This window comes from Skermanella stibiiresistens SB22, assembly GCF_000576635.1.
GTDB classification, from domain to species: domain Bacteria; phylum Pseudomonadota; class Alphaproteobacteria; order Azospirillales; family Azospirillaceae; genus Skermanella; species Skermanella stibiiresistens.
This window is the reverse complement of the sequence record NZ_AVFL01000041.1, coordinates 1-46,925: the sequence shown is the minus strand read 5'-3', so window position 1 is coordinate 46,925 and position 46,925 is coordinate 1. Positions and strand designations below refer to the sequence as shown.

Genomic DNA, 46,925 nt, shown 5'->3' with positions numbered 1-46,925 from the left:
CGCCGCGTCCAGCCGGAGCAGACGGGCCGCCGCGGCGGCGGCGCCGATCGGACCCAAGACGCCTGTGGTCCACCAGCCGCGGTCATAGAGCGACAGGGTGGCGGCGGCGCCAACGGCGTATTCCGCCTCCGACCCCGCGATGAAGGCCGTGAGCAGGTCGGCGCCCGAGGCGTCGACCGCCTCCGCGACCGCCAGGGCCGCCGGCAGCACCACGGCGGAGCCATGGACCACACCGGCGTAGCAGTTGTCGTCGAAGTCCAGCGCGTGTGCCGCGGCCCCATTGGCGAAGGCGGCGGCGGGAGCGGCCAATTGGGACGCCGTGCCCAGCACGGTGGAGTTTCCCGAGGCTCCACAGGCGAACGCCACCGCCTGGGCCGTGCCGGCGACAGCCGTGGCCGACCCGGCCAGCGCCACGCCGAGGGTGTCGACCAGGCAGCAGCGGGCGACGGCGGCGACCGCGTCGGGAACGGCGTCCAGCGTCAGCGCCGAGGTCCACGCCGCGATGCGCGGGATCATGGCGCCTCCAGCTTCGGCGGCATCATCAGACCCTCGCGCTCGACCGTCGCCAGCGCCTCGTCATAGCCGGCGTCGGCGTGGCGGAAGACGGCGACGGCGCTGTCGTTGGCGAGCACCCGGCCGATCCTGCGGGCGGAGTCCGGCGTGCCGTCGCAGACCAGAGCCAGACCGGCGTGCTGGGAATAGCCGATGCCCGTGCCGCCGCCATGGTGGATCGACACCCAGGTGGCGCCGCTGGCGCAGCTGACCAGGGCGTTGAGCAGCGGCCAGTCCGACACCGCGTCGGAGCCGTCGAGCATGCCCTCGCTCTCGCGGTTGGGGCTGGCGACCGAGCCCGAGCTGATGTGGTCGCGGCCGACCACGATCGGGGCCGCGACCTCGCCGTTGGCGACCATCTCGTTCAGCGCTTGCCCCGCTGCGACGCGGTCCTGGAGCCCCATCCAGTAGCTGCGGGACGGCAGGCCCTGGAAGCGGATGCGGTCCTCCGCCATGTCGATCCAGCGCCCGAAACTCGGGTCCTTGACGACCTCGCGCAGGCGCCGGCTGCTGCGGACGATGTCCTCCGGATCGCCGGACAGCGCGACCCAGCGGAACTGCGTGCGGCCCCGGCAGAACTGCGGCCGAATATAGGCGGCGATGAAGCCGGGGAAGTCGAACGCCTCCTCCACGCCTACGTCGCGCGCCATCTGGCGGATGTTGTTGCCATAGTCGAACACGGCGACGCCGCGCCGCTTGAAGGCCAGCATGGCGCGGACCTGCCGGGCCATGGTCTCCTTGGCGGCCCGCGTGATCATCTCCGGGTTGGTCTCGCGCAGGCGTTCCCATTCCGGGATGGTGTAGCCGGCGGGCAGGTAGCCGTGCAGGGGATCGTGGGCGGCGGTCTGGTCGGTCACCAGGTCGGGCAGGTCGCCCGTCTCGAGGATCGCCTCGTAGACCTCGGCGGCGTTGCCGATCAGCCCGATGGAAACCGGCGCGCCATCGCGCCGGGCGTCGCGGATCAGGGCCATCGCCTCGTCCAGCGTCCCGGCGCGGCGGTCGAGATAGCCGCTCTCGATCCGGCGCTCGATCCGCTCGGCGCGGGCCTCGACCGCCAGCACGGAACAGCCGGCCATGACACCCGCCAGCGGCTGCGCCCCGCCCATGCCGCCCAGCCCGGCGGTGAGCAGCCAGCGGCCCTTCAGCTCACCCCCGAAATGCTGGCGCCCGGCCTCCACGAAGGTCTCGAAGGTGCCGCCGATGATGCCTTGGCTGCCGATATAGCTCCACGAGCCGGCCGTCATCTGGCCGTACATCATCAGGCCCTTGCGCTCCAGCTCGTCGAAGACCTCGGCGGTCGCCCACTTGCCGACCAGATTGGAGTTGGCGATCAGGACGCGCGGGGCGTCGGCGTGGGTCCGGATGATGCCGACCGGTTTGCCGGACTGCACCAGCAGCGTCTCGTCGAGTTCCAGCGATTTGAGCGAGGCCACGATGCGGTCGTAGCTTTCCCAATTGCGCGCCGCCCGGCCGCGGCCACCATAGACGACCAGATCCTCCGGCCGTTCGGCGACCTCGGAATCCAGGTTGTTCATCAGCATGCGGAGCGGCCCCTCGGTCTGCCAACTCTTGGCGTTGAGGGTCGCACCGCGCGGTGCCCGGATGATCCGACGATTGGGAATGGCGTTCAATGAGATATCCCTCGTGTCCCTCGAATGAGCCCGCGTCCGGCCCGCGACCGGGTTTGTCAACGATACGGGGAGCGGAGGATAAATAAACTAATCATTCCTCATGGCTTGAATTGGCTTTTCTAATCCAAGGGGGTGGGTCTGATCGAGGGAGTGGGCTCGCGTCAGCGAGTTCCACCAGCCTTCGAACACCACTGGAGGAAGCTGCGCAATTCGCTGGTGCGCTTCGTCGCGTCGGTGATCTCGTCGTCGATGCCGATCCTCCAGGCGATGTCGCCGCGGCTGGCGTCCTTGTCCAATTCGTCCAGCAAGGCCGCGTAATCCTCGATGGTCCTGCCATCCTTCGCCAAGTCCTGCGCGATGAGGTCGTCAGCCTGCCGGCGGAGGGATGCCGCGATCTCGGCGATGGTCAGCTCGGGATGATATTGGACGCCCCAGAACACGCCATTCCCCGACCGGATCTCCGCAGCCTCGACCGGTGTGCTCTTCGTTCTCGCCAGGACGACACCACCGGCCGGCATGGTATCGATGACGCTGAAATGCATGGCCGGAGCGTCCCAGACGATCGGCCGGCCCCGGAGGAGGGGATGATCGCGACCGGCTTGGGTCGCTGTGATGCCGCGCGCGAAACCGGCTTCCATCGCCTTCTCCCGCGGCTTGCACGTCCCTCCCGCCGCGACGACCGCGATCTGGAGACCCGCGCAGGATCCGAACGCGGGCGTTCCTGACTCGAACACGTCGGTAGCGAAACGGGCGGCGGAACGGCTCTCTTCGCCATCCTCGTGCATCTGGATCGGTGAGCCGGCGTAGACGACGCCGTCGTACCGGCGAAGCTCCTGATGTGACGGCGTCTTCGATCCATCGACACAGGAGACGAAGTCGATCGAAGCGTCCTCGGCGAGCGAGCGCAGGGTCGACGCGTAGGTCTCGTGCGACGCGGCCCCGACGGACTGGCGGCGCGCCTCGGCTTGATCGGGGGTTTCGCTGGCGACTATGAGAAGCTTGAGGGACACGGGTATCCAATCTCTGACGGTCGGGAAATCTGAATGGCGTGGTTTGTGTGGCCTGAGGCGGGGCCGGGATCGGCGCGGGTTGAGGATCCGCTTCGGGGGCCATGTCGGGTGTTGGTTTCGCAGCCCCCCTCAGGGAAATGGCATGCGTTTCGTCATGATCAATGTTCGGGATTGACAGCGAGTGTCGCGCCACCTGTAATTTATTCTGAGCTTGTAGTTGATCGGTAATCCTCGTGCCAATTACGTCATGATCGGTCTTGATCCCATGGGCGCCGACTCAAGAGTCCCCACTCACTTTTCCCTTTCCATCATACCCGAACTTGATCGCATAAGCGTTGATTGAAGGTCTCCCACTTCCATTTACGTCATACACGGACTTGATCCGGGTATCCGTCGGCTGAAACCGCCATGGTGATTTCAACCCAAAGCCGATATTCCACCGCACCGTCAAGTTGGCGGTGGGCTGGGTTGCCTGAGCGGTGTGAGCCGGCTATCGCTTTCCTCCCGAGCTGATCAGCCACACGGTCTGGCTGTACTTTCGCTTCCCGTTGAGCCTTCGGATGGTCGAGGAGATGCTCGCATCCCGGTGCATTGAAGTCAGCCACGAGACGATCCGCCAATGGGCGCTGAAGTTCGGCGAGGAGTTTGCCAACATCATCCGCCGGCGCCTACCCCAGCCCGGCGACAAGTGGCACATGGATGAGGTCATCCTCAAGATCGCCGGCAAGACGAATTATCTTCGGCGCGCCGTCGACCAAAAGGGCATCGTGCTGGACGTCTTGGTCCAGAGCCGGCGCGACAAAAAGGCGGCCAAACGCCTGCCGCGCAAGCTGCTGAAGCGCCAGTGCCGAGCGCCTCGAGTTATGATCACCGATAGGTTGGGCTCTTACGGCGCGGCGAAGAAGGAGATCATGCCGGGTGTCGAGCACCGCCAGCACAAAGGGATCAACAACCGGGCGGAGAACTCGCACCAGCCGACCTGACGGCGGGAACGGCAGATGAAGCGGTTCAAGTCGGCCAAGCAGGCTCAGCGCTTTTTGTCCGCCAACGATCAGATCGACAACCTTTTCCTCCTGCCCCGCCACCGCATGACCGCAACCGACTACCGCATTGAGCGGACCAGCGCCTTCCGGGCGTGGCACGACGTCTGCGGCATCGAGCAAGCCGCATAACCCGCAGCACCCTTGATTGCCGTCAAATTCGCCCAATTATCGGCTTCGCCCAACAAGTTGACGATGCACTCCCCATTCAAGATTCGGGAGCCGGGTTACGACTGAAACCAGGGATCCTCGCCGCGAAATACCGATGTAGTCCAGCCACGCGATCCTCGGCGCCATCCAACAAGCACGAGGAGCCGGATAGATGTTCAGTTCAGTATCGCGTCGTGTTTTGAGCGCTGGCGCGGCCTGCGTTCTCGGGGTTTCCGCCGTCCTGGCGCTCCAGGCCGCCACGGCGGCGCCGGCCCGGAAACCGACGCTCGCCGAGGAGAAGCCCACCGGACAAGAGGCGATCGAGCGGGGTGGGTATCTCGTCCGCCTGGGAGGCTGCAACGACTGCCACACTCCGGGTTATTTCTTGGGCAAGCCGGATCATTCCCGTTACCTGGGCGGGTCCGACGTGGGTTTCGAAGTTCCCGGACTGGGCACCTTCGTCGGGCCGAACCTCACCCCCGACCGGGAAACGGGGCTGGGCGACTGGACGCGGGCGGAAATCGTCGCCGCGATCCAGACTGGCGTCCGGCCCGACGGACGCGTTCTGGCGCCCGTCATGCCGTGGCACGCCTTCGCCGAACTGACGAAGTCCGATATGGGCGCGGTCGTCGATTTCCTGGCAAGTCTGACCCCCGTCACGCGCAAGGTATCCGGCCCGTTTGGACCGGAAGAGAAGGCCGATGTCTTCGTGATGAGGATAGTTCCCCCGGATGCGGGCGAAACTCCCGCCGAAGGGCGCGCCGAGGTCGAGTGAAGCCACGCCGCCGTTGTTTCCCGAGTGCCGCCGGCCGCGCCCGGCGGCATGGGCTGGGTGCGGCGTCGTTTGCGGGATCGTGCCGCCCACCGTTCCTGCTGAGGGGCCGACTACCAGCTCGCTGGCAGTGTCCTCAGCCCGCGGATCGCGAAGTTGGGCTGCCACGATGGATGGTCCGCGTCGCGCAGGCGCATCCCCGGCAGCCGGCCGAGGATGCCGGCGAGCGCTTCCTGGCCCTCGATCTGGGTGAGCTGGGCGCCAAGGCAGTGGTGGATACCGCCGCCGAATGACAAGGGCTTGTTGTCCAACCGATCGAGACGGATTTGATCGGGATCGGGAAACACTGCGGGATCACGGTTGCCGGCACCCACCAGGCACAGGACAATCTGGTTCTTTCGAATCGTCGCCTCGCCGATCTGGACATCCTCGAACGCGAGGCGCCCGACATACTGTACCGGCGAGTCATAACGCAGCAATTCGATGACGGCCGCTGGGATCAGGGTCGGATCGGCTTGGAGGCGACGGAGCGCGTTCCGCTGGGCGTGCAGCGCCAGCAACCCGTTGCCGATCAGGTTGCGGGTCGTCTCATGACCGGCGGCGAAGAGCAGCCAGACATTCGCCAGCAACTCGTCGGTCGTCAGCCCACCCTCGTCGCCGACCTTGATCAGCGCGGAGATCAGGTCGTCTCCGGGGTCTCGGCGGCGGCGTTCGAACAGATCGGTGAAATAGGCGCCTTGCTCCTCGAACATGGCATTGGCTTCGTGGAGTTCCAGGGCGTTCATCGGAACCGGATCGAGCATCCGGGTGCTGATGGTGGCGGAGTCGGCGAAAAGCCAGCGATCCTCCTCCGGAACTCCCAGCATGTCGCAGATTACGGTCACCGGCAGGATGTGCGCGAAGTCGCGGATCACGTCCATGGTGCCGCGCGGCTCCAGCCCGTCGAGCAATTCGGACACCAGCGCGCGGACCCTAGGTCTCAGAAGCCCGACGCGCCGCGCCGAGAACACCTGGGAGACCAGTCCGCGCTGGCGCGTGTGAGCCGGGGGTTCCTGCATCAGCATCGTCATGCCCAGCAGGCGGAAGCAGGTCTCGCCCATCATGCCGCGGCCGTAGATGTTCTCGACCATGGCCTCATAGCGCCGGCCGAACCGACGGTCTTTCAGGATCGACGCGCAGACGGCGTGGCTGGTCGCGATCCAATGGTTTCCAGCGGCGTTCCACTGGAGCGAACCCTGACGGCGCAGCCGGTGATAGGTCGGATAGGGGTTCCGGATGAACTCCGGGTCACGGGGATTGAACAAGGGGGACGCGGTTTTGACGACGTCGTCCCGGACTGTGGCACTCATCGCTGAAAAAGCTCCTTGATGGCGATCCTTGGACGATCCGCGTCGCGACGCTGGATCGTCGATCGGCCCAGATGACCAGTCCGGCGTTTCACCCTGATGTCCGATCCCGCGAGAAGTATTACGGATGAAACGCCAGGCGTCGCGGGATCGCGGAGTTTCAACGGTAACGCAACCGTCGGAAATCGAAGCCGTACGGAAACATGGGGGTGCTTTTCTGATCGGCGGAGGAACGGCGCCCGGCATTCCCGTCCGCTGGAACCGCCGGAGGGCCGTCATCTCCCCGCCTCGAGCGGACTTCGCACGACACGACCCAAGCATCATCTGGAGCGAACAATGACTGACATTCTTGGCACGGACGCGGACGATTTCCTGATCGGCACTCCCGAAGCCGACATGATCCAAGGTCTCGCCGGTTCCGACCTCATCATCGGTCTCGAGGGTGACGACACCCTCGACGGCGGCGACGGCAACGACACCATCGATGGCAGCATCGGGAACGACACGATCACCACCGGTCTCGGCGACGACGTCATCTACGGCGGCGAAGGCGATGACAATGTCGGCGGGATGGCCGGGGCCGACGTGGTCTACGGCGGCGAAGGCGCCGATGTGGTCGTCTGGAACGACCCGACCGGCGACCGCGTCTTCGGCGAGGGCGGCAACGATGATCTGCGTGGCGGCGATGTCGCCGCCGACACGATCTTCGGTGGCGCCGGCGACGACCTGATCAGGGGGGTCGCCGACCTGGGGCTCGGGGACCACGCGCCGGACATCCTGGTCGGCGATGCCGGAAACGACGTGATCATCGGCGGCAATGGCGCCGACACGATCGAGGGCGGCGCCGACACCGACCTGCTGATTGGTTTCGGCGGAGCAGACAGGTTCGTCTTCCGGCCCGATGCCGCGGGCGCCGACGTGATCCTGGATTTCGACGGGACCCAGGATATCGTCGATCTCGGCGGCTTCGGGCCTGAGTTCAACCCGCTGGCCAATCTAAGCCAGGAGGTGTTCGGGACCGTGCTCCATCTGGGGGAAAATGTCGGCGAAATCATGTTCGTCGGTCTCCAGGCGACTGAGTTCACCGAAGCCAACTTCCTGATCGCCTGACCCCCGGAACGCCAAGTGTCGGCGTTGCTTCCTCGAACGCGACGCCGGGCTTGATGCTTTCGGCGAATCTCCTCCTCGAAATGCCCGCGCCCACACGCCCGCAATCCCAATGATGGCGACCGTTAAAAAAGGAAAATTGGAATGCCACCCTCCACCACATTCAAGAATAAAGATGCCGAGCGGATACTCGACAAGTCGGAAGGCGCTCTATCGCAACGTGGGGTGCCGATGCATTCGCGCGAACGGCACGCCGACAAGAGCGATGCCGAACTGATCGCCCGCTTCAGGGGTGATATCCGGGTTGGAGCGAGGTTTTCGTCTTTCAAATCCCCCAGCGATCAGAACGCGGCACTCTCCGCTTATTTCAAGACGTCGAATGGCAAGCGCGATCTCGAGCGGATCAAGTCCTCGAAGAAGAAGGAACGGATCAGTCTGGCGAACGTATCCGTCGGGTCGTCATCCATTACCGTCCGGATCGCGGAAGGGACCATGGGTGTTCAAGGCGCCTACGCGGAATGCCGGAACGGCAAACTCCGGTCTCTGACCGCGGTTGTCGATACGGACGGCAAGGGTGGGTACAAGATCGTGACCTGTTACCCGGCCGACGCATATTAGCCGGCGGTGGAAGGCGGCATGGGTTCCCATGCCGCCTTCACAACCTATGCCGTCGCTTGAAGCTCGTGGCCGAAACTGGCGCCGGTGTCGTTTTCAGGTCCGGTCGCGCTCGGCCTCGGCGGCATCCAACTGGGCTTCCGTGCGGGCCTTCGCGACCAGAGGGATTTGGGTTGCTTCGAACGCCGCCGCGATCGGCGGGGGCAGGGGCAGCGGCACGGGTTTCGTGAGGATCATTCCCTTGGAAATCAGCTTGATCGTCAGACCTTCCAGTGTGATCCCGTCCGGTCCCAGCACGAGGCTTTGAACGCCCGTCGGGCCGGTCACGCGCAATGCTATTCCCTGGGGCGTCACTTCGATCCTGCTGCCCATGGCGCCGCCCGGCACCATGGCCCCTTCCAGAACGGTGCGGGTCTTCGACGTGATCGTAGCGCTTCCGCCGGCATCCACCGCGTACAGGTTCGTCACATCGACCACATGGTTGCGTTGCGCCTTGAGATAGACGTGCTCCGCTCCACGACGGTCCTCGAACCTCAGTTCGTTGCCGGCACCGAGCCCGTCGGGTGACGTCCGGGTCTTGAAGGTGGAGCGCGTCGCATCGCGCGGCAGGTTGGCGGCCGGCATGTTTGTCTGGTTATGGACCGCGCCGATCACCAGCGGACGGTCCGGGCAGCCGCCTTCGAAGGCGACGACGACTTCCTGCCCGACGCGCGGCGTCACCAGTCCGCCCCATCCTTGTCCCGCAAGGCTTTGGGCGACACGGACCCAGCAGGAGCTGTTGGCGTCCTTCTTGCCATAGCGGTCCCAGTGGAACCGCACCTTGATGCGGCCGAAGCGGTCGGTCGTGATCTCCTCGCCGGGATGGCCGACGACGAGTGCCGTCTGCGGTCCGGCGATCACCGGTGCGGGGGTCCGCGGGGGAGGCCGATAGGGAGTGGTTGCCGTCAGGGCCTCGACCCGGCTCCGGTACAGGAACCAGCGATCGTGGTCGCCGTCCTCGCGGGTGCCGCCCTCTCCCTGGATTTCGAAGGTCACGCCGACCACCAGATAGCGTTTCCTGGCCTGCCGGGTGCCGGCGCCTTCGGTCACGTCGAAGGGGTTGGCCGCCTTGAAGACATAGCCGGGCTTGAGCGGCCGAAGATTCCCCGAAACCGTGACGCGGGATTCCCGGCAGGCGATTTCCTCGGCGCGAAGCCGTGCCAGCACCTGTCCCTCGGACAGCGACCGGTAGGTGCCTGGATAATGGTAGGTCTCGCGTTTGCCGGGTGCCGCCCCGGCGACCGGGCAGATCCGCTTGAGATCGGCATTCGGCTTCTCGAAGTCGTAGTCGTTCAGCATCACCTGGGTCGGGATAAGGGCCGCTTCCTCCTGCCATTCCCAGATGATGTCGTCGCGGATGCCCGGGTTCTTCAGGTTCAGGTGGGTGTCGATCTCTTCCGGATCGCAGGGCTTGTGGGTCGACGTGTCGTTGACCAGGACGAGTTCGTGGCGGTCCGCGGAATGATCGAAGTGGTAATAGATGCCTTCCCGCTCCAGCAGCCGGCTGACGAAGGCAAGGTCCGACTCTTCATGCTGCACGCAATATTCCAGCGGCGGCAGGCCGCTTGGCTTCGTCCGGTCGATGAAGGCCGCTTGCGGATGATCGGCGAAGATGGTCCTGACGATTTCCAGCGTCGGCTTGTTCTGGAATATCCGCGAGTTTCGCCGCTGGTCGAGCAGCCACAGCCAGGGCCGGATTTCCAGCAGGTAGTTCGTCCGCTGGGTATCGTCGATGCCGACGTAGCGGCATCGCGTGATGAGGCCGTTGAAGTAGCGTGTATTCCCTCCTGCCAGCTTCAGGGCCGTCGTGGCGGGCTGTCCGATCAGGGGGGACAACTCCCTGATCGGGTCGCTGCTGATGATCTTGGCTTCGAACAGGAACGGTTCGCCGATCCGTTCCTCACCCTTCATCCACCTGAGCTTGATTTTCCGTGCGTCGAGTGCCGGCGAGGTCAACTCCGCATAGCGGTTGTCGGCCAGAAGGTTGCCTGATGTGGCCGGGTAGGGCATGGCGTTATGCTCCCGTTTCGGATTGAGGATCGATTTGGTCCGAGGCCGCCGGGCGGCGGCTTCACGCGGCTCCGGCGAGGGGACGGGCGTCGGTATTCCCCGTCGCTGGGGTCAGGCAGGCCGCCAGCTCGCCGCGCAGCCACGCATAGTGGGGATCGCGGTGAAGACGCTCGTGCCACACCAGCGACAGCTCGTAGGCGGGCAGGGGCGCCGGGGGTGCCGTGACGGCCAGCGGCAGCATCCGCGCGATGCGGGTCGCGGTCCGGCGCGGGATAGTCAGGACCATGTCGGCTTCGGCTACCAGCATCGCCGCCGCCATCGTATTCTGGACCGCGACCGGGCTGGGGTCGGGTACTTCCAACATAGCGACGCTATCGTAGACGAGGCCAGGCTCTTCAAGGGCCGGAGGTGCTATCACGACATGGCGGAGGCCGGCCAAGCGTTCCGCCTCCGGCGTCCCGCCTTGGAGTGCCGGGTGATCCGCGCGCAGCAGGCAGACGAATTGATCGGTCAGGATGGTGCGGCGGTAGAAGCCGAAGGGAGTGGTCGTGAGCTGACCGACAGCGAGATCGACGGACCCGCTTTCAAGGCCCCGCAGCGTCCGGGTGCCGAGAGGGGCGGTGACGACGGTGACGTCCGGCGCCGCTTCCCGCAACCGGGGGAGCAGCCGTGGCAACAGATCCAGCGCTTGATGATCGGGCAGGTCGATGTTGACCGTGGCTTCCCACGATCCCGGCGCCGTTTCCCGCGATGCCAGCAGACTGCGCAGCATATTCAAGGCATCGGGCAGTTCGGCCGCCAGTTGTTCGGAGCGCGCGGTCGGGACAAGGCCGGAGGACGATCGCACCAGCAACTCGTCATCGAACAAGCCTCGCAGCCGGCCCAATGCGCGGCTCATCGCCGGCTGGCTCAGACCGACCCGGTCGGCCGCGTGCGTTACGTTGCGCTCCGCCAGCAGCGCCTCGAGCGCCACCAGCAGATTGAGATCGACACCCGCGAGATTGACCCGCCTGTGTGGTGATGGGGGCGGTGATGGATGCCGTCCGCCATCCTGCCGGGGAGGGGCGCCGACCGACCGCAGACGGGGACGTTCGACGCTCGTTCCGAAACCGGTTCGCATGATCTTGTGTCACCTTGCATCTTTCGCGGCGGCCCAGCCTTGGGGCCATCCGCTTGCCTCGTGTGACTTCGGATCATCGTCGTTTCAAGCTACCGTCGCATGTCAGCATGGCGAAAGACGGTTACGCCGGTAACATAGCCAATCCCCGTCCTGCCGCGCATAAGCCCTAACTGAACTCGTAGCGCAGTTCCCCCCGTTCCACGCCGACATGGATGCCGGTCAGCGGCTGCCGGTCGCGCAGTCGTCTCAGGATCTCCCGGCTGATGTCCGGCAGAAGCGTTCCGGTCAGGATGGCGTCGATCATCCTTCCTCCGCTTTCAACCTCGTCGCAGCGGGCGCGGATATGGCCGACCAGCGTCTCGGCATAGGTGAACGGCGCATTCCGGCTCGCTTCGATGCGGTTTCGGATGGCATCCAAACGCAGGCCGATGATGCGATCGAGCATCGCGTCCGTCAGCGGATAATACGGGACGACCGAGAGGCGGCCGAGCAGTGCCGCCGGGAATACCTCCAGCAGGGGATCGCGCAGGGCGCGGGAAAGGTCCTCGGGCGCCGGCAGCCGCATGGCATCCTCGCACAGCCGCAGCATGAGGTCGGACCCGACATTCGACGTCAGCAGGATGATCGTATTGCGGAAGTCGATCCGCCGGCCTTCGCCGTCTTCCATCCAGCCCTTGTCGAAGACCTGGAAGAAAACCTCGTGGACATCGGGATGCGCCTTTTCGATCTCGTCGAGCAGGACGACGCTGTAGGGCTTGCGGCGCACCGCTTCGGTCAGGCGCCCGCCTTCGCCATATCCGACATAGCCCGGCGGCGAGCCTTTCAATGTCGAAACCGTGTGCGCCTCCTGGAACTCCGACATGTTGATCGTGACGACGTTGTCGTCGCTGCCGAACAGGCTCTCCGCCAGCGCCAGGGCGGTTTCCGTCTTGCCGACGCCGGATGGACCGACCAGCAGGAACACGCCCTTGGGCTTGGACGGGTCGCCCAGGCCGGCGCGCGCGGTCTCCAACCGTCTCGCGATGGCGTCGAGCGCGTGGTCCTGGCCGACCACGCGGCGCTTCAGCGTATCGGCCAAAGTCAGGACCGCGTCGATCTCGTCGGACAGCATCCGGCCGACGGGGATACCGGTCCAGCTTTCGATTATGGTTGCCACGGCCTGTTCATCGACCGCGGGCAGCACCAGGGGACGACCACCCTGAAGTGCCGCGAGGTCGACGCGCAGTCCCCGGAGATGGTCGAGTTCTTCCAGCGATTCCCGGTCGCGCAGACGGGCTTCCAGCCCGACGATCCGCGAGACCAGGGCGGACTCCTCGGCATGGCGGGCCTGGAGCCCCGCGAGTGCCGACCGTTCCGCCACCAGTTGGGCGGACAGCAGGTCCTCCCGCGCTTCGTCCAGACGGCCGACCCGCCGCTCCGCCGCCAGGGCCGTCAGTTCGGTGTCGAGAACGTCGATCCTCCGCATCGACTCTTCGATCGCCGCCGGCACCGCATTCTGGCTCAGCGCCACCCTCGCGCAGGCCGTGTCCAGCACTGAAACGGCTTTGTCCGGCAGTTGGCGACCCTGGATATAGCGATGTGAAAAGCGGACCGCCGCCACGACCGCCTCGTCCAGCACGGCGATCCCGTGGTGTTCCGCAAAGACCGGGACCATCCCGCGCAGCATGGCGACGGCGCGCTCCTCGTCCGGCTCGTCGATCTGGACGACCTGGAACCGTCGGGTCAGCGCTGGGTCCTTTTCGATATGCTTCTTGTATTCCGCCCAGGTCGTGGCGGCGATTGTGCGCAGGGTCCCGCGCGCCAAGGCAGGCTTCAGCAGGTTGGCGGCGTCGCCCGTTCCGGCGGTCCCACCCGCGCCGATCAGGGAATGCGCCTCGTCGATGAACAGGACGATCGGCTTCGCCGATCTGCCGATCTCGGCGATCACCTGTTTCAGACGGTTCTCGAACTCGCCCTTCGCCGAGGCTCCGGCCTGGAGGGCGGCGAGATCGAGCGACAGCAGCCTTACATCGCGCAGTGCTGGTGGTACGTCGCCTTTGGCGATCCGTGCGGCCAAGGCTTCCACGACGGCGGTCTTGCCGACACCGGCTTCGCCGACGACCATTGGGTTGTTCTGCCGACGCCGCATCAGGATATCGACGATCTGCCGTATCTCGCGTTCGCGGCCCGCCCCTGGGTCGATCCGCCCGGCCTCCGCTTCCGCGGTCAGGTCGGTGACGTATCGGCCCAAGGCCGTCTCGTGACTGGCGACCTGTGCGGGCGCCACCGGAGCGGCATCGCCGGGAAGATCGATGCTTTCTTCGGATGATCCTTTTGTCAGGTCGCCGAAGCGGTCCGCGATGGCCGACGCCTCGACCCGCTTGAGAAGCGGTGAGATGTCACAGGCCAGCCGGCGCAACCGCGTGTCCTCGAGCATGCCATGCAGCAAGTGGCCGGTGCGGATCTTGGATTGGCCGAACAGCAGGCTCGCGCTGATCCAACCCCGCTCCATGACGAGTTCAAGCTCACGGGAGAAGTCGAGCCTGGAGGAGCGTTCCCGGACCATGCCCGACAGCGCGGCTTCGATGTCCTTCAGCAAGGCGTCGCGCGGGACCTGAAGTCGCTCGAGGATCAGCGAAGCATCGCTGTCCTCGGCACGCAGCCAGCGATCAAGCCAGTGTACCGGTTCGATATAAGTATCGCCGCGCAAGGTCGCGAACTCGAAGGCACCCTGGAGGCTTTTCATCGAGAACTCGCCGAGCCGGCCGAATACGGTGTCGCGGGTAATGATCGTCATTTCAGCGATCTTTCTTCAACGGGCATGCCCGAAATGCCGGATGCCGGCGGTTGGGGACTGTCGCGTCACAGTTACCAGTCGGTAAGGGGAAGGCTTCATGCAAAGCCGGTCTATCGATATTCAGGTGCTGAACGGCCCGAAACAACGTCAAGACTTCGGCGGAAATTCTTCCAGGAACTTCCTGCGGAATGCTTCCCGGTCCTTCTCGTGTTTTATGTGAACCGCCAACTGGTCGTAGAATTGGCTGACCGATGCCGCCCGCATCGAGCCTTGGCGGACCAGGATACGTCCGAAGGGTCCGATAAAGCTGACCAGCAGAGTCTGTACCGCCTCCAGCGCCTCTGGCGACATCGATAGTCCGGCGCCGCCGCCAAGCTCGGGCGGGGGAGGGGAAGGAGAAGGCACCTTCGGCCTGCGCCCGGCGAACGCATGCAGGAACCGGTCGCGGCTTCGCGCATCGGAAATACCGGCCGCCAACCGGGAGACGATTTGCTCCTCCGACCCGGCGTTTTTCCCCGCTTCGCGCACCAGGATTCGGGCTATCGGTCCGGTCACCTCCATCAACTCGCGCTCGACGCGTTCGATGAAGTCGGATTGCAAGCCGCCTGTCGCCGTCGGTGCCTCCTCGGAAGGCCAGAGATCGCTGTCGTCCGGCCGCGACACCGCAGACGCGAGGGCCTCCGCGAAGGCGTCCGCCGTCTCGAAGCGGTCAACCGGACGCTTCGCCAAGGCGCGCTTCAGCACAGGCGTCAGGCGCGGATCGAAGTCGCCGGCACGGTGCGGATCGATGGGGCGATCCGAGGCGAGCTCGACCAGCATACCGGCCAAACTCGCCCCTTCATAGGGTGAGCGCCCGGTGACCAGATGGAGCAGCACCATGCCTGCGGCGAACAAATCGGCCCTGTGATCCAGATCATCGCCCTTGAGTTGTTCCGGAGCCATGAAGGCGGGGGTGCCGAGCATCATGCCGTTGACGGTTATTTCGCCGCCGCCAAGGCGGGCGATGCCGAAATCGGTGACCTTCAGCCGCCAGTCCCCGTCAACGATGAGATTGGCCGGCTTTATGTCGCGGTGGATCACGCCGCGCCCGTGCGCGTGGCCGAGCGCCGCCAGCAACCGCCCGATCAGATCGGCCGCGAGCGCTGCCGGGAACCGGCGCCGCCCGGTCATCAGATGCTGGAGCGACCTGCCCGGTGCCAGCTCCATCACGATATGGGGGTCGCCGTCCGGCTCGAGATAGTCGTGAATCGCGACGATGTTCGGATGCTGGCAGCGTCCGGCCGACTTCACCTCGACCTTGAAGCGCGCCAGATGCTGGGCGCGATCATCGGGGTTCAGCAGGTTCGCGTGGATCGCCTTGATCGCCACAGGACGTCCGATAACCGGATCCTCGCCCCGGAAGACGGACCCCATCGCGCCGGAACCGATACGCTCCAGCAGGACATAGCGACCCAATTCAAAGGGCAGTTCCATCGACGATACTCCCCCCGCCGTACGGGTTTTCCGGAGAAGCGGTCATGTGCCTTCGATCAATCGAAGGGCACCTTCCAGACTGCGACGCATTCGATTGAACGACAGGCTGAGGGTCGCGATCTCGTCGCTGCCCTGGCGCTCGTATTCCGGCGTATCAGGCTTGCCCAGGCTGACATCGTTGGCGATCTTCGCCATGTCCCGTATCGGCTTGACGACAAGGTAATAGAGAAAGAGGTTGAGCACGGCCAGGACGACCAGGAACACCGATCCGCAGGTCAGTAGCAAGTGAACGACCGCCTCTTCGGCCCGTGCGAGCGGCAAGCTGAGAGGCACCGAAACGATCTGCGCCCCAACGGTCTCATTGGGTTGCCAGCCGAACCCGTTGGCGCTGCCGTAGGTGTCGATCATGGCGCTCGGCGCATTGGCCGGTGTGCTGTGGCAGACAAGGCATTCCGGTGCCGCGACGAGCGGGCGCGACAGGCTCATGATCGGACCGTTCGGCGTCTGCCGCTCGGTCACCATTTCGGTTCGGTCGGGAAAGGACCGGAAACCATTGACGATGTCGGCCTCGGACTCGGTTGGGCGATCCCGTAGGTTGGTCGGGTTGAGCGCCACATTGCGGACCGAATAATCCGGGTAGTGCCGGCGCAGGTCCTCGAAGATCGAACCGGCGGCGAAGAACGGTACCGCCGCCCTGACGAACTTGTCATGTCCAAGCGCCTGCGGCAGCGGAGTGACCTCCTGCTTGGTGTAGCGCATGATCGAGTCGCTGGACTGCATCATGATCCGGGCATTCGCGAGGACTTCCGTGCGGGCGTTGGCGACGAACCTCTCCCGCATCAGCAAGGCCGACACGATCAGGCCGGCGACGAAAGCCAGCGTGATCACGAGGTTGAATTTCACGATCAGCCGCATGGCGACCTCCTTATGATCGACGTCATGCCGTCCGATCCCACTCCAGAGGAACCGGGTCCGGATCCTTGGCCAGCGCCGTCCCATCCGTCACCATCCAGCCATGGTCGCCCCAGGAACCGTCGATCAGGGCGGGGAAGGCTGCGGGAGGGATCAATCCCAGAGTGACGGCGACTCCGGAGGCGACAGCCGTCGTGCCGGCTGTCCACCAGATCGCGGCATCCCGCCCGGATGCCGCCCGCGCGGACATTGGCTGTCGTCGCAGTGCCACCGTCACCGCGAGGATGCTGGGAAGTTCGTGCCAGAGCTTGCCGGAATGCGCGGCGCCCAGCGACGGCCATCGGGTTTGCCCGCCGGCGGCGGACCGGAGGGAGGGCAGCGGCCGGTCCAGCCAATCGAGTTCGAAGTCGGGACGGGCGATGGCGCCGGCCATCGCTTCCAGCCTCTCGAACCATCCGGTTCCGGCATCCATGACGGTGAAGATATCGGCGGCTCGGGGCAGTTCCGCGGCCAGCACGAACGGAAAGCAGCGCCCGACGGCATCCATGCTTGGGCGCAGAACTCCGGTCCAGCCGGCACGGCCGCATGTGCCGGCTGGCAGGGCGAAGCGCCACGTGGGTGATGCCAGGAAGCGCTGCCTCCAGAATTCGCCGCTCCAGGATTCGCCAGCCGATAGGGCCGACTGGATCCAGACATCCCAGGGTTTGATGAAATCCTCGGGCAGACGGCGGCTGACGAAGTCGGCTCGGGCGGGAAGCTTGCCGTAATAGCCGATGCGTGAAACGGTCATGAAACGGCTCCCAAATTTACAGCGTTCTGGGGCAGCGGAATGCGCTGACGGGGTTCGCCCCGAACGGGTTTGCAAGGCTGCTTTCCTGAAGGACGAGGTCGGCCTCGGCGGGACCGCTGGCGATCCGGACCGAAAGACGATCGCGCGTCGCGCTGGTGGCCTGGAGCACGCTCCGGTCGAGCAGGCGGAACAGCGACCACGGGCCGTCGATGGCGATCGCCGTCGGAGGGGAGTTGGCTAGACCGGGCTTGAAGGTCACGCTCGTGCCGGCGGCGGGATCGTTTCCGGGCCAGCTCAGTTGCGCCGATTGAGCGCTTCCTGGAGCAAGGCTGGCGGTCCTGCCGCCGACGGAAATATCGATTCCGCCGATCTCGAAGCTGGTCCGCGCCAGCGTCAAGCGGAAGCCGGCCTCCGGTCTGGCGCTGCCGGGCGGGAACATGCTGTCGCGGATCAGTGCCGCCCGCTCGAACTGGGCAAGGGACTCCCGCGACAGCTTCAGATCGACCGAGCCGAATTTACGCCATCGCCAGGGCTTGCCGGACTTGTCGACGAAAGACGCGAGATTCTGTTCGAAAAAGCTGTCGATCAGTCCGTCCTTCGCGAAGAGCCGGGCGAAGTCTTCGAGCGAGATTTCGTTGGCGCCGTTCTTGTCGAAGGGATAGCGGCCAGCCGTCGCCTGGGCACAGAACTGCCCGCCGCTTCCCATCCAGGCATCGGTGAGCCGTTGGCGCACACCATCCGCCGACATGGAGGAACTGGTCCTGCTGATACCGGTGATCCACTGACGCACCGGAGCGGGCAGGCTGGCGGCCTGCGTGTCGATCTCGGCCAGGGCGGCCGCACCTTCGGCGCTGCCTTGCAGCGGGCCGCCTCCCGCGTCGCCGGCGCGTGCGCCTCCGAAGCGGGCTTGGTTGAGCGAGCGGTAGAGATCGCCGAGGCTGGCGATCACCTCGTCGATCCGCGGTCGCGCGCTGGCCGAACTGCCGGGCGGAACCGTGCTCAGCGCATGCAGTTCCCGGAAATGCTCGCCGCTGAAGCGCTCGGCCAGGGCGGCGATGCTGTCGGGGTTCCGCTGCTGAAGCAGGAGCTTGGCGAGTTTCTCGTCGGCCGTCGCCTGACGGTCCGGGGATGCCGCTTCGCCCGCCGGCTGTGTCAGCGCTGTTTCGGTACCGGCCGAGACCACCAGCAGGCGGATCGGAGAGGTCGGCGAGGACAGGATGCTGAGCGTGCGCAGGGCATCGTCATAGGATTTGGCCGAACTGACGGCGATGTCGCCCAGCAGCTTGTCCCATTGCAGCGCGAACGCCTGGAGATAGAGACCGACGGTATCGCGTTCGTGCTCCGCCTCCGCTTCCGGGCTCATCTTAGCCAGCTTGGTGCCGAGGACCCAAGCCTCCCGCCGCGTCGTTTCGGCGTAATGGGGCAGCAGCGGCAAGAAGATCTTGAAGAAGCCGTCGCGGGTATACAGACCGGGAATGCCGTCGGCGAGCGGCAGCCCGCTGGCGCGGTGGAAGACCCAGGTGCCGGCCGGGCCGGCATGATCGGCTATGGTCCAGCCGGGAAGCGCGGCGGCCTCCGGACTGGCGGCGATGGCGTCGAGCGTCTGCTTGGCGAGCGAGGTCTGTTTCAGGACAGCGCGGAGCTGGCTCACCAAATCGCCGTCCAATCCTACTTGCGGCAGCGGACGCTCGAGCAGGGCCTTGATATGGCCGCCGAGATCCTGCCGTAGCGGGGCATCGCGCTGGTCGGGATTGGATGCCTTGATCTCGAACTCGAACCAGCGCTCGACGAACGCGCGGTCCATCGGTCCCTGTCCGCCGAGCATGAGATAGGCCTTCAAAGCCTGATACAGGAAGTCCGGATCGTCGCGGCGCTTGCGCAGCTGATCCTCCAATCTCAGGATCAGGCGCGGCAGCAGCACGGAGCCGAGGATGCGCCGATAGGCGCCGACCGTCTGCGATCCGAGCTTTTCGGTCTGGTCGAGGCCCAGGCTCGCCAGCCACGAGCGGGGAAATCCGCGTTCCGCATAGCCGGTGGGCAAGTCGCGCAGCTCGTTCAGCAGGGGCAGGACACGGGCGAGGTCGATATCGCCAACCTGGTCCAGGTCCATTTCCCGCGCCTTCGCGGTGTAGCCGCCGGCGGCGGCTTCGACCTTCGTGATCAGCGTCCGATTGAGGATATAGCCGGTCCCCGCCACCCCGGCCGCCGCGACGCACAGGACGGCGATCGCACCATGAAGGCTCCAGGCGATACGGCGCCGATGTCGCTCGATCCGGGGATCGGCATCCGCCAGCCCGGCTTCACCGAACACCACCTCGCGCAGCAGGCGGTTCAGGAAATAACTGCGCTTCGGCTGGATACCGGCCGCTTTCGGCTGAGAACCGATGCCGAAACTTCTTCTCATCGCGGCCAGGACGCGGTCGATCGGCGTGCCGACCTGGGTGCCACTGACGAAATAGGCACCGCGCAGCATGATCGCCTGCTCGAAGGAATTCGGACGGAAAGCCTCCTCGACGAACTGGGTCAGCGCGTCCTTGATGCTGGCGACCTGATGCGGGAAGCTATAGACGGCGCCGCGCCGCGCGCTATCGCTTTCCTGATGGAGCCGGTCGATCAGCCTTTCGTCCAGCCGGCCGACCAGCGCGTCGAATTCGCTGCCGAAGTGGTCTACCGGTGTGACGTCCAAGTCGTCATTCCGGGCGCCATCCCGATCGAAGGTGAAGCCCCAGACGGACTGCCGGCCTTCGCGGCCAAGATCGTCGAAGAACTCGGTGAAACCGGAGATCAGGTCCGCCTTGGTCAGGAGCAGGTAGACCGGCAACTGGATCCGCAACTCGGCCTGCACTTCCTGAATGCGCCGGCGGATCAGCCGGGCATGCGCCAGACGCGCCTCCTCCCCGCCTTCGGTCACCTCGTTGACCGCGATCGCCACCAGCAACCCGTTCAGTGGCTGGCGGCGGCGGTATCGCCTCAGCAGGCGCAGAAAGCCCAGCCAGGCGGCATGGTCCTTGCCGGCATCGCTGTCCTGGGTCGTGTAGCGGCCAGCGGTATCGATCAGCACGGCCTCGTCGGTGAACCACCAGTCGCAGCTTCGCGTTCCACCGATGCCGCGCATGGCATTGCGGCCGAACCGGTCGGCAAGCGGGAAGTTGAGGCCGGCATTGACCAGTGCCGTGGTCTTTCCGGCACCCGGCGGTCCGATGATGACGTACCAAGGGATTTGGTACAGCCAGCGTTTGCCCGCGGCTCCCTGGAAGCGGCGCTTCCTGAGCACCGACAGGGCTTCCCGCAGGCGTAGGGCGATCTCAGCACTCTCTTGGGCGTCTTCGGCTCCGCCGACGGAACCGGCGTCCGGCCTGACCGCCGCATCGAGCATGGCCGCATTCTGCCGGAACGTCCTCCAGCTTTCGACCAGCCTCGTAGCACCGTAGATCGCCGGTGCCAAGGTGGCCAAGCCGATGCTGCCGGCAAGGCTGGAGAAAGGGGCCGTGTCACCGACCGAAATCAGCGGCCCGACGACGAAGGCCGCGCTGGATACAACGGCGAGGCCGCAGAGAATGAGCCCCGTCCGCAGGGAGATCGGCAGCTTCAGAGCATCGATCATGGAATTTTCCCTCATTGGGCCTTGGAGATGACTAGCTCGATCCGCCGGTTCAATTTGCGGCCCTGCGCCGTATCGTTCGAAGCGACTGGCTGGCTCGAGTCTTTTCCTTCCGAGGTCAGCCGTGCCGGTTCCGTCATGGCGCCGCCGATCAGCGCGGCCGCCGCCTTGGCTCGCGCCAGCGAGAGGTCCCAGTTGGACGGGAACTTGAGGGAACGGATCGGCTGGCTGTCGGTATGGCCGGTGACCACGATATCGCCCGGCTGATCGTTCAGCGCCTGACCGATGCGGACCAGCAGGGGTTTGACTTCGTCAAGTACTTCGGCGCGGCCGGAGGGGAACATCCCGTCGCCCGCGATCCGGACGCCGATCGTCTGGGCATCCTCCCGCACCGAAACCAGCCCCTGACGGATCTCGGATTCCAGAAACTTCCGCAGCGCTTCCGTTTGGCCGGCGGCGAACTCCGGCGGTGGGGGAGGGGGCGGAGGAGCGGGGGCCGCACGGATCAGGCTGACGGCGCCGGCCGGCGGCAGGGCCGCCAACTCGGAAAATGCGGCATCGGAGTGCTGGTTGATCGCGAGAACGAGACCGGAGAACAGCAGGAGCAGCAAGGCAGCAGCCACCGATGCGGCGATCCAGGGCGGCACGACGGCACCCAGGCTGCGATGTCCAAGGCCGGTACCGCGCCAGTGCGGAGAGATGTCGCGCTCGAAGTCGCCCCGGACGTTCCGGATCAGGCGATACAGGTCCTCGCGGACCGTGACGAGTTCCGATGCGCCGCGCGGCGCTATCCGGTACTTTCCCTCGAACCCCAGGCTGATGCAGTAATAGAGCAGCTCGATCAGGTCGATGTTGTTTCCGGGATCCCGCTTCAGTTGGGCCAGCAGATCGAAGAAACGATCGCCACCCCAGGTTTCGCTGAACAGGGTGCCAACCATGCTCCGGGTCGTCCAGATGCTGTTGCCGCCCCAGGGGGTATTGAGAACGATGTCGTCGACTGTCGCGCAGAGAGCGTATTTGCCTGCCCGGATCGATCGCGCCGACAGGCCGAGCGGCGTGATCCTGCGCTCGAAACGGTCGATCTCGCCAAGGACATGCAGGCGCAGGGTATCGACGTTGGCATGGGACGCCTGGCCCTTGATGCGCCCGCACAGGCTGAGCAGCGGTGCCGCCGCCATGACGAGCGGACTAGTGCGGCCGAGGCTGATCCGCTCCCACGGCCTGGACGAATCCTGCCCTGACGGGTCTGGCGTGTCGTAGCCCCGTTGGAGACCCAGGAAGACATCGGCGGGAACGATCACGGTCTGGTCGGCAGTGTGGTCAGCGGTCATGGCGTCGATCCCCCGGTTGCGGGAGATGCGGTCTTCGCCCTTCGGCGGAATGGCTGATCCCCCGGCATCTTCATGTCGCCGGCCGCGAGATCGTCGTCGATCCTGCCGTGCAACTGGACATAACGGTCCCAGGCGCGCGCCTTGCCAAGGACCGGCACCCATCCGGCGTCGGGGCCGCGTGTCATGCCGGCGGTGACCGATCCGGGCGCCAACTGGCGCACCAGCATCTGAAGTGTCGCCTGGGTAGCGGCCAGCAGGCTTACCTGATGTGCCTTGATATCGTCGAATGCCTGGCCGACCGCCCGTTCGGCCGGTAGGAAGCCGGCAACGTCGTTCATCATCAGCGTCCGCAGGGCGGCGTTCAGGTCCATGGGAAACTTCAGCGCATTGTTGTCCAGCCGCGCGATCATCGTCCGCTCGGCCCCGAATTCCCGCTTGGCTTCCGAGCGTGCGACCAGCATGTCGTGGAGATTGCCGACCGCTATGCGGAAGGCGTGAGCCATGCGGCTCATCACTTCGACAAGGCGGTCGTCCGGTACGTCGCCTCGGGTCAACCCGCAGATGTTGAGCATCGCATCGACCGCTTTGGACGCCGGGTCCCCGACCGGCTTTTCGATGAGGGCCGGCTTGTCGATGAGGCTTGGTTCGGAACCGGCAGCCGGCGGAGGCCGGTCGATCCTTCCGATGTCGCGGGACGGCGTTTCGGCTGAAAACTCCCAGTCGTCCGGAATCCGCTCGTGCCCGACGACGGGTGCGACGAAGGCCGAAGCTTCCGGCCGCAGGTGGTCCGCGAAGGCATTCCTGTCGGCGGCGTCCCGGAAGGTCATGTCTTCGGCCGGCGCTTCGTCGTCGTCGAGCGGCCACACCGATTGCGCCGGGCCGGGGAATGACGGTTCGGAAACAGGCTCGACGTTCGGAACGGCGGGCGGAAGGTCCGGTTCATCCAGGGCTGACAGCGGTATCGGCGCCTGTACCGAGACGACATGAAGGGCGAATGTGCCGATCCGGATCAGGTCGCCGGCATCCAGCGGAGGATTCTTGTCAGGTCCGATCGCAACGGTGTCGTCATTGAGGAAGGTGCCGTTGCGGCTGCGGTCGGACACCGTGTATCCCCGGTCGATCCGTTCGATGCGGCAGTGCTCGGTCGAGATGCCCCGCTGTTCGTCGCTCAGGACGAGGTCGTTGTTCTCGTCGCGGCCGACCGTCAGCCGGTCGTCGATCTCGATCAGCTCGGGCAGGTCCGATCCACGGTACCGGATCGTTCCCGGCCCCTCGACGCGCAAGACCAATGGCATGGGTTCGTGCCTCCACGAATGGGACGGATGAGCGGGGCAAATGGACCGGTCGCGGCGCTCAATCGCCGCGGATCGCCCAGAGGGTCATTTCGAGGTTTGGAAAATCACCCGCGACATGCAGGGCCAGACCGCCGGAGGTCTGCATTTCCTTCCAGACGGTGCTGTTCCGGTCGATCTCGAAATAGGTCACGCCGACATGGAACGGGATCTGGCGCGGCGCCACCGGAAGCGGATCGACGACCATTCCCGGCAAAGCCACATTGACCAGTTCCTTGATCCTTTCGACCGGGCCGATCTTCACCTGGGACGGGAAGGCGCGGCGCAGCCGCTCCGCTTCGACATCGGCGCGGACCGCCAGCACGAAGGCCGAGGTCCGGAACAGGGTCCGATCGTTCACTTCGGCCAAGTGAATTCCATACCTGTGCTCTCGGAGCGGAACCTGGATCGCCGTTTGCTCCAGGACGGTGTTCAGCGACTGGCGGACCGACTGGATGACGGGCTGGAACGTCGCCGCCAGATCCTCGTGCCGGTATGTCGGGTAGGAGGGCGTCCGCTTGTCCGAGCGGGCATAGGTCGCAAGCTCGCCGGCAAGCTGAACCATCAGGCCGTACAGCGTCTCGGGATGCACCGTGGAACTCCGGCTCAGATGAGCGAAGGACGGTTCGTGACGGTTGATCATCTGGAGCATCAGGAAATCGGTGATCTCCGCGACGCCCTTGGTCCCGGATTGCGAGACCCGAGCCGCCAGGGCTTCGCCACGGTGATGGAGCAGGCCCTCGATCTCGGTCACGTAGCTCGCCAGTACCGATGAGCAGGCGCAGTCAAGTGCCGGAGCAACGAAGCTTTCGTCGAGAACGACCTGATGGTCGGCGCGGACCTCGATCAGGCGGAGGATCGGCATGGAGATGAAGCCCGTCCGTTCGGCCCCTTCGGCGATCAGCCGGAAGCGCAGGCGGCCGATGTCGATCGCGACCTGCTCCCGTTCTCCGGCATTGCCGTCGGCGAGATCCTGTTCAGCGACCATGTAGCGGGTGACGACTTCATCTCCGGTCCTGGCATCCGCTTCGGCGGCGCCCGGCTGATAGACCGGCAGCGCCAGATGGATGACCGCGTTGCGCAGGTTGCCGGGGGGAGCGAAGGGGGCCGGCTGGTCGGCTTCGTCGGGGATGGCGAAAGGTGTGCCGTCCTCCATGACGCCGGCCGCGTGCTCGATGGCGATCTTGCCGAGGCTCAGCAGTTCACGGTTGATCCGGAGTTCGGTGAACCCCCAGCCGTAACCACGGAGCGCCTGGGTCCGGCCGCGTACGAACTTCTCCATGTGGCGATCGGCTTGCTGAAGGTGCTGCGGCCGCAGGAACAATCCCTCCGACCAGATGACCTTGTTGTTCCACGACATTCGCGCGGCCCGCCTATTGTGGACTTGTTGGAACCTGGATTTGATGGCCTCAACATAGACAGGTCCAGGCTTGTTCTTCCATGCGTTGAAGTAATGTTGATATTTGTCAATGTAATTTAGGGTAGTTTCATTGCCCGCATATCGATATGCCAATCCCGCATGCCGAACTTCCCAGGTGGATGACTTAATAATCCCGGCATGCGGTGTCGAACGACCACCGGATCGATCGGATCGGCATCGCTGGAGTATCGCAAGCCCGGAAGGCGAAAGATGCGGAGCGCTGATTATGCGGAATTGCTCGAGCCCATCGACGGAGCATCACCGTGCGGTGAGCCCCTGGACTACGATCCGGGTTTCCTGGAGTTCGAACGCGCCACCCGTGCCGGCCCCGAGCGGCAGGCCGGCGACCAGACCGTGGCCGGGGAAGCGCCGGATTGGCGGCATGTCGCCGATCTGGGGGTCGAACTAGCAGGGCGCGGCAAGGATATCCGCATCGCGGTCGCCCTGGCTCGTGCCTGGCTCGCTACCGAGGGATTCGCCGGGCTTGCCGGCGGCCTCTCGCTGATTGCCGGTTATCTGGACGGTTACTGGGACGAACTGCATCCGGCTCCCGACGCCGACGACGGGGACGATCAGACGATACGCCTCAACGCGCTGGCCAACCTCCGTGATTCAGCCGGATTGCTGGCCGAAATCCGGCGTATCCCGCTTGCGGCGGCCCGTGGCGTCGGCAGCTTCGCCTTCAACGACTGGCAGGCGGTCCGGCATGGCAATCCGGACGGCGAAGGTCCGACGCTGGCTCAGGTCGAGGGAGCGTTCGGCGAAACCGGTCCGGCGGCGCTCGACGAGGCGAGCGCGGCAATCGCATCCTGCCTCGCCTCGCTGGCCGCCATCGAAGGCAGCATCCGGACCCATGTCGGACCGGGCGACACGATCCGGCTGGACCCGCTGAAGGACTTGCTGGCGCAGGTCAAGTCGGTGATCGACGATCACCGGCCCAGGCGCACCGCCGATCCGGTGGATATCGATGCCGGGCGGCAAGACGATCCGCCGCAGCCGGTGAGCGGCGGCATCGCCAGCCGCGCCGACGTGATCGGTCTGCTTGACCGCATCTGCCAGTGGTACCGCACGAACGAGCCGTCGAGCCCCGTCCCCATTCTGCTGGAGCGGGCCAAGCAGATGGTGTCGCGGGATTTTCTGGCGCTGCTGATGGAGCTGGCGCCCGACGGTGCTCCCCAGTTCCGCAACGTGGCCGGGCTGCGCAGTCTTGGACCGATCGAAGAGGACGAAGATTAGATCATGTTGAAAGCAAGCAGTCAGAAATTCATCCGCCGCAACCGGGCGCCCCGTGTCCAGATCGAGTACGACGTCGAGCTCTACGGCAGCGAGCGGAAGGTGCAGTTGCCTTTCGTCGTGGGGGTGATGGCCGATCTTTCCGGGAAGCGCGTCGAGCCGCTGCCGGATCTGGCCGATCGCAAGATGGTCGAGATCGATATCGACAACTTCGATGCCCGTCTGCGCTCGATGAAGCCACGGGTGGCGATCAGCGTCGAAAACTCCCTGACCGGAGAAGGAAGCCTGCCGGTCGATCTGACGTTCGAACAGATGGACGACTTCTCGCCGGCCGCCGTGGCGCGCCGGGTCGATGCGCTCCGGAAGCTCCTGGATGCCCGGACGGAGCTTGGCAACCTGCTGACATACATGGACGGCAAGAGCGGCGCCGAACGCCTGCTGGGCCAGCTTCTCGCCGACCCCGAGTTGCTGAAGGCCGTCTCGGCCAGGGCCGGCACTTTGGCCAGCCCCGAAGAGAACGCCGCATCGGACGATGGAGAAGCACAGTCATGAGCCCGGACCAGATTCGGCAAGCCACAGCGCCTGTCGCGGAAGCCATCCTGACCGACGATGGCTTCGCCCAGCTCCTTCAGCGCGAGTTCAAGCCGCGCACCGAACAGTACCGCGACGCGATCGAGCGCGCGGTGGGCACCCTGGCAGGGCAGGCGCTGGCCGAAACCCGACTGATCGGCGACGATGCCGTCGCCACGATCCAGGCGATCGTCGCGGAACTCGACCGCAAGCTGACCGAACAGTTGAACCTGATCATCCATCATCCCGATTTCCAGCAGTTGGAAGCGGCATGGCGTGGGCTTCACCAGCTCGTCTCCAACACCGAAACCGACGAAACCCTGAAGATCCGGGTGCTGAACACCAGCAAGAAGGAACTGGCGCGTTCCGCGCGGAAGTACCGGGGGATCGCCTGGGATCAAAGCCCGCTGTTCAAGAAGATCTACGAAGAGGAGTTCGGCCAGATCGGCGGCGAGCCTTATGGCTGCCTGATCGGCGACTTCCACTTCGACCACACGCCGCCCGACGTCGAGCTGCTCGCGTCGCTGGGTCAGATCGCGGCGGCGGCGCATGCCCCCTTCATCGCGGCGGCGGCCCCTCAGCTCCTCAACATGGAGTCCTGGCAGGAACTCGCCAATCCGCGCGATCTCACCAAGATCTTCCAGACGCCGGAATACGCGGCCTGGCGATCGCTGCGTGACTCCGAGGATTCGCGTTACATCGCGCTGACCTTGCCCCGCACGCTCGGACGGCTGCCCTACGGCAGCAAGACCGACCCCGTCGCGGAATTCGCCTTCGAAGAGGATGTCGATGGCGGCGACAGCGGCAAATACCTCTGGTGCAACGCCGCCTACGCGATGGGCGTCAACATCACGCGCTCCTACAAACTGTATGGCTGGATGTCTCAGATCCGAGGGGTCGAGTCCGGTGGTTTGGTCGAGGGACTTCCCGCCCATACCTTTCCGAGCGACGACGGCGGCGTGGACTTGAAATGCCCGACCGAGATCGCGATCAGCGACCGGCGCGAGGCGGAGCTTTCCAAGAACGGGTTGCTGCCGATGCTTCACCGGAAGAACACCGACATGGCGGTGTTCATCGGGGCACAGACCCTCAACAAGCCGATCAAGTACGACGATCCGGACGCCTCGGCCAATGCCGAACTGAGCGCCAGGCTGCCTTACATGTTCGCGACATCGCGCTTCGCCCATTACCTGAAGTGTCTGGTGCGCGACAAGATCGGTTCCTTCAAGGACCGGTCGGATGTCGAGGCTTGGCTCAATCGTTGGATACAGAACTACGTCCATTCGTCGCCGAACCTCGCGAGCGAGGAGGACAAGGCGAAGAAACCCCTGGCCGCCGCCGAGGTCATCGTCGAGGAAGTCCAGGACAATCCAGGTTATTACCAGGCCCGATTCTACCTGAGACCGCATTTCCAGCTCGAAGGGCTGACGGTTTCGCTTCGCCTCGTCTCCCGGCTGCCTTCCACCAAGCTGGCGTGATTTCTAGAATTATTCATCTCCACCGGAGTTCATCATGTCTTTCGATGCCTATCTTCTCTTCACCCAAGCCTCGAAGAGCGGCATTCATCCCAAGGGTGAGTCGAAGCTGAAGACCAATGCGATCACGCTTGGCGACGAATGGAGCTTCTCGCTCGAGAACAAGTTGAACATCACCTCGCACACCGCTGGCGCCGGAGCCGGCAAGGCCGAGTTCGAGGCGTTTACAATCAAGAAGCAGGTGGATACCGCGTCCGCCGATCTCTTCGTCGCCTGCGGCAGCGGCGCGCATTTCGACAATGTGCAATTGGTGTTGCTGAAATCGACCGGCGACAAAGGCGCGGGCACCCAGGCGCAGTCCAACGTGTTCCTGACCTGGACCTTCTCCATGCTGGCGGTCGAACGCATCGAGTGGAGTTACGGCGATCCTGCCCCTGAGGAATCGATCGTCTTCCGCTTCGGCGCCTGCAAGATCGCCTACAAGAAGCAGGACAAGGCTGGCCAATTGGTCGAGGCCGGCGAAAGCGCCTGGAGCCAGATCGCCAACAGCGCCACCGATAAGGTGACCTAATAGCCGCGCCGGTTCGAAGCCCCTCCCCCTGCTCCGGTCATCCCATATGCCCAAGGCCAGCTATCGCGATCTCGTCCAGCCCTCGCTCCTGGACCGTCTTACCGACGGCGGGGAGGGAGTGTCCGAGGACGGCGGGCGCACCTTTTCGCTCTCGCAGTTGCGCGTCGTCATCCTGCGCGACGTTTCCTGGCTGTTGAACGCGACTCCGCTGGGCTCGTCCGTCGATCTCACCGCATATCCTGACGTCGCGTCCGGTGTGCTGAACTACGGCGTGCGGCCGCTGGCCGGGCAGGGCGGCGGCACCATGGACCGCGGCCACTTCGAGCGGGCGATCCAGGAAGCGCTGAACGTGTTCGAGCCCCGCCTGATGAGCGGAGTTCAGGTCAAGCTGCTTCCGGCCGGCTCCAGCGACACCACGCTGGTCTTCATCATCGAGGCCGATCTGTGGGCGGAGCCGGTGCCGCTTCGCCTAAGGCTCCGGACGGAAGTGGACCGGGACCGCAACACCGTCAGGATAGCCGAGCAACTTACCGAGGCGGAGTAGATGAACGAAACGTTCCTGCGCTTCTACAATCAGGAGCTTCGCCACATCAAGGAGATGGGAAGCGAGTTCGCCCGCTCCTTTCCCAAGATCGCCGGCCGGCTCGGCATGGACACGGCCGAAGTCTCCGACCCCTATGTCGAACGCCTGCTCGAAGGCTTCGCCTTCCTGGCCGCGCGCGTCCAGCTCAAGCTCGACGCCCGTTTTCCCGTGTTCACCCAGCACCTGCTGGAAATGGTCTACCCCCATTTCCTGGCGCCGACGCCGTCGCTGGGCATCGCGCGGTTCGATCCGGACCGCGAGGGCGGTCGGCTGGAGAACGGCTACGTCATACCGCGCGGGACGTCGCTGGTGGGGCAACTGGCCGCCGATGCCGTTACCCAATGCGAGTTCAGGACCGCCCAGGATGTCCATCTCTGGCCGATCACGGTCGCCGCCGTCGATTATTTCGCGGCGGCAACCGAGCTATCGGGACTGGCGATCGACAGGCGGCATCGGATGGCGGCCGCCCTGCGGGTGAGGCTTCGCACGACCAACGGCATGCCCTTCGACCGCCTGAAGCTGAAGTCGCTCCGGATCTACCTGCCGCCGGCGGGCGGTACCGGCGGGGCTCTGGCCGAACAGCTCCTGGCCGATGTCACGGCTGTCGTCGCCCGGCCCACTGTCCGGCCCTCGCCCTGGCAGGAGGTGATCGCCGCCGCCCATGTCCGGCATGCCGGGCTCGGCGACGATGAGGCGCTGCTGCCCTTCCCGGCACGGTCCTTCACCGGCTATCGGGCATTGCAGGAATACTTCGCCCTGCCGGAACGGGCCTTGTTCGTGGAAATCGGCGGGCTGGCGGACCCCGTTCGATCGTCGAGCGGCGAGGAACTCGAACTCGTCTTCCTGCTCCGCCGGATCGAGCCACGGCTGCAACGGGGCCTCAGCCGGGATTCCGTGGTCCTGTTCGCCAGCCCGATCATCAACCTGTTCGAACGGCAGGCGGATCGTGTCGTCGTCAGCGAGAGGACTTTCGAGCACCATCTTCCCGTCGATCGGGTCCGTCCGCTCGATGTCGAGGTGCATTCCGTCCTTGATGTCCAGGGTGAACACGACGACGGATCCACCGCCACGGTCTTCCGTTCCTTTTACGCCATCGAGGACCTCGAACCGAAAGCGGCCGGCGGCTCCTATTATACGATCCGGCGGGCACCTCGGCTGATCTCCAGCCGCGAGCAAAGGGAAGGGCGGCGGACATCGTATGGGGGGAGCGACGTCTTCGTCTCCATCGTCGACGCTCACGCGGCACCCTACCGTCCCAGCCTGCGGCAACTGGCTGTCCGGTGCCTGTGTACCAACCGGGACCTGCCGCTGCTGATGCCTCTCGGTCGCGGCGAAACCGATTTCACCCTGGAAATCGGAGCACCGGTCGCCCGAATCCGCTGCATCGCCGGTCCCACCAGACCGCGCCCGTCGCCTGCCGAAGGAGAGGTCGCCTGGCATCTGATCAGTCATCTCTCGCTCAACCATCTGTCGCTCACCGATAGCGAGGACGGGGGAGCCGACGCCTTGAGGGCGCTGCTCCGGCTATACGCCGATCCCAGCGACGCCAGCGCCATGCGGCAGGTCGCGGGCACGCGCAACATCCGCTCGCGTCCCATCGTCCGCCGCCTTCCTTCGGGCGGGCTCGCGGCGATGGCGCGCGGCCTGGAGATCGAGATGGCGCTTGATGAGGCCGCCTTCGAGGGCATCGGTTGTTTTCCCTTCGCCGCGGTGCTGAACCACTTCTTCGCCCAGTACGTCTCGATCAACGCCTTCACGGAGAGCGTCCTGCGGACGACGCAGCGCGGGGAGATCATGCGATGGCCGATGAAACTGGGACGGCGGCGTCTGGCCTGATGCCCGACGCCGCGGTCCCGCCGATAAACGACGCCCTGTCCGAAATCCTCCGGGAGGCGAGCCGGGCACCCGAGAAATTCGATTTCTTCGCGCTGCTGCGCCGTATCGACGCCGGTTCGCCAACCGGTCCGAGGATCGGGGAGTCGCGCCATCCGGAGGAGGACCCGGTTCGGCTCGGCCAGTTCCCGAGCACGATCTTCCCGCCCCGCGCCCTGGAAAGCGTCAGGACGGACGGCGACCGTACCCGGATCATGACCTTCTTCTTCGGCCTGTTCGGTCCCAATGGTCCGCTGCCGTCGCACCTGACCGAATATGCCCATCAGCGTCTCCACAACGCCGGCGATGAAGCGTTCGCCCGCTTCGGCGACATCTTCCATCACCGCATGGCCTCCCTGCTGTTCCGCGCCTGGGCGGCGAGCGAGCCGACTGTCTCCCACGACCGGCCCGGCGACGATGCCTTCGCGGCCCAGATCGGCGCCTTGGCCGGCTATGGCATGCAGGAGCTTCGGGGCCGGGACGGGATGCCCGATCTGGCCAAACTGCACTTCGCCGGGCGCATCGGTTCCCACACCCGCAACGCCGAAGGGCTCCAGGCGATCCTGAGCGGCTTCTTCGCGATGCCTGTCGATATCCAGGAGTTCGATCCGAAATGGGTCGAGATCGCGCCGGGCCAGCGTCTGGCACTCGGCTCGGATCCCGAGAACGGAACGCTCGGCGTGACCGCCACGGTGGGCCGGCGCATCAGGTTGTTCCACCACCGCTTCCGCATCGTCATGGGTCCGCTGACCCTGGAAGAGTATGAGCGGCTGCTGCCCGGTGGCGAGAGCGTCGGCCTGACGGTGCCGTTGGTGCGCAACTATGTCGGCGATGAACTGGACTGGACGCTCGGGCTCGTCCTCCGCGCCGATCAGGTTCCGCACCTGAAACTTGGCCGTCAGGGACGGCTTGGCTGGACCACATGGCTGGGCCGCCGTTCGGACGAAAGCGATGCCGAGGATTTGACGCTCACGCCACTCCATTGGAAATCGTCATAAAATCGGTTAGCATTGAATAATACGCCGCCAAAATCCGCGTCGTGCCACACAGCTTTTCACTATCGAGTTAAATATAGTACTATCCAGCTGCAAATATGTCGAACTCGGACATGCACTTTCTAGACTTTGACGCCTGTCCTTCCGGGCTGCTATTCACCACCGAGCGTAGATCGTACGGACATGACCTGCATCCGGCCTTCGCGGTATTCGGACAGGCCCGCTCGATCTTCCGACAGGCAGCGCCGTCTCCCCATTCAGGAGCGGCACGGAACCTGTCCGGCAGCAAAGTGGAGACTCTATGGAATCGCGGCGACGAATGCCAGGAAGTGCCGAGGATTTGGAAACGGCTTCCGATGATCGGGCTTACGGCGGCGGCAGGTCGGGCGGAGACGAACCGAAGGCGGGCTACATCCTTGTCGTCGACGACGACCCGGCGATGCGGCGCATGGTCACCGGCTATTTCCAGGATCATGATGTTCCGGCCAGCGCGGTGGCCAACGGACAAGAGATGTGCCGGTATTTCAAAGGCGTTCACCCCAGCGCGATCATCCTGGACCTGCGGCTCGGCCAGGATAACGGGCTGGACCTGCTGAGGCAGATCAGATCCAGTTCCGACGTTCCCATCATCATCATGACGGGTCATCGGCGCGACGAGATCGATCGCGTGATCGGCCTGGAACTTGGCGCGGACGATTATGTGACCAAGCCCTTCAGCCTGCGGGAACTGCTGGCACGGGTCCGGGCGGTGTTGAGGCGCCAGGAGATGGGACGGGCGGCGCGGTCCCGCGATCCGGAGCGTGGCGGATACCGGTTCGGCGGCTGGCAACTCGAACGCCGCGCCCGGCAGCTTCTCGATCCCGCCGGCGCTCCGGTCTCGCTGACAAAGGGTGAGTATGCGCTGTTGCTCGCGTTCCTCGAAGCGCCGCGGCGACCGTTGACGCGCGAGCATCTGCTTCAGGCCACGCGGGTCCACGAGGACATCTTCGACCGCAGCATAGATGTCCAGGTTCTTCGGTTGCGCCGGAAGCTCGAGATCGACGCGAGTGCCCCTCGCGTGATCAGGACGGAGCGTGGCGTCGGGTATGTCTTCACACTCGCCGTCGAGCCATTTTGAACCCGACAAGACGAAGCCGCGATGTTTCTTGAGGAAACAACGCCGTCCCGCCTGCGCGTGAGCATGATATATGGGCAGCGAACGTCTCGCCGGGTTACAATTGTAACATCATGGTCCACAGCCGTGACAATCCCGTAACCAGTCGCCGTCAGTCTCCCGGGAAACGCCTCTTGTCGGAGAAGCAATGTTTTCGAAGGTGAAAGACGGTCCCCCGACAACAACAAAAACCAACGCGAGGACTTCGCGCCGGCGGGCGGTGCTCCGTCGCGCGACCGGCGTCTATGTGGCCGTCCTATTGGTTGGATCGCTCCTGCCGGTCCAGGTGCTGCCGCTGGAGCGGCATGCCGCCGCCGAAGAGCCGGTGTCGCCGGTCCCGGAGCCACGGCCGGAGGATCCGCTCAAGGTTTCGCTTGGCGAACGCCTGTTTGGAGACCCCCGTCTTTCGCTCGGCAATTCGCGAAGCTGTGCCACATGCCATGATCTGGGCGGCAACGGGGCGACCGCGAATGTCCGCGACAAGGCGCTCGACGGGTCCGACCTTCCGCTCAATACCAGCACCGTCTTCAACGCGGCGCTCAGCTTCCGGCTCAACTGGGAAGGTGGCTTCCGCACCCTTGAGGACCAAGCGCGGGCGTTGATCGAGAACCCCCGGATCATGGGCGGCGGCATCGACGACGCGGTTGGCAAGCTGAAGCGGGATCCTGAGATGGTTGGCCGGTTCCGCGCCGCGTTCGGACGTGATCCTGACGCAGCGGGACTGCTTGGTGCCCTCGCGGCATTCCAACGATCCTTGGTGACGCCCGGCGGCCGGTTCGACCGCTGGCTCGGCGGCGACGCGACAGCCCTGTCGGACGACGAGATCGAAGGGTATCGGCAATTCAAATCGCTTGGATGCGCATCCTGCCATCAGGGCGTCAATGTCGGCGGCAACCTATTCCAGCGGCATGGGATCTTCCATCCGCTCGCAGCGCCGGAGCCGGCCGTCCTGCGCGTACCCAGCCTGCGCAATGTCGCGACCACGCCGCCTTATTTCCACGACGGCAGCGCTTCGACACTCGACGTCGCGGTTCGCAAGATGGCCCGGGCGCAGCTCAATTCGGAGCTGACCGATCGGCAGGCGGAGGTGATCGTGGCGTTCCTGCGGACGCTCACCGGCGAGTTTCGGGGGCAGCCGGTCGGAGAACCGCGGTGAGAACCGGCTTGACAGTCACCGCCGCCGCGACGCTGCTGATCCTGCTGACCTGGGTGGCCTTGCGTGGCATGAGCGCCGAGGTGGGAACGTCCCAGGATGCCCTGCTGGCGATCGACCGTCTGGAGAAGGCGGAAAGCGCGCTTCATCGCGACGTGCTCAGCGCGCGCTCGGGCTTGCTGCGCAACTATGATCCCCTGGTCCTGGAAATCAACGAGATGCGCGACGCGGTGACCCGCCTGCGCGAAACGACTGGCCAATATCCCGAGATCGCCACCGCGATCGACGAGGTGATGAGGTCCGTCGACAAGTCCGAGGGATTGACGGAACAGTTCAAGAGCCGGAACGCGCTGCTGCAAAACTCGCTCGCTTATTTCATCGTGTTCGGCGAGCGCTTGATCAAGGAGGAGCGGGACAGGAACCGGGCAGCCCAGGTCAGCGGTCTGGCGGCCGCCATCCTGCATCTGACGCTCGACTCCTCCGCTCCAACCGTCGCGGATGTCGACGCGCGGCTCAGGGCGATGCAATTGGGCGGCCCACCGGCGGACGGCCCATCAGCTGGTGGCCCGCCAGGCTGGGAATCCCCCGCCTCCAAACCGTTGATCGAGCATGCCCGGATGCTCCGGAACCTGCTGCCGGAAACGGACGGCATCCTGAAGGAGATGTTCTCGTCGGCTGGAGGGCGTCATCAGGAGCGCGTCCGCGACCTTGTCGTCGCGCGCGCGGGCGCTTCGGAGAACGCGGCCGAAATGTTTCGGAACATCCTGTATGGCATGTCGGTGGTGCTGGTCTGCCTGCTGGTCTATCTCGGCATCCAGCTTCAATCGAGGGCACGGGCGCTTCGCCTGCGGGCAGATTTCGAGCATGTGATCGCGGGCATCTCGACGCGTTTCATCACCTCCCGGCCGGATGAGGTCCGCCACCACATCGAGCGTGCGCTGGAGGAACTCGCGGCGCTCATATCGGCGGATCGGGCCTACTTCGTCATCGAAGGCGATCCGCCGCAGGTTTACCAGTGGTCCGGCACTCCGGACACCCTGCCCGCCGGTTGGCCAGAAGGCGCCTTGGATCTCGCGCGGCGGTCGATGCCGGAGCAGGATGGGACCATCCACATCCCACGGGTCGATCACCTGTCCCGCGGAGGCGACATGGATCTCCTGGCGGCCGTCGGCCTGCGCGGCTGGCTGTGCATCCCATCCTTCAGCGACGAATGTCCCGGTGCCGTTCTCGGTTTCGATGCCATGCGCCAAGGCTCCCTGGCCCGGGGCGACGGATACGGCATGTTCCGCACGGCGTTCGACGCCATCGCCAGCGCCCTCGACCGAGAGACCCTCAGCCGCGAAAAGCAGCGGCTGGAGGCGAGGCTTCAGCAAGCCCGCCGCATGGAAACCGTCGGCGCGCTCGCCAGCGGGGTGGCCCATAACTTCAACAACATCGCTGGCGCCATCCTGGGGTACGCGGAGATAGCGCAAGCCCATGTGACACCGGAAAGCCGGACCGCGGCCAGCCTCGACGAGATCCGGCGCGCGGGCGAACGGGCACGAGACCTTGTCGACCAGATCCTCACATTCGGCCGTGCCGGAGCTGACAAGCGGGAACGGGTCCGTGTCCGAGACCTGATCGAGGAGACGGTATCGATGTTTCAGGCCTCGCTTCCAGGGCTTTCGGCCGAGGTCGAGGTGACGGTTCGGGAGGTTCCCCAGGAGATGGTCGTCCTGGCGGACCCGGCCCGGCTGCAGCAGGTCTTTCTCAACCTCTGCAACAACGCCGCACAGGCGATGGAGGGAACCGGAACCATTGAAATCGACTTGGATGTCCGTGCGTCGAAAACCGTGTTCCGGCACGGGCAGGACGACCTCGGCCCCGGCCAGTACGTGTCGGTTTCGGTCAGCGATGTCGGACGCGGCATGGACGAGACCACGCTGGAGCGCATCTTCGAACCGTTCTTCACGACCCGCCTTGCGGGAAACGGGTTGGGCCTCGCTACGGCGCGCCAGATCGTCCGGGAACTTGGTGGAGCCATAACGGTGCGAAGCGCGGCCGGCGAGGGAACCCGCTTCGAGATTTTGCTGCCCTACGCCGCACCGGCTCGATATCAGGCAGGACACATCCAGAGCCGACCCTCCGCCACCACGACACGCCGTGGCGGCGGTGAGACGATTCTCATCCTGGATGGCGAGCGTGAACGCCTGCTCCGGAACGAGGAGATCCTGGCGGCGCTCGGCTATGAACCGGTAGGCTTCACCGAACAGGCCGAAGCGGCGAAGGCGTGCCGATCGGCGCGAATGCGGTTCGATGCCGCCTTGGTCTGCCATCCCCAGAGAACCGCGATCGAAGGCGCGGCTATTCTACATCGGGCGGCGCCGGGCTTGCCGATCATCCTGGCGACAGGGTCGGCGCGCGGTATCGACGCCCCGGCCTTGGCCGCCGCCGGCGTGACCGACGTGGTGCATTGTCCTCTGGTCACAACGGAACTCGCGGGAGCACTGGCACAGTGCCTGGAAAGCCGGATTTCGCCCTGACGGCGCGAGGCCGTCAGGGGAGATGCTTCCCGCGCCTCAACGTGGCGCGTGCGCCTCATGCTTGGCGGCCCTGTCGATCACGTCCGCGACGGCTTTGGGCTGCGTCAAGAAGACGGCGTGGCTGCCCTTCACCTCCTCGGTGTCCGCTCCCATGCGTTGCGCCGTCTTGCGCAGGAGCTTCGGATCGATCGCGCCATCTTCCGTCGCCACGACGAACCAACTGGGTTTGACCCGCCACGCCGCCTGCGTGACCTTGGCTTTGAAGGCCGACATCGCGATCGGCACCTGGGAGTCGCGCATGAATGCCGCGTCGGCGTCGCTCGTGTCGGCGGCGAAGCCGGCTTTGAACTTCGGACCGTTCACGAAACCGAACCCGTCCGACTGCTCCTCGATGACGAAGTTGGGCGGCGGCGGGATCTCGGCGAACTGGTCGAGCGTCGACTCACCGGTATCCGGCGCGAGGGCGGCGACATAGACCAAACCCGCCACACGGGGATCGGAGCCCGCCTCGGTGATGACCGTGCCGCCGTAGGAGTGGCCGACGAGGATGACCGGACCATCCTGCCGATCAAGCACGCGGCGGGTCGCCGCGACATCGTCGGCGAGCGACGTCAGCGGGTTCTGGACGATGTTGACCTTGTATCCTCGAGCGGTGAGTTCGTCATACACGCCGCGCCATCCCGAACCGTCGGCGAAGGCGCCATGCACCAGCACGATGTTCCTGACAGGTTGTGCGGAAGTGGAGGGGAGGGTGGGCTGCGCCTGAACGGCGCCAGCGCCGACGACGCTTGCAGCGACTGTCAGGGCGGCAAAGAGGTTGCGCGTTTTCGTGATCAACGTTGGCTCCTTCATATGTAATAAATGTTATCGCGATAACTACTTATATAGCTCAGTGGACAAGGCGCGTCCAGCACAATATTTATCGTGATAACAATTATGTCGGACGTGCTATATGGATGGTGAGGAGTCCATCATGTCCGATAAACCCAACCGCCCGGTGCCCCTCGAGGATCGGCTCTGCTACTCCGTCTATTCGGCGGGCCTGGTCATCCAGCGAGCTTAGAGTCTGTTTGTAGACGTCAGGCGCTGATTTCCTGGGCAGCAAGGCGTACGAGGCGGGGGGACAGGATGGAGATGAAGGCGATCTGGATGAAGGCGATGAGGTGAGCTTCTGCCCGCTCAAAGATACTATTCAACCGAAGGTAGCAGTTGATCCATTCCAGCGAGCGCTCAACCACCCATCGAATCCCCTCCGGAGTGAAGGTTCCGCCATGGCCACCGGCGCTGGGTTTGACGGTGATGCCAAGCGCCTCACCGGCCTTGGACAGTCGCTGGCCGCGATAGCTGAGATCACCCCGGGCGGTTCCCTTGAAGCCGCGGCCGGCCAGCTGATGTAGCCCGGGACGATGCCCTTGCTGTCATGCCTGTAAGCTGGAGAGACGGTGATCGCCAGGGCGAAGCCGTACTTGTCTACGGCAAGATGGATCTTGATGCCCTTGATCTTCTTGCCGCCATCGAAGCCGCGCGTGAAGCAAGTCGGCGCCGACTGACAGGAGCGACTGTCGATGACGACAGCGCTGGGTACCGGTTTGTCGCCGCAAGCCTGCCGCCAAGCCAGGATCAGGCGGTCGAGCAGCCGGCGCCACAGACCAAGCCGGGTCCAGCGGGCGAACAGCGTGTACAGCGTGCCGAACGGGATGTCGCATAGGTGGCCAATAGCGCGCCACTGCATGCCGCAAAAGCACACGCACCAGATCGCCATAATCCCCTTGCGCATTGCCGCTCCGATCAATGGCGACTTCGGCCCGGAGCGGGTCGCCCGGGTGCCGTCCGCTGCCATGGCCGCGAGCTCCACCAGCACCGCGTCAACGAAGGCATCCCGGAAAGCATCCCACGAGGCCGGAGACGTCTTGGCGGGTTTGACGGCGGCACCCATATGCTGCTGATCCAGTGGCTGTTGGCGATGGCTGCGGACATAGCTCAGCGCCCTCTCGCGCGTCAGCCCTCATTCTCCTCAAAGTAGCATCACGAACAGCATCGGCTGGCACGACCCGTCTGCGAACAGACTTTCACAGCCAGAGGACTTCGCGCCGGTATTCCAGGTCTTCCAGAAGCGGTCGGCTCGGTCCCTGATGCACCACGCGCCCACGCTCCAGCGCGTAGGTGCGATCGGACAGGGCCAGCACGAGGTCGAGGTTGTGATCGACGATGATGATGGAAATCTCCCGGCGCAGCCGGTCGAACACCGTGAACAGCTCCTCGGTGATGGCGGGCGACAAGCCCTCGAACGGTTCGTCCAGCAGCAGCACCCGGACGTCCCCGTGCAGGGCGCGGGCGACGGCGACCATCTGCTGCTCGCCGCCGGAAAGGTAATCGGCCGGCGTGTCGAGACGCTCCCGCAGGCGCGGGAAGAACTCGAAGATGCGGTCCTCGTCCCAGTGCTTGCCGGCGCCGGTGCGCCGGCGCAGGCGGCCCAGCATCAGGTTCTCGGCGACGCTCATGCCCGCGAACAGGCCGCGCCCCTGGGGCACGTAGCCGATGCCGAGGCGGGCGATCTCCGGCGCGCTCAGGCCGACAAGGTTGCGCCCGCCGTATTCGATCGTCCCGCTGGCGGGAGGTGCCGTGCCGATGATGCCCTTGAGCAGCGTCGATTTGCCGGCCCCGTTGCGGCCCAGCAGGGCCACGATCTCCCCCTCGTGCAGGTCGAACGACACGTCGTTGATGATGTGGCTCTTGCCGTAGAACACGTTGACGTCGCGGGCCGCCATCACCACGGTGCTTGCGGCGGCGCTTTCCCGCCGACGGGCGGCGATGGCGGAGGTTCCGGAGCCGATATAGACCTCCTGCACGCGGGAGTCGGTGCGCGCGTCCTCCACCGTGCCATCGACCAGCACGCGGCCCTGGTTCATCACCGTCACCTGGTCGGCAATGCCGAACACCCGGTCCACGTCGTGCTCGACCAGAAGCACCGGGATGTGGTCGGCGATGCGCCGGATCAGCGCCGATATGCGTTCGCGTTCGGCCGCTGCGAGACCGGCCAAGGGCTCGTCCAGTAGTAGGATCGACGGCCGGGACGCCAGCGCTATGCCCATATCGACAAGTCGCTGCCCGCCATAGGACAAGCTGCCGGCCAAGGCCCGTTCGGTTCCGTCGAGCCCCATGAAGGTGATGATCTCGCGGGAATCCTCGTTGATCTCCTCAATCCCGTCGGCCCGCCGCCACGCGTTGAAGCGATGGGCGTGCCGCGCCTGGGACGCGAGGCGGATGTTTTCCGCGACGCTCAGGTCGGGAAAAAGGTTGGTGATCTGGAACGACCGGGCCAGCCCCGCCTGACAGATGCGGTGGGGCGAGAGCCCCGAAACCAGTTTACCGTCCAGCCGCACGGTCCCGGCACTTGGCGGGAACATGCCGGAAACCAGATTGAAGACCGTCGTCTTGCCGGCTCCGTTCGGGCCGATCAGCGCATGGAGCGTGCGGCTCCTGACGGTGAAGGACACCTCGCTGACGGCGGCCAGCCCGCCGAAGCGCTTTACCAGCCCCTCGCAGATCAGGGTCGCGCCGCCGCCGCGCGCGACCTCGCGGAGGAAGGCCGGCACCGTCGTATCCTCCTCCGCGCGCCGGGAGGAAACCCGGTTCGCCATGGCCGCTTCCTCCGCCGGGGGCGGGCGGATCATCGCCCACAGGCGCGCGCCGACGCCGATCAGCCCGGTCGGCGAGAACAAGATGAAGCCGACGAAAAGCAGGCCGAACCACAGCAGCCAGTTCGCCGTCCACATCGACAGGTATTCGCGGAACAGGATGTAGAAGACGGCGCCCAGTGCCGGGCCGAGGAAGCTCCGCATGCCGCCGATCACGACGATGGCCAGCAACTCGCCCGAGAAGGCGATGCTGGTCGGCTCGGCCGAGGCGAAGCGGTTCTGAAGCACAAACAGAGATCCTGCGAAGCCGGTGACGACCGTGGAGATCACGAAGGCCACCAGCTTGTAGTAGCGTGTCGGGTATCCTGAGAAGGAGGCTCGCTGCTCGTTCTCGCGGATCGCGACCAGCGTCCGCCCCAGCGGTGAGCCGAGAAGCCGCCACAGCCCCATGGCCACCAGAAAGGTCAGGACGCCGACCAGGGTGTAAAAGACACGCTGGTCATTGAGGTCGATGCCGAGCAGCATCGGCCGCTGGATGCCGCCGAGGCCGTTCTCGCCGCCGGTCAGCGCCGTCCACCGGAAGGCGGTGGCGAAGGTCATGGCCGTGAAGGCGAGCGTCAGCAGCGAGAAGTAGACGCCGCGCCGTCGTAGGAACAGGAACCCGGCGACCACGGCGAGGAGTGCGACGACGGCGACCGCTCCCAGTACGGGGGCGAAAAGGCCGCCGGGCGTCCAGTTCAACTGGATCAAGGCGGCCGCATAGGCGCCGATGCCGAACCATGCGCCGTGGCCGAAGGAGACGAGGCCGGTATAGCCGACCAGCAGGTTCAGGCCCAAGGCCGCGATTACGAGGATCAGGCAGATCGTCGCGCTGTCGAAGGTTAGGCCGATCGCCTGAAACAGAAATGGCAGGACGACGATGCCGATCGCGGCGACAACCAGCTCCACCGGTACGGGCGAGTTTTGCCGCGACACCGTTAGTGTCCGGGGAGTCGCGTTCTTGGCGTTGGGTGCGGTCTCTTTCTCCATGCTCATCGCCGGCCTCACTCAAAACGCATGATGCGCTCGCCGAACAGGCCGCGCGGACGGAGCAGCAGTACCAGGAGCATCAGCAGGTAGATCGACGCCTCGGATGCGGCCGGTACGAAGTGGATCGCCAGACCGCGCACGACGCCGACCAAAACGGCGGCGATCACGACGCCCCAGAAGCTGCCAAGCCCGCCGATGACGACCACCACGAAGGCGGCCGTTATGATCTCGGCGCCCATGGCGGGATGAACCCCGGAGATCGGGGCGAGCAGCACGCCGGCCAGGGCCGCCAGCCCGATCCCCAGCGCCACCACCGCTGTCATGATCGGGGCCAGCGAGATGCCGAGCACGGCGACCATGTCGGGATTCTGGACGCCGGCTTTCACCACCCGGCCAAAGGAGGTCTTGTTCAGCAGCACCCAGGTCCCCCCCACGGCCAGCGCCGCGACGGCCAACATGGCGAGCCGATAATAGGGAAAGATCATGTCGCCGACGAAGAGTTGACCCCGGATGAAGTCCGGGATCTGGAAGGGCAGGGGGGCCGCTCCCCAGACGATGCGGATGGTCTGCTCGATCACCATGGCCAAGCCGAAGGTGAGCAACAGGCCGAGGATCGGGTCGGAGCGATAGAAACGCTGGAACATGGTCCGCTCCAGCACTATACCGATCCCCGCCACCAGAAGCGGCGACAGGATCAGCGCCCCGCCGAAACCGAGATATCGTTCGATCTCGACGGCGAAATAGGCGCCCAGCGCATAGAAGGCGCCATGCGCCAGATTGACTATCCCGCCCAGGCTGAAGATCAGCGACAGGCCAAGGGCGATGAGCAGGTAATAGGCGCTGACGACGACGCCGTTGACCACCTGCTCCAGGACGAAGGGAAGCTCTTCCAAGGCTCGGTCCTCGCGGAGGGGAGGCGCGCATACGAAGCGGTCCGGCGCGGTGGTGCCGCGCCGGACTTTGGCATCACCCGAGGGTACAGGCGCTTTCGGATCGGATTGTCGCGATGCTCTCCAAGTCCTCGCCCGGACCGGGGACCGGGTCGCCAAGCAACAGCATGTCCCACTGGTCCGCCTGCTTGTCTCGAGGCTTCGGCCGGATCGAGTACATCTCGTTCATGAGCTGGTGGTCCCAGCTCCGGAAATAACCCTCGCGGCCCTTCAAGACGTCGAACTTGGCGCCGGATTCCAGATGCTGGACCAGGGCGTCACCGTCGGTCGATTTGGCCTCCGCGATAGCTCTCGCGAGGATCTTCATGCCAAGATAGTCGCCCCAAGCCTGATTCTCCGGCGGCTTGCCCCAACGCTTGGTGAAGGCGGCGGTGAAGGCCTTGGCGGTTGGGTTGTCGAGGGTGTGGTGCCAGATGGCGGGCCAGATCCCGGCGAAGGCGTCCGGCCCCGCGCCCCAGGCGGCGGCGGTATCGAAGCCCCCGCCGGCGAGCGGGAAGTCCAGGCCGTATTCCTTGTACTGCTTGATGAAGTTGGTGATCTGGTTGCCGGCCAAGTTGGATATGACGACATCCGGCCGGGCTCGGCGGATCTTCAGGATGAAGGGGCTGAAGTCGGTACTGTCCGTAGGCACCAGCTCGTTCTGTGTGAAGTCGGCGCCGTTCCTGTCGGCGTAGCGGCGGGACACCTCGAGCAGGTCGTGACCGTAGGCATAGTCGGCGGTCAGGCCGAACCACTTCTTGTCCTTGACCAAGTCCTCCCGCTTCAGGCTGTCCCCGACCGCGTTGATGTACATCGTGTTCGCGCCCTCGATATGGAACATGTATCGATTGCACGCTTTTCCACGCAGCTCGTCGGAATTGCAGCCGGTCTGGATGAACGGGACCTTTTCGCGGCTCGCCACCTGCGAGATCGCGAGGCCCGAGGCCGAGCTGATCTCGCCCAGGATGGCGATGACCTGATCACGGCCGATCATCCGGTCCGCCTTGGTCGAGGCGGTGGAGGGATTGACGCTGTCCTCGGCCAGCAATTCAATCTTGCGGCCGAGCACGCCGCCGGCGTTGTTGATTTCTTCGGTGGCGAGGGTGACGCCCATCACGGCGTACTCCCCGAGTGGGCCGAGGAAGCCGGTGCGTGGCGTCAGATGCCCGACACGGATGACGTCGGACTGTGCCCCGACAATCGCTGGAGCCCCAAGCGTCGCCAGGGCCGCCGCCCCGGCGGAACCCTTCAGGATCGCCCTGCGCGTCAATCCTTTCCCATAAATCATCGTTTCGCTCCCTAGTTGCGGTTGGCTGTTGTTTTGTTGCTTGTCCGCAGTTCTCGACTACATTCACCGCATGGCGATCGGGCGCATGGCAGTTCCCGCCAATATCCCGCGAAGGGCATTGGTGGACAGAATGTAGGTGAACTCGTAAACACGGGCGACCGCGAGCTGTTCCTGATTATGCAAATCCTCTCTAGGAATTTACACGACCGCCGGCGTGTTGCGCGGATGTGTGGGATCGCGTAAGGGACGGCCTGTTTCGATGCTCCGGATCCCCGTCTTCATGCCGCATGAAGCCAACGCCATCCGCCGCCACCATATTCCGCGGCCGAAGCGGCGCGTGACAAACTGGGCAGCGTATAACGAGGCGCCGCGGCAGCGGAGCAGTCTGACCGTCTGGTTCACGGCCGACGCCATTGCGGTCTGGAAAGCCGTGCCGCGCACAACGCCGGGCGGTCAGCCGCGGTACTCGAACGTCTTGATTACGACAGCTCTGATCCTGCGCGCTGTGTTCCGCTTGGCGCCGCGCCAGACCGAGGGACTGATCGGCTCGGTCCTCCAGCCGCTCGGCCTCGACCTGCCGGTGCCGAACTACTCCACCCTCAGCCGGCGGGCCGAGACGATGGACTTGCCGGCGCGGGCCCGCGCCACTGGTGGTCCGATCCACCTGCTGGTGGACAGTTCCGGCCTGAAGCTGAGCGGCCCGGGTGAGTGGCTGGCCGAAAAGCATGGTACCAGCAAGCGACGTTCGTGGCGCAAGCCGCATATCGGCTTCGACGCGGTGACTGGCCGGATCGTCGCCTCCATCTTGACCGGCCGCGATGTCGATGACGCCTCCCAAGTCGAGCCCCTGCTCGACCGGATTGCCGAGCCGGTCGAGGTTTTCATGGGCTACGGCGGCTATGATAGAACCGGCGTGTACACCGCCCTGGACGAGCGCCATCCGGATGCGGTGATGGTCGCGCCACCTTGCGCCGATGCCGTGCTCAGCGCCACGGCTGACACCGAGCCGACCCAGCGCGACCGACACATCGAAATGATCGGGGAGCGCGGTCGGCTGGGATGGCGGCGCATGGTTGACTATGGACAGCGCTCCCAGGCGGAGGTGGCGATGTTCCGGTACAAAAAGGTGATCGGTCGCGGCCTCCACGCCCGAACTCTGCCGACACAGAAGACCGAGGCCAAGGTCGCCTGCATAGTCATCAACATCATGACCGGCCTCGGTATGCCGGTGTCACGCCGGATCGCTTGAAACCTGCGGGAAAGGGCGAAATCCAATCACACCCTGATTTCTGCACCAAGGTCATCAGATATATCAGGCGTTCTGTTAAGATCCCGTGCCGGGGCTCGCGTGATCAACGCCGCCGCTGGCAGTCAGGAAGACTGCTGGGGTGCATGGATCCTGGCGTGTGGCGATGCGCGGTCCCTTTTGCTGGAGGCCGCGATGGCCAAGGTGGGTCAATGATCCCGCAGCCGGAGGCGACCTCGTGGACGGGAAAAGCTGGGTGTAATGCACCCCTGGACTGAGACATAAGAATAAGGGACAGTTCTCATGTCAGGAGAACGCATGTCCAAGAAGGGAGATCCGGTTTACAGCCGGAATATGAAGCTCGACGCGGTCCGCCGAATGGAAGCTGGAGTGAATGTCAGCGCTCTATCGCGCGAGCTTGGGGTGAAGCGCAAGCGGCTCCACGCGTGGCGCGATAGCTTTCGGGCGGGTGGTCCGGAAGGTCTCCGGCCGCGCGGCCGGCCCCGCAAGGTCATCGCAGCGCCGCCGGCGCCGGAACCAGCCCGGAGTGGGGAGTCCGCGCTGCCGTCAGCTCCGGCACCTCGCCTGGAGCCAACCGCGAAGGTGGCGCCTTCAGGGACGGTATCGGCGGCGGAGCACGCGGCGGCCCAGCGGCGGATCGCCGAACTGGAACGCACGGTCGGCCGCCAGCAGATGGAAATGGGGCCTTTAGGCAACGCCGGAGGCGGTATTTTTTTCGGCGAGCCTTGCGGCGGGTCGGGGACGCACGCCAGCCGACCGTCGGGTCTGGCGTGACGGCATCCACGCGGTCATCCAGGAAATGACGGCGGCACCGTCGCAAGGCGAACCCTCGATCGAGCGGATGTGCGCGCTCAGCGGCATCAGCCGCGCCAGCTACTACCGGCACTGGGAAGCCTCGGCGCCGCGTCAGGAGGAAACCGGCCTGCGTGACGACATCCAGCGTCTGGCGCTCGACAACAGACACTATGGCTACCGCCGGATCTCGGCGCAGTTGCGCCGTGAGGGCTGGTCGGTCAACCACAAGCGCGTGCTGCGCATCATGCGCGAAGACAACCTGCTGTGCCTGCGGACACGGCCGTTCGTGCCGGTCACCACGGATTCCCGCCACCCGTGGAAGGTCGTGCCCAATCTGGCGCGCGGCATGATCCCGAGCGGCATCGATCAACTCTGGGTCGCCGACCTGACCTACGTTCACATGGAAGAAGAGTTCGCCTACCTCGCGATCGTCCTGGACGCTCACAGCCGGCGGGTCGTCGGCTGGGCGCTGGAGACGCATCTACAGGCCAGTCTGGCGACCGCGGCGCTCGACATGGCGATCAGGACCCGGCAGCCCGCCCCCGGCAGTCTGATCCATCATTCCGACCGGGGGGTGCGGTATGCCTGCAACGATCATACAGCCCTGCTCGCCACCCATGACATCCAGGCCAGCATGAGCCGGATCGGCAATCCATATGACAACGCCAAATGTGAGCGCTTCATGAAAACCCTCAAGCAGGAGGAAGTTCACGCCAGCGGGTATCGCGACATCACCGATGCCCGCGCTCGGATCGGCACCTTCATCGAGCAGGTCTATAATCGCCACCGCCTACATTCCGCGCTCGATTATCTGCCACCTGTCGAG

Annotated in this window: 35 protein-coding genes and 1 pseudogene; 17 read left to right on the top strand and 19 right to left on the bottom strand. The window is 65.1% G+C overall.

What is annotated here, in order from left to right; genetic code table 11:
- The 3 genes from N825_RS31565 to N825_RS31555 all read right to left on the bottom strand — a co-directional run.
- On the bottom strand, positions 1-516 hold a 516-nt coding region (locus N825_RS31565), incomplete at its 3' end, for an MmgE/PrpD family protein (RefSeq protein ID WP_198038988.1).
- The gene (hutU, locus tag N825_RS31560; protein WP_037460513.1) at positions 513-2,183 is read right to left on the bottom strand and encodes a urocanate hydratase; all 1,671 of its coding nucleotides are present in this window, start codon (positions 2,181-2,183) and stop codon (positions 513-515) included. The genes hutU and N825_RS31565, both read right to left, overlap by 4 nt.
- Positions 2,184-2,344: 161 nt before the next feature.
- A complete protein-coding gene (locus N825_RS31555) occupies positions 2,345-3,193 on the bottom strand; it encodes a glutamine amidotransferase-related protein (protein ID WP_037460512.1) in 849 nt (282 codons plus the stop codon).
- Positions 3,194-3,684: 491 nt separating this feature from the next.
- On the opposite strand from N825_RS31555, the pseudogene N825_RS31550 reads away from it, so the two are divergent.
- Positions 3,685-4,365 (top strand): annotated as a pseudogene (locus tag N825_RS31550) (IS6 family transposase); the annotation flags it as partial.
- A gap of 190 nt (positions 4,366-4,555) precedes the next feature.
- Positions 4,556-5,158, top strand: coding sequence for a cytochrome C (locus N825_RS31545; RefSeq protein WP_084165238.1), 603 nt, complete (start codon positions 4,556-4,558; stop codon positions 5,156-5,158).
- Positions 5,159-5,268: 110 nt separating this feature from the next.
- On the opposite strand, the gene N825_RS31540 is transcribed toward N825_RS31545, so the two are convergent.
- On the bottom strand, positions 5,269-6,504 hold the full coding sequence (locus N825_RS31540; protein ID WP_037460510.1) for a cytochrome P450: 1,236 nt from the start codon (positions 6,502-6,504) through the stop codon (positions 5,269-5,271).
- A 333-nt stretch (positions 6,505-6,837) separates the two neighbouring features.
- Between N825_RS31540 and N825_RS31535 the strand changes: the two genes are divergently transcribed.
- Both N825_RS31535 and N825_RS31530 read left to right on the top strand, forming a co-directional pair.
- On the top strand, positions 6,838-7,611 hold the full coding sequence (locus N825_RS31535; protein WP_051513735.1) for a calcium-binding protein: 774 nt from the start codon (positions 6,838-6,840) through the stop codon (positions 7,609-7,611).
- 141 nt (positions 7,612-7,752) lie between these two features.
- Positions 7,753-8,226: a hypothetical protein gene (locus N825_RS31530; RefSeq protein ID WP_157619665.1), complete on the top strand. Its 474-nt coding sequence runs from the start codon at positions 7,753-7,755 to the stop codon at positions 8,224-8,226.
- A gap of 93 nt (positions 8,227-8,319) precedes the next feature.
- Here N825_RS31530 and N825_RS31525 read toward each other — a convergent pair whose 3' ends face one another.
- The 10 genes from N825_RS31525 to tssK form a co-directional block, all read right to left on the bottom strand.
- The gene (locus N825_RS31525; RefSeq protein ID WP_051513733.1) at positions 8,320-10,272 is read right to left on the bottom strand and encodes a type VI secretion system Vgr family protein; all 1,953 of its coding nucleotides are present in this window, start codon (positions 10,270-10,272) and stop codon (positions 8,320-8,322) included.
- A gap of 61 nt (positions 10,273-10,333) precedes the next feature.
- A complete protein-coding gene (locus tag N825_RS31520) occupies positions 10,334-11,392 on the bottom strand; it encodes a LysR family transcriptional regulator (RefSeq protein ID WP_084165236.1) in 1,059 nt (352 codons plus the stop codon).
- A 166-nt stretch (positions 11,393-11,558) separates the two neighbouring features.
- The gene (tssH, locus tag N825_RS31515; RefSeq protein WP_037460506.1) at positions 11,559-14,168 is read right to left on the bottom strand and encodes a type VI secretion system ATPase TssH; all 2,610 of its coding nucleotides are present in this window, start codon (positions 14,166-14,168) and stop codon (positions 11,559-11,561) included.
- Between the two features lie 147 nt (positions 14,169-14,315).
- Positions 14,316-15,641 carry a serine/threonine-protein kinase gene (locus N825_RS37280; protein ID WP_051513731.1) on the bottom strand — a complete coding sequence of 442 codons (1,326 nt, stop codon included), beginning with the start codon at positions 15,639-15,641 and terminating at the stop codon, positions 14,316-14,318.
- Between the two features lie 42 nt (positions 15,642-15,683).
- Positions 15,684-16,556 carry a Tll0287-like domain-containing protein gene (locus N825_RS31505; protein ID WP_037460505.1) on the bottom strand — a complete coding sequence of 291 codons (873 nt, stop codon included), beginning with the start codon at positions 16,554-16,556 and terminating at the stop codon, positions 15,684-15,686.
- Positions 16,557-16,578: 22 nt separating this feature from the next.
- Complete coding sequence (tagF, locus tag N825_RS31500) at positions 16,579-17,343, bottom strand: type VI secretion system-associated protein TagF (protein WP_037460502.1); 765 nt, start codon at positions 17,341-17,343, stop codon at positions 16,579-16,581.
- A 16-nt stretch (positions 17,344-17,359) separates the two neighbouring features.
- Positions 17,360-20,947 carry a type VI secretion system membrane subunit TssM gene (tssM, locus tag N825_RS31495; protein WP_063833970.1) on the bottom strand — a complete coding sequence of 1,196 codons (3,588 nt, stop codon included), beginning with the start codon at positions 20,945-20,947 and terminating at the stop codon, positions 17,360-17,362.
- 11 nt (positions 20,948-20,958) lie between these two features.
- Positions 20,959-22,275, bottom strand: coding sequence for a type IVB secretion system protein IcmH/DotU (gene icmH, locus N825_RS31490; RefSeq protein WP_037460499.1), 1,317 nt, complete (start codon positions 22,273-22,275; stop codon positions 20,959-20,961).
- A complete protein-coding gene (gene tagH, locus N825_RS31485; protein ID WP_037460496.1) occupies positions 22,272-23,570 on the bottom strand; it encodes a type VI secretion system-associated FHA domain protein TagH in 1,299 nt (432 codons plus the stop codon). The genes icmH and tagH overlap by 4 nt, the downstream gene beginning before the upstream one ends.
- A gap of 58 nt (positions 23,571-23,628) precedes the next feature.
- Positions 23,629-24,966, bottom strand: a complete 1,338-nt coding sequence (tssK, locus tag N825_RS31480; RefSeq protein ID WP_037460495.1) for a type VI secretion system baseplate subunit TssK — start codon at positions 24,964-24,966, stop codon at positions 23,629-23,631.
- A gap of 270 nt (positions 24,967-25,236) precedes the next feature.
- Here tssK and tssA point away from each other — a divergent pair, with 270 nt between their 5' ends.
- The 10 genes from tssA (at position 25,237) to N825_RS31430 (ending at position 37,153) form a co-directional block, all read left to right on the top strand.
- Positions 25,237-26,262, top strand: a complete 1,026-nt coding sequence (gene tssA, locus N825_RS31475; RefSeq protein WP_037460494.1) for a type VI secretion system protein TssA — start codon at positions 25,237-25,239, stop codon at positions 26,260-26,262.
- A 3-nt stretch (positions 26,263-26,265) separates the two neighbouring features.
- Positions 26,266-26,811, top strand: coding sequence for a type VI secretion system contractile sheath small subunit (tssB, locus tag N825_RS31470; protein WP_037460493.1), 546 nt, complete (start codon positions 26,266-26,268; stop codon positions 26,809-26,811).
- Positions 26,808-28,307 carry a type VI secretion system contractile sheath large subunit gene (gene tssC, locus N825_RS31465; protein WP_051513727.1) on the top strand — a complete coding sequence of 500 codons (1,500 nt, stop codon included), beginning with the start codon at positions 26,808-26,810 and terminating at the stop codon, positions 28,305-28,307. Before tssB ends, tssC begins: the two co-directional genes overlap by 4 nt.
- Before the next feature lie 34 nt (positions 28,308-28,341).
- Positions 28,342-28,875: a type VI secretion system tube protein Hcp gene (locus N825_RS31460; RefSeq protein WP_037460492.1), complete on the top strand. Its 534-nt coding sequence runs from the start codon at positions 28,342-28,344 to the stop codon at positions 28,873-28,875.
- Positions 28,876-28,921: 46 nt separating this feature from the next.
- Positions 28,922-29,419 (top strand): type VI secretion system baseplate subunit TssE, encoded by a 498-nt coding sequence (gene tssE / locus N825_RS31455; protein ID WP_037460490.1) that lies wholly within the window; start codon positions 28,922-28,924, stop codon positions 29,417-29,419.
- The gene (tssF, locus tag N825_RS31450; RefSeq protein ID WP_037460488.1) at positions 29,420-31,294 is read left to right on the top strand and encodes a type VI secretion system baseplate subunit TssF; all 1,875 of its coding nucleotides are present in this window, start codon (positions 29,420-29,422) and stop codon (positions 31,292-31,294) included.
- Positions 31,258-32,328, top strand: a complete 1,071-nt coding sequence (gene tssG, locus N825_RS31445; RefSeq protein WP_198038987.1) for a type VI secretion system baseplate subunit TssG — start codon at positions 31,258-31,260, stop codon at positions 32,326-32,328. Before tssF ends, tssG begins: the two co-directional genes overlap by 37 nt.
- Positions 32,329-32,644: 316 nt before the next feature.
- Positions 32,645-33,442, top strand: coding sequence for a response regulator (locus tag N825_RS31440; RefSeq protein ID WP_084165233.1), 798 nt, complete (start codon positions 32,645-32,647; stop codon positions 33,440-33,442).
- Between the two features lie 256 nt (positions 33,443-33,698).
- Positions 33,699-34,634: a cytochrome-c peroxidase gene (locus tag N825_RS31435; RefSeq protein WP_198038986.1), complete on the top strand. Its 936-nt coding sequence runs from the start codon at positions 33,699-33,701 to the stop codon at positions 34,632-34,634.
- Positions 34,631-37,153, top strand: coding sequence for a two-component system VirA-like sensor kinase (locus tag N825_RS31430; protein WP_037460485.1), 2,523 nt, complete (start codon positions 34,631-34,633; stop codon positions 37,151-37,153). Before N825_RS31435 ends, N825_RS31430 begins: the two co-directional genes overlap by 4 nt.
- Before the next feature lie 36 nt (positions 37,154-37,189).
- Here the strand turns inward: N825_RS31430 and N825_RS31425 are convergent, their stop codons facing one another.
- From N825_RS31425 to N825_RS31405, 5 genes are all read right to left on the bottom strand, one after another.
- On the bottom strand, positions 37,190-37,990 hold the full coding sequence (locus N825_RS31425) for an alpha/beta fold hydrolase (RefSeq protein WP_037460519.1): 801 nt from the start codon (positions 37,988-37,990) through the stop codon (positions 37,190-37,192).
- 355 nt (positions 37,991-38,345) lie between these two features.
- Positions 38,346-39,089, bottom strand: coding sequence for a transposase (locus N825_RS39335; RefSeq protein ID WP_051513723.1), 744 nt, complete (start codon positions 39,087-39,089; stop codon positions 38,346-38,348).
- A gap of 133 nt (positions 39,090-39,222) precedes the next feature.
- Positions 39,223-41,826, bottom strand: a complete 2,604-nt coding sequence (locus N825_RS31415) for a branched-chain amino acid ABC transporter ATP-binding protein/permease (protein ID WP_084165230.1) — start codon at positions 41,824-41,826, stop codon at positions 39,223-39,225.
- An 8-nt stretch (positions 41,827-41,834) separates the two neighbouring features.
- A complete protein-coding gene (locus tag N825_RS31410) occupies positions 41,835-42,713 on the bottom strand; it encodes a branched-chain amino acid ABC transporter permease (RefSeq protein ID WP_037460482.1) in 879 nt (292 codons plus the stop codon).
- Between the two features lie 73 nt (positions 42,714-42,786).
- Complete coding sequence (locus N825_RS31405; protein ID WP_037460481.1) at positions 42,787-44,037, bottom strand: ABC transporter substrate-binding protein; 1,251 nt, start codon at positions 44,035-44,037, stop codon at positions 42,787-42,789.
- A 280-nt stretch (positions 44,038-44,317) separates the two neighbouring features.
- Between N825_RS31405 and N825_RS31400 the strand changes: the two genes are divergently transcribed.
- The 3 genes from N825_RS31400 to N825_RS31395 all read left to right on the top strand — a co-directional run.
- Positions 44,318-45,286: an IS5 family transposase gene (locus N825_RS31400; RefSeq protein ID WP_037460514.1), complete on the top strand. Its 969-nt coding sequence runs from the start codon at positions 44,318-44,320 to the stop codon at positions 45,284-45,286.
- 315 nt (positions 45,287-45,601) lie between these two features.
- Complete coding sequence (locus N825_RS38260; protein ID WP_198038985.1) at positions 45,602-46,078, top strand: helix-turn-helix domain-containing protein; 477 nt, start codon at positions 45,602-45,604, stop codon at positions 46,076-46,078.
- A 25-nt stretch (positions 46,079-46,103) separates the two neighbouring features.
- Positions 46,104-46,925 (top strand): IS3 family transposase (locus N825_RS31395; protein WP_037460480.1); only part of this gene is annotated, 822 nt, incomplete at its 3' end.

Coding starts and splice junctions, on each gene's coding strand:
- N825_RS31405 (WP_037460481.1), bottom strand. CDS start 44,037: ATGATTTATGGGAAAGGATTGACGCGCAGGGCGATCCTGAAGGGTTCC.
- tssE (WP_037460490.1), top strand. CDS start 28,922: ATGCCCAAGGCCAGCTATCGCGATCTCGTCCAGCCCTCGCTCCTGGAC.
- N825_RS37280 (WP_051513731.1), bottom strand. CDS start 15,641: ATGGAACTGCCCTTTGAATTGGGTCGCTATGTCCTGCTGGAGCGTATC.
- tagF (WP_037460502.1), bottom strand. CDS start 17,343: ATGACCGTTTCACGCATCGGCTATTACGGCAAGCTTCCCGCCCGAGCC.
- N825_RS31460 (WP_037460492.1), top strand. CDS start 28,342: ATGTCTTTCGATGCCTATCTTCTCTTCACCCAAGCCTCGAAGAGCGGC.
- N825_RS31535 (WP_051513735.1), top strand. CDS start 6,838: ATGACTGACATTCTTGGCACGGACGCGGACGATTTCCTGATCGGCACT.
- tssK (WP_037460495.1), bottom strand. CDS start 24,966: ATGTCGTGGAACAACAAGGTCATCTGGTCGGAGGGATTGTTCCTGCGG.
- tssB (WP_037460493.1), top strand. CDS start 26,266: ATGTTGAAAGCAAGCAGTCAGAAATTCATCCGCCGCAACCGGGCGCCC.
- tssC (WP_051513727.1), top strand. CDS start 26,808: ATGAGCCCGGACCAGATTCGGCAAGCCACAGCGCCTGTCGCGGAAGCC.
- N825_RS31520 (WP_084165236.1), bottom strand. CDS start 11,392: ATGCGAACCGGTTTCGGAACGAGCGTCGAACGTCCCCGTCTGCGGTCG.
- N825_RS31530 (WP_157619665.1), top strand. CDS start 7,753: ATGCCACCCTCCACCACATTCAAGAATAAAGATGCCGAGCGGATACTC.
- tssH (WP_037460506.1), bottom strand. CDS start 14,168: ATGACGATCATTACCCGCGACACCGTATTCGGCCGGCTCGGCGAGTTC.
- tssA (WP_037460494.1), top strand. CDS start 25,237: ATGCGGAGCGCTGATTATGCGGAATTGCTCGAGCCCATCGACGGAGCA.
- N825_RS31415 (WP_084165230.1), bottom strand. CDS start 41,826: ATGAGCATGGAGAAAGAGACCGCACCCAACGCCAAGAACGCGACTCCC.
- tagH (WP_037460496.1), bottom strand. CDS start 23,570: ATGCCATTGGTCTTGCGCGTCGAGGGGCCGGGAACGATCCGGTACCGT.
- N825_RS31505 (WP_037460505.1), bottom strand. CDS start 16,556: ATGCGGCTGATCGTGAAATTCAACCTCGTGATCACGCTGGCTTTCGTC.
- tssM (WP_063833970.1), bottom strand. CDS start 20,947: ATGATCGATGCTCTGAAGCTGCCGATCTCCCTGCGGACGGGGCTCATT.
- N825_RS31545 (WP_084165238.1), top strand. CDS start 4,556: ATGTTCAGTTCAGTATCGCGTCGTGTTTTGAGCGCTGGCGCGGCCTGC.
- icmH (WP_037460499.1), bottom strand. CDS start 22,275: ATGACCGCTGACCACACTGCCGACCAGACCGTGATCGTTCCCGCCGAT.
- N825_RS31400 (WP_037460514.1), top strand. CDS start 44,318: ATGCCGCATGAAGCCAACGCCATCCGCCGCCACCATATTCCGCGGCCG.
- N825_RS38260 (WP_198038985.1), top strand. CDS start 45,602: ATGTCCAAGAAGGGAGATCCGGTTTACAGCCGGAATATGAAGCTCGAC.
- N825_RS39335 (WP_051513723.1), bottom strand. CDS start 39,089: ATGGGTGCCGCCGTCAAACCCGCCAAGACGTCTCCGGCCTCGTGGGAT.
- tssF (WP_037460488.1), top strand. CDS start 29,420: ATGAACGAAACGTTCCTGCGCTTCTACAATCAGGAGCTTCGCCACATC.
- N825_RS31440 (WP_084165233.1), top strand. CDS start 32,645: ATGCCAGGAAGTGCCGAGGATTTGGAAACGGCTTCCGATGATCGGGCT.
- N825_RS31525 (WP_051513733.1), bottom strand. CDS start 10,272: ATGCCCTACCCGGCCACATCAGGCAACCTTCTGGCCGACAACCGCTAT.
- N825_RS31540 (WP_037460510.1), bottom strand. CDS start 6,504: ATGAGTGCCACAGTCCGGGACGACGTCGTCAAAACCGCGTCCCCCTTG.
- tssG (WP_198038987.1), top strand. CDS start 31,258: ATGGCCGATGAAACTGGGACGGCGGCGTCTGGCCTGATGCCCGACGCC.